Below are 57,492 nucleotides of genomic sequence, written 5' to 3' on the forward strand. Positions count from 1 at the left end.
GTGCGCAGCCATGAATGGGCTTTGCGCGAACTGACCCGGAATCTGCTGCACAACGCCATCCAGCACACGCATCGACGGCTGCTGATCCGGCTGCATGTCGACGAGCAAGTCGCGGTGCTGACGGTTTCGGATGACGGACCAGGCTTGAGCAGCGAGCAGCAGTCCAGGCTGTTCCTGCCCTTTGCTGCCGGCTCGCCACAGGGCGGCTCGGGTCTGGGCCTGGCGATTTGTCATGGCATCGTGCAGTCGCTGCGGGGCAGCATCACGCTGAGCAACCGAGTGGCCGAGCGGGCCGGCGCTCAAGCTGTCACAGGCCTGGATGCGCGCGTCAGCCTGCCACTGGCAAGCGAGGCGAAAATGCCGGAATGAACAAGGTACTTCCAGGACCGGTACGGCTGGACAAATGGCTGTGGGCAGCGCGTTTCTACAAGACTCGGGCGCTGGCGGTCGATGAGATCGGCAAGGGCCGGGTGCAGATCAATGGCCAGGACGCCAAGCCTTCGCGCGAAGTCAGAGTTGGCGATCTGCTGCGGCTGCGGCAGGGCCCGGTCGAGCGCGAAGTCCAGGTGCTGGCCCTCAGCCATGTGCGCGGACCTGCGCCGGTGGCTCAGACCCTCTATGCGGAAACACCGGAAAGCAGCGCGGCCCGCGAGAAGGCGGCCGAGGCCCGCCGCCTGGCGCCCGAACCTGCACAGACCATCACGCAGGGCCGTCCCACCAAGCAGGACCGGCGCCGCCTGTCCGAGTGGGACCGCTGGTCGGCCAGCGCGGACCCGGACTGAACTGCCCCCCCCCCGCGGCAGCGGGTTTGCCCCGATGCCGGATGCCACAATCCCCCTCTTGAAAACCAGGGCTTGGCCCTCATCTCGCTGCCATTGCCCATCCAAGCATCATGACGACAGAGCACAACCCCACTCCGCAAGACAGCCCGTCCAGCGCAGACGCGCCGGCCCAGAACCTGACGCCCGAAGCCCGGATCGCCGAGCTCGAGGGCCGGTTGGCCGAGATGTCGGACGCCTACCTCCGCGCCAAGGCCGAGGTGGAGAACATCCGCCGTCGCTCCGACGAGGAGATGAGCAAGGCCCGCAAGTTTGCCGTCGAAGGATTCGCCGAAGCCATGCTGCCGGTGATGGACAGCATGGAAGCGGCTATCGCCACGCCGGATGCCAAGGTCGAGACCGTGCTGGAAGGCGTGCACGCCACCAAGCGCCAACTCGCTGCCGCGCTGGAACGCAACAAGGTGCTGGAGATCAATCCGGCTCAAGGGACGAAGTTCGACCCGCACCAGCACCAGGCGATCTCGATGGTGCCGGCCGATCAGGAGGCCAATACCGTGGTGGCCGTGCTGCAGAAGGGCTACTCGATCGCCGAGCGCGTACTGCGCCCGGCCTTGATCACGGTCGCAGCGCCAAAGTAATTCACAGGCCGCTGCCTCTTGAAAGACAGCGACTTATCCACATTTCTTAGAACAACGAAACCAATCTCCTGGAGTTAGAACATGGGAAAGATCATCGGCATTGACCTCGGCACCACCAACTCGTGCGTGGCCGTGATGGAAGGCAACACGACGCGTGTGATCGAGAACGCCGAAGGCGCTCGCACCACGCCGTCCATCATTGCCTACCAAGAAGATGGCGAGATCCTGGTCGGCGCCTCGGCCAAGCGCCAGTCGGTCACCAATCCCAAGAACACGATCTACGCGGTGAAGCGCCTGATCGGCCGCAAGTTCGGCGAGAAGGAAGTGCAGAAGGACATCGAACTGATGCCCTACACCATTGCCGCCGCCGACAACGGCGACGCCTGGGTGGATGTGCGCGGCAAGAAGCTGGCGCCGCCGCAGGTCTCGGCCGAGATCCTGCGCAAGATGAAGAAGACGGCCGAGGACTACCTGGGCGAGGAAGTGACCGAGGCCGTGATCACGGTGCCGGCCTACTTCAATGACGCCCAGCGTCAGGCCACCAAGGACGCCGGCCGCATCGCCGGGCTGGACGTCAAGCGCATCATCAACGAGCCCACGGCTGCAGCCCTGGCCTTCGGCCTGGACAAGCATGGCAAGGGCGACCGCAAGATCGCCGTCTATGACCTGGGCGGCGGCACCTTCGACATCTCCATCATCGAGATCGCCGATGTGGACGGCGAGATGCAGTTTGAAGTGCTGTCGACCAACGGCGATACCTTCCTCGGCGGCGAAGACTTCGACCAGCGCATCATCGACTACATCGTCACCGAGTTCAAAAAGGAACAAGGCGTCGACTTGACCAAGGACGTGCTGGCCCTGCAGCGCCTGAAGGAAGCCGCCGAGAAGGCCAAGATCGAGCTGTCGAATTCTTCGCAGACCGACGTCAACCTGCCCTACATCACCGCCGATGCCTCGGGGCCGAAGCACCTGAACATCAAGCTGACCCGCGCCAAGCTGGAAAGCCTGGTTGAAGAGCTGATCGAACGCACCATCGCTCCTTGCCGCACCGCGATCAAGGACGCTGGCGTGGCCGTGTCCGCCATCGACGACGTGATCCTGGTCGGCGGCATGACACGCATGCCCAAGGTGCAGGACAAGGTCAAGGAGTTCTTCGGCAAAGACCCGCGCAAGGACGTCAACCCTGACGAGGCCGTGGCCGTCGGTGCCGCGATCCAGGGCCAGGTGCTGGGCGGCGAGCGCAAGGACGTGCTGCTGCTGGACGTGACGCCGCTGAGCCTGGGCATTGAGACCCTGGGCGGCGTTATGACCAAGATGATCGCCAAGAACACGACCATCCCCACCAAGTTCAGCCAGACCTTCTCCACCGCCGACGATAACCAGCCGGCCGTGACCATCAAGGTCTACCAGGGTGAGCGCGAGCTGGCCCAGGCCAACAAGTCGCTGGGCGAGTTCAATCTGGAAGGCATCCCGCCGGCACCGCGCGGCCTGCCCCAGATCGAGGTGAGCTTCGACATCGACGCCAACGGCATCTTGCATGTGGGCGCCAAGGACAAGGGCACCGGCAAGGAAAACAAGATCACCATCAAGGCCAACTCGGGTCTGTCGGAAGCCGAGATCGAGAAGATGGTCAAGGACGCCGAAGCCAACGCCGCTGACGACAAGAAGAAGGTCGAGCTGGTGCAAGCCAAGAACCAGGCCGACGGCATGGTGCACAGCGTGCGCAAGTCGCTGACCGAACATGGCGACAAGCTGGACGCCGGCGAGAAGGAGAAGATCGAAGCTGCGATCAAGGACCTGGAAGAAGCCATCAAGGGCGACGACAAGGCTGCGATCGAAGCCAAGACCGAGACCCTGATGACGGCCAGCCAGAAGCTGGGCGAGAAGATGTATGCCGACTCGCAGGCCGCGCAAGCTGCCGCTGGTGCGGCCGAGCAGCCGCAGGCGCAGCCTCAGCAGGCATCGTCGGCCAAGCCGGCCGATGACAACGTCGTTGACGCCGAGTTCAAGGAAGTCAAGGACAGCAAGTAAGACGTCCTGTATGACGCGTCGGCCCCGGCCGATGTGTCACCGCCGCCGCGCCCGAGCTCGAGGAAACGCCCCGAAAAGCTCAGCGCGGCGCAGTTGTTTGAAAGTCCGGAATACCTCATGGCAAAGCGCGACTACTACGAGATTCTTGGCCTGGCCAAGACCGCCAGCGAAGAAGAGATCAAGAAGGCCTATCGCAAGCTGGCGATGAAGTTTCACCCTGACCGCAATCAGGGTGAAGGCGCCAAGGCTGCTGAAGAGAAGTTCAAGGAGGCCAAGGAGGCCTACGAGATGCTCGCCGACGCACAGAAGCGCGCAGCCTATGATCAGTACGGCCACGCTGGCGTCGACCCCAATATGGCCGGCCGTGGCGGACCGGGCGGTGAAGGCTTCGGCGGCTTTGCCGAGGCATTCGGCGACATCTTCGGCGACATCTTCGGCGGCGCCGGTGGCGCGCGCCGCGGCGCGGGTGGCCAGCAGGTCTACCGTGGCAGCGACCTCTCCTACGCGATGGAGATCACGCTGGAAGAAGCCGCGCGCGGCAAGGAAACCCAGATCCGCATCCCTTCCTGGGAAGGCTGCGAGACCTGCAGCGGCACCGGTGCCAAGCCGGGTACCAGCGCCAAGAGCTGCGGCTCCTGCGGCGGCTCCGGCACAGTGCACATGCGCCAGGGCTTCTTCTCGGTGCAGCAGACCTGCCCGCACTGTCAGGGCAGCGGCAAGATCATTCCGGACCCCTGCACGGCCTGCAATGGCCAGGGCAAGATCAAGAAGAGCAAGACGCTGGAAGTCAAGATTCCGGCGGGTATCAACGAAGGCATGCGCATCCGATCGGCCGGCAATGGCGAGCCGGGCGTCAACGGCGGGCCGTCGGGGGATCTGTACATCGAGATCCGCATAAAGCAGCACGAGATTTTCGAGCGCGACGGCGACGACCTGCACTGCACCATGCCTGTGGGCATCACCACCGCCGCGCTGGGCGGCACGATTGAGGTGCCGACGTTAGGCGGCAAAGCCGAGATCGAACTGCCCGAGGGCTCACAGCATGGCAAGACCTTCCGCCTGCGCGGCAAGGGAATCAAAGGCGTGCGCTCCAGCTATCCCGGCGACCTCTACTGCCACATCAGCATCGAGACTCCGGTCAAGCTGACCGAGCACCAGCGCAAGCTGCTGAAGGAGCTGGACAAGAGCTTCCGCGAAGGCGGCGAACGTCATTCGCCGAACGCAAAAAGCTGGACAGATCGCGTCAAGGATCTCTTCAAGTAGCGCGCAAAATTGCCGGAAACAGCCAGGTCGACGTAGCCACCGCTGGCGCTGAGTTCTAAAGTTCGACCTGAGTTCGGCCGAAGAGCCGAATGTGAGAGTCTCTAGATACCAGCGCTCGACCGTACCGGCTCATCAACGCAGCTTCCAGCCTGCGGTGGTGGCCATGGAGCCCGTATGCGCGTGATGGACAGCGGCCTGGACAAGGCCAGCGCCCTCATCATCGACAGCAATGCCAGCTCGCGCAGCCTGCTGGCGGCTCAGCTGCGTGAGCTCGGCGTGGCCAGCGTTCGGCAGACCACCCGGGTGCGAGATGCCCGGGTCATCCTCGAGCACACCCCCTACGACATCGTCCTGTGTGACTACCACTTCGATGGCAGCGAACTGTCTGGGCAGGACTTGCTCGACGAGTTGCGCCGCGAACAGTTGCTGCCCTTCTCCACCGTCTTCGTGATGGTGACCGGCGAGGCCTCCTACTCCGCCGTGGCTGAGGCGGCGGAGGCGGCACTGGACGCCTATCTGATCAAGCCCTACACCTCAGCCTCGCTGTCGGAGCGGCTGGCTCATGCTCGCCAGCGCAAACGCATCCTCAAGAGCATCTTTGAAGCCATTGAAGCCCAGGACTTCGACACCGCTGCCAATCTGTGCCTCAAACGCTTCGAGGAAAAGGACAAGTATTGGCTCTACGCCGCGCGTATCGGCGCCGAACTCATGCTGCGGCTGAATCGGCATGCCGATGCCCGTACCCTCTATGAAGCCATCATCGAGGCACGCACAGTGCCCTGGGCCAGGCTTGGCGTGGCCCGAAGCGAGCTGGCCGCCGGAAACAACACGGCAGCACGGCGGACCCTAGAGACTTTGATCGGCGAAGTGCCGGACTACGCCGACTCCTACGACGTGATGGGCCGCATGCAGATGGACCAGGGTGAGATCGCCGAGGCGCTGGCCACCTACCGCATCGCCACCAAGCTGACGCCTGGATGCCTGCTGCGCGGTCAGCGCGCGGGCACTCTTGCCTTCTACATGGGCGAACGTGCCGAAGCCCTGAAGCTGCTTGAGAGCACCATGGCCAACGGCCTGCGGTCCAAGCTGTTCGACATGCTGAGCTTGGTCCTGATCGGTTTGATGCGCTTCGACGCCCGGGACAGCAAGGGGCTCCGCTACGCGCATGAATCGATGCTGGCAGAGATCGAGCGCCAGCCCGACTCAGCCCGGATCCGGCGCTTCGGCCTGGTCTTCCAAGGGCTCCGGGGGCTGAGCGAACACAAGGTCGCCAACGCTCTGGAAGCGGCGCGCAAGCTGAGCGCTGAGTTTGATTCGCCCGACTTCGATCTCGAAGCCGCCAGTCTGTTGCTCGCCTTGTGGATTCGCCTGGCCCGTCAGGCCATCCAGCTTGAGGAAATGGATTCGCTGCTGAAGAAGATGGGCCTGCGCTACTGCACGACCAAGTCCAGCACCGAGATCCTGATTGCCATGACCGAGGGCGACGAAGAGGCTGCGGGTAGCCTGCGCGACAGCCATGTGCAGGTCTTCGGCATCGCAGAGACGGCGATGCGCCATTCGATGCGGGGAGGAGCCGAGGCCGCCGTGCGCTTGCTGATCGAGCAGGGCGCGCAGACGCGTAACGCCAAGCTGATCGACATGGCCAGTCTGGTGCTCAAGCGCCACCATGAAAAAATCGAACACGCCGACGAACTGGGGCACAAGATCACCGAACTGCAAGAGCTCCATGTGCTGCCGCTCGGCGGGGCCGCTACCCGCATTGGCCAAGCGCGTGCTGCCGGCGGGCTGGCGCTGCGCAACTGAGCTCTGGCCTCAACTCGGCCTGAGTTCGCGTCATCGCGTCCGATCAGACACTGGACCGCTCAGAACAGCTCCGCCTGTTCCGCAACTGCGCGCGGGCGCCGGAACTGGCCCAGATCCAGCACGAGCCGCTGGCGATTCAGGCCGAAGCGCGCGCAGGCCTTGCGCATGCGCTGTGAGAGGAGCTCAGCCCACAGCCCTTCGCCCCGCATCCGCGAGCCGAAGCGCGGATCGTTGTCGCGCCCACCGCGCATCTCGTGCAACCGGGCCATCACGCGATCAGCCTTGTCCGGTGCATGCTGCTGCAACCAGTCTTTGAACAGCGGGCTCACCTCCCATGGCAGCCGCAGCGGGATGCTGAAGGCCGAACTGGCCCCCGCATCGGCTGCGGCCTCAAGAATGCGCTCCAGCTCCGGCTCGTTCAGAAAGGGAATGAGCGGGGAGACGCTGACGCCAACAGGCACACCCGCGTCTGACAAAGTCTTCAGCGTGCGCAAGCGCCGCTGTGGCGACGCGGCGCGAGGCTCGAGCGTGCGGGCCAGCTCAGGATCCAGGGTGGTAATGGAGACATAGACGGCTGCCATCTGCCGCGCAGCCATCGGTGCGATCAGATCGAGGTCGCGCTCTAAGCCCGCGGACTTGGTGACCAGCGAGAAGGGATGGTGGCATTCGGCCAGCACCTCGATGATGCGTCGCGTCAGCTGCAGTTTGCGCTCAATCGGCTGGTACGCATCGGTGGCTGTACCCAGGCATAGGGCCTGTGGCTGGTAGCTGCGACTCGCCAACTGGGCCCTCAAGCGCTCGGCAGCATTGAGCTTGGCCACGATGCGGGTTTCGAAGTCAAGCCCGGGCGACATATCCAGATAGCCATGCGTGGGCCGCGCAAAGCAATAGACACACCCATGCTCACAGCCCCTGTAGGGGTTGATGGAGAGGTCGAAGCTGATGTCCGGCGACTGGTTGCTGGACAGAATGTGAACCGCCTTCTCTTCGATGATCTGGGTACGCGGCGGCAGCCGCTCCTGAGTGGCCAGTTGCTCCAGCGTTCCCCAGCCATCGTCGTGCTGCTCGCGCTGAGCATTCTCGAATCGATGCGCAATCGCCCATGCACTGCCGCGCCCTTTCAGTGCCTCTGGCCGAATGTAGAGCGGCACTGTCGGATTGGGCAGCGGAGCGGAACGGGGCTTGGGCGGCATACTGTGCATTTATACAGCACATTCGGCCGTTACCCACGAGCGTTTCGTGCAGGCGAACGAGTCGCCGGCAGCACCTCCCTGGCCATGCACTTGCAGGCGCCCGGGACTTCGGCCGGCATCGCGCAGTCCGCAAGGACTGCGCTCGGTCCCGCCTCAGTATTCGCTGCCGCCGGTGTAGCCGGGGGCGAGGTTTTCAAACTTGGTGTGCATGCGCTGGAAGGCCAGCTTCACCGTGCCGACCGGGCCGTTACGTTGCTTGGCAATGATGATCTCCGCGACACCAGGCTCCTTGCACTCTTCCTTGGTGTAGTACTCGTCGCGGTAGATGAACATGATGATGTCGGCATCCTGCTCGATCGCGCCTGACTCGCGCAGGTCGGACATCATCGGCCGCTTGTCAGGGCGCGTTTCCACCGAGCGGTTGAGCTGGGACAGCGCGATCACCGGGCACTTCAGTTCCTTGGCAAGAGCCTTGAGTCCGCGGGAGATTTCTCCAATCACCGTGGCACGGTTTTCTTCGTTGCCGCCGTTGCCACTCATCAATTGCAGGTAGTCGATGATGATCAGGCCCAGCTGCCCGCTGATGCGCGCCTGGCGACGGGCACGAGCCCGTACCTCACTGGGCGAAAGACCGGGGCTTTCGTCGATGTAGATGCTCGCCTTGCCCAGCTTGTCGACAGCCTCGGAAAGCCGCCCCCACTCGTCATCAGCCAAGCGCCCGGTACGGAGATGGCTTTGGTCGATACGGCCGATCGAACCCACCATACGCAGGGCCAGTTGGGCCGCGCCCATTTCCATGGAGTAGATGACCACCGGCAGACCTTCGTCGATCGCGACGTTCTCGCCGATGTTGATGGCGAATGCCGTCTTGCCCATCGAGGGACGTGCGGCAAGCACGATCAGATCGCCGGGCTGCAGACCGGCCGTCATGCGGTCCAGATCATAGAAACCGGTTCGCACACCGGTCACATCCTCAGCCCCGTTCTCAGCCAGTTCGTTGACACGGTCGATCAGCTGCACCACGAGGTTGTCCATGCTCTGGAAACCCTGCCGGCTACGTGAGCCCTCTTCGCCGATGCGGAAGATCTTGCCTTCGGCCTCATCAAGAATCTGGGTCACGGCGCGACCCTGCGGGTTGAGCGCCGCGGTCGCAATTTCGTCTGAGGTGGCAACCAGCTTGCGCAGGATGGCGCGCTCTCGGACGATCTCTGCATAACGCCGAAGATTGGCGGCACTTGGCACACTCTGGGCCAAGGCATTCAGGTAGGCCAGCCCACCACATTCCTCTGCCTTGCCTACCGAGGTGAGCTCCTCGAAGACCGTCACCACGTCGGCGGGCTTGCCTGCGTTGATCAGCTTACCAATCGCCGCAAACACATGCTTGTGCTCGTAGCGGTAGAAGTCCGAGTCAGTCAGCAAGTCGCCTGCGCGATCCCATGCGGAGTTATCGATCAGCAGGCCGCCCAGCACGCTCTGCTCGGCCTCGACCGAGTGCGGTGGCACACGCAGGCGCGCGACTTCGTCGTCAGCGCCAGAGGATGAGGATGAAAAGATGGCAGACATCGCTGTGGACAATCCTGGGGACAAGCACTGGACAGGGATTGAACAACTCGAACCCTATAAACGACAAAGCCGATGACCCTACAAGTCATCGGCTTCCTTGATCTGAGCAGCCGCAAGGGCTGCTGACCATTGGGGCTTACTCGGCCTCGGCAACCACCTGAACCGAGACTTCCACCACTACATCAGTGTGCGGAGCCACGTTCACCGGGAACTCGCCCACAGCCTTCAGCGGGCCATTGGGCATGCGCACTTGAGCCTTGGCGATGGCAAAGCCCATCTTGGTCAGGGCTTCAGCGATGTCGGCATTGGTGACGGAGCCGAACAGGCGGCCGTCCACGCCAGCCTTCTGGCTGATGCGCACGGTCTTGCCGGTAAGGCTGTCGCCCAGAGCCTGGGCAGCTGCCAGCTTTTCAGCTGCGGCCTTCTCAAGCTCGGCGCGGCGGGCTTCGAACTCCTTGATCGCGGACTCGGTGGCACGACGTGCCTGCTTGGTCGGGATCAGGAAGTTGCGTGCGTAGCCGTCCTTGACCTTGACGACGTCGCCCAGGTTGCCAAGGTTAGCCACTTTTTCAAGCAGGATGATTTGCATGATGTGTGACTCCTCAGACCTTGTGCTGATCGCTGTACGGCAGCATGGCCAGGAAGCGAGCACGCTTGATGGCGACAGTCAGCTGACGCTGGAAGAAGGCGCGCGTGCCGGTCAGGCGAGCGGGCGTGATCTTGCCGTTTTCACCGACGAAGTCGCGCAGCGTGTCGATGTCCTTGTAGTCGATCTGCTCAACACCGGCGACGGTGAAGCGGCAGAAGCGCTTGCGACGGAACAGCAGCGATTGTTGGTTACGCTTGGGCTTCTTATCTTTAGAGAAGCGACCTTTACCACGTGGCGGGGGCATAGTAGACCTCTTTCAATTCAATCCGGATTGTTCGAACAAACAGGTGCGGGACCGGGCGTCAGGGCTGTGATGTGAAAGATCACTCCACGACCGTTTCGCATGGCAGCGAGGAAACCTGAAAACAGGGCATTCCCTCCGACGCCAAGCGACTGAACGCGCTTGCAGATTTCACCGATCGCCACTGCCTTGATTTCCATCGAGACTTTGCGGGGCCTGCCCGCCTCTTGCACCTGGGATTCATGCTTCAAGCTGAAATCCAGGGCCGTCTGGCCGGCCGGTGTGTATCTGATCAATCCCAGCTCCAGCAACTGCGCTTGCAAAACCAGTTGATTCAACGGCTTTGCTTCAACAGCAGCGGAGCTCACCAGCTCTTAGGCGTTGGCGTCCTGAGGAGCCTTGCGGGCCTCTTCGCGCTCGACGGCCTTCATCATCACCGACGGGTTGGTCTCAGCCTTGGGCTTGACCACGGTCAGGTGACGCAGGACGGCGTCGTTGAAGCGGAAGCCAGTCTCGAGCTCAGCCAGAGTTTCCTTGCTGCACTCGATGTTCAGGCACAGGTAGTGCGCCTTGGCCAGCTTCTGGATCAGGTACGCCAGTTGGCGGCGGCCCCAATCTTCGACGCGATGGACCACACCACCACCCGTGGTGATCAGGCCCTTGTAACGCTCCAGCATGGCCGGAACCTGTTCGCTTTGATCCGGATGGATCAGCAGAACGATCTCGTAATGACGCATAAACACTCCTTGTGGGTTCCAGGTCTGGCGCCAGCCGGAGGATTCCTGCCGCGTTCAACCCGAGGAAGCCGTCCCACAGCGTCAAAAGTCGTGGGTACGGCAAGGGAAAGCCCGCGATTGTAGCGCGAGCGAAAGAAATGAGCCAGAACTATCTCGGCACTGCGCCCAGGGCCGCGTCGGACCGGATCACAGCCCCGGCGGCCTGCGCAATCGATCGACCAACTCCGCTTCAGCGCCACGGGTTGGCGGTGTCAGAAGGCTGACGACCACGATCGCGGCAAAGCTGGCCGGCACGCTGAACAGCCCCGCCGAGATGGGTTGAATGCCCCACCAGAGCTCCGGACTGCCAGCCAACCCCAGAGCCGCGCGCAACCAAGGCTGGGTGACCGCCATGTAGTAAGCCGTCAAGCCCATTCCGACGAGCATTCCCGCCAGAGCACCCCATCGATTCGCGCGCTTCCAGAACACGCCGAGCACCAGGACCGGGAACAAGGCCGCACCGGCAAAGGAGAATGCCGCCGCGACCAGGAACAGAATGTCAGCCGGTTTCTGTGCCGCCACTGCAGCCGCCGCCAAGGCCGTGAGCATCAACAAGGCTTTCGAGATGGTGACGCGCGTTCCGGTTGTCGCCGCCGGGTTGATGACGCGGTAGTAGACATCATGGGACAACGATGCCGAAATTGTGAGCAGCAATCCGTCAGCCGTCGAAAGCGCTGCGGCCAAGCCCCCTGCTGCAACCATGCCCGACACCACATAGGGAAGGCCGGCAAGCTCGGGGGTCGCTAGCATCACGATATCGCCACCTATGCTCATCTCGCCCAACTGAAGGATGCCGTCGCCATTGATGTCGCTGACAGACAGCAAGGCCGGATCGACCCGTGCCCATTGGGCGATCCAGGAAGGAAGCTGGTTGAACGGCGTACCCACCAAGGTACCAAACACCTCGAACTTGACCATCACGGCCAATGCCGGCGCGGTGATGTAGAGCAGGCCGATGAAGAGCAGCGACCATCCGACCGACTCCCGAGCCTCGCGCACCGACGGTGTGGTGTAGAAGCGCGTCAGGATGTGCGGCAGCCCCGCGGTCCCCACCATCAGGCAGAACACAAGCGCCAGGAAATTGCGCCTGGCTTCGTCAAAGATCTGCTGCTCAGCGGGCGTGCCGTCCGGGTCGCCGGCGAACTGCTGCGCATGGGGCGGCATGCCGGCCAGCGGCTTGGCCCGGGCCTCATCGCTCGCCTTCTGGCGCTGCCAAAGCTCCCGGGCCTCATCGACGGTGCGCGGCATCAGTGCCAGCCGCTTCTCGGCCGCCTGGATCTGTGCCAGAGGGGCGTCTTCGGCCTTGAGCCGGGCCACTTGGCGCTGCGCTTCCAGCCGCTCTTGAGCCAGCGAACCGGGAACATCCTCAAGCTTGCGACCGAGCGCCTTGGCCCGCTCCTCCAGCATCTGGATGACCTCCTGCTCCTTCGGGTCGACGACCAGACCGCGCTCGAGCTCGGTGATCTTCTGAACCTGATGCCCGTACACCGCCTGAGGCAGGGGTGATCCGGTCTGCTTGACCGACAGCCACACCACCGGAGCAAGGTAGGCGACGATCAGAATGATGTACTGAGCCACCTGCGTCCAGGTGACGGCGCGCATGCCCCCAAGGAACGAGCAGACCAGCACGCCGCCCAGCCCGACGAAGACACCGATCTCGAAGGTCAGGCCAGACAGGCGCGTCGTGATCAGACCGATGCCATAGATCTGGGCCACAACGTAGATGAAGGAACACAGAATGGCCGCGAACGCCGCCATCAGGCGCACCGCGTGACTGCCGTAGCGATCACCGAGGAAGTCCGGCACGGTGAACTGTCCGAATTGCCGAAGATAGGGTGCCAGGCCCAGCGCAACCAGGCAAAAGCCTCCCGTCCAACCCAGCACAAAGGCCAAGCCGCCGTAGCCTGACAGGTAGAGCGTGCCGGCCATGCCGATGAACGAAGCCGCACTCATCCAGTCGGCGCCGCTGGCCATGCCGTTGTAGACAGCTGGCACACGACGGCCGGCCACGTAGTATTCGGCAGCATCGGTCGTGCGACTCAGCACCCCGATGCAGGCATAGACAGCGACCGTGGCAAACAAGAAGCTGAAGCCAATCCAGGACTTGGACATGCCCATCCGCTCCAGCAGCGCAAGCACGACCACGAACGCCACGAAGCCCAGCGTGTACCAGGCATAGATGCGATTGAGCTTGGACTTCAGGCTGCGGTTCGCAGGTGAAGCAGGGACGGTGTTCTTTCGGGTCACGCGCTAGTCTCCCCTGCCTGCGCACCTACGGGCACCCGGGCTTGTACGGGCTGCGCATCAGCCGTGGGATGCGTTCAGACGACAAAGGCCCGCCGAGGCGGGCCCAAAGTCTTGGCCGGCGCAGGGCAGGCCCTGGGCGCCGGCTCAGCATTACAGGCCGTACCGGCCGCGCAGGACGCAGCCGGTTCTTCACTTCGCGTCAGACCAGCCGCAGGGCTGGTCTTCGGTCGCGGTTCAGCGCTTGGCCAGACGTTGCCAGGTTTCGATGACTGTGTCGGGATTCAGCGAGATCGACACGATGCCCTCTTCAGCCAACCAATCGGCGAAATCCGGATGGTCGCTGGGGCCCTGGCCGCAGATGCCGATGTACTTGCCGGTCGCGCGGCAGGCCGTGATGGCACGCGAGATCAAGGCCTTGACGGCCGGATCGCGCTCATCAAAGTCACCGGCCAGTTGCTCCAGGCCTGAATCGCGATCCAGGCCCAGGGTCAGTTGGGTCAGGTCGTTCGAGCCAATCGACATGCCGTCGAAATGCTCCAGGAAGGACTCGGCCAGGATGGCATTGCTCGGCACTTCGCACATCATGATGATGCGCAGACCGTCTTGACCACCGGTGGCGGCGCGCTTGAGGCCGCGCTCGGCCAGCATGGCGACCACGCGCTCAGCCTGCCTGACAGTACGCACAAAGGGCACCATGATTTCGACATTGGTCAGGCCCATGTCATTGCGCACCCGCTTGAGGGCTTCGCACTCCATCGCGAAGGCGTCCGAGAACTCGCCACTGATGTAGCGCGACGCGCCGCGGAAGCCCAGCATCGGGTTCTCTTCATCGGGCTCGTAGCGCGAACCGCCGATCAGCTTGCGGTACTCATTGCTCTTGAAGTCCGACAGACGCACGATCACCGGGCGCGGGAAGAACGCTGCCGCAATGGTCGCAATGCCCTCAACCAGCTTGTCCACGTAGAAGGCGCGCGGCGACGCGTGGCCTCGCGCCACCGACTCGACCGCCTTCTTCAGATCGGCATCGATGTTCGGATAGTCGAGGATCGCCTTCGGGTGGACGCCGATATTGTTGTTGATGATGAACTCAAGGCGGGCCAGGCCCACGCCCGCGCTGGGCATCTGCGCGAAGTTGAAGGCCAGCTGCGGATTGCCGACGTTCATCATGATCTTGATCGGGCAATACGGCAGTTCGCCGCGATGCACCTCGCTGACCTCGGTCTCCAGCAGTCCGTCGTAGATGTGGCCAGTGTCGCCCTCGGAGCAGGCCACCGTGACCAGCTGTCCGTCCTTCAGCGTCTCAGTGGCATCACCGCAACCCACCACCGCCGGAATGCCCAACTCGCGCGCGATGATGGCGGCGTGGCAGGTGCGTCCGCCGCGGTTGGTCACGATAGCAGCGGCGCGCTTCATCACCGGTTCCCAATTGGGGTCGGTCATGTCTGTCACCAGCACGTCGCCAGGCTGCACGCGGTCCATTTCAGAAATGCTGTGGACGATGCGCACCGGGCCAGTGCCGATCTTCTGACCAATCGCGCGGCCTTCGGCCAGCACGGCGCTGTGGCCCTTGAGCTTGTAGCTGTGCTCGACCTGGCCTTCCGCCTGGCTCTTAACCGTCTCGGGACGCGCTTGCAGGATATAGAGCTTGCCGTCGATGCCGTCGCGGCCCCATTCGATGTCCATCGGTCGGCCATAGTGCTGCTCGATGATCAGCGCATAACGGGACAGTTCAATGACCTCATCGTCAAGCAGCGAGTAGCGGTTGCGCGCCTCCGGCACCGTGTCCACGGTCTTCACCAGCTTGCCGCTGGCAGCCTTCTCTTCCGGCGTGGAAAACTCCATGCGGATCAGCTTGGAACCCAGGTTGCGGCGGATGATGGGCAGCTTGCCGCGCTGCAGCGCCGGCTTGTGCACATAGAACTCGTCCGGATTCACCGCGCCCTGCACCACCGTCTCACCCAGGCCGTAGCTGGAGGTGATGAAGACCACGTCCTTGAAGCCGCTCTCGGTGTCGATGGTGAACATCACGCCGGCCGAGCCCAGGTCGGAGCGCACCATGCGCTGCACACCGGCCGACAGCGCCACTTCGCTGTGAGCAAAGCCCTTGTGGACGCGGTAGCTGATCGCGCGGTCGTTGTAGAGGGAGGCAAAGACCTCCTTCATCTTGTGCAGCACTTCCTCGATGCCGTGCACGTTCAGGAAGGTCTCCTGCTGGCCGGCAAAGGATGCATCGGGCAGGTCTTCGGCAGTCGCCGACGAGCGCACCGCAAACGTCGCATCCGGGTTGTCAGCCGTCAGCTGCGCAAAGGAACTGCGGATCTGCGCCTCGAGATCGGCCGGGAAAGGCTGTGCCTCCAGCCAGCCGCGGATCTCGGCACCGGCCTCGGCCAGCGCGCGCACATCGTCGGTATTCAGCGTGGACAGTCGTGCGGCAATCCGCGCATCCAGACCCTCGTACTTGAGGAACTCGCGGAAGGCATGGGCGGTGGTGGCAAAGCCACCGGGAACGCGCACGCCCGAGGCGTCGAGTTGCGAGATCATTTCGCCGAGGCTGGCGTTCTTGCCGCCAACCACCTCGACGTCCGACATTCTCAAATTCTCAAAGGGGACGACCAGGGCGGTCGGCTCGAAGCGAGAGGACATGGGAAAACTCCGTGATGTTGAAAAACTGGGGTTCCCGATGCTCGCCACACAGGCGCAGCATCCACGACACGCAGCACCGTCCGGCCATTTCTGGATTCTTGTCGGAGGCTGGGGGCTTGCATCGTTTGTCGAGGGCTGGTTGCAGGGAATTCTACGGGCAAGCCCACTTATGATGCCCAAAGACTCCTGAGCAGCCCGACCATGCCTCATCGCACCGTGTACTTTGTCTCGGACGGCACCGGCATTACCGCCGAGACCTTTGGCAATTCCATACTGGCCCAGTTCCCGGCCAAGCCGCGCCACGTCCGCCGCCCCTTCATCGACAGCGCCGAGAAGGCCTACGCCTTGGTGCGCGAGATCAACGAGACAGGCGAGCGCGAAGGCACTCGCGCCATCGTCTTCGCCACCCTGGTTGACCGCGAGGTGCTGCGCATCGTGCGCGAGCACTGCAAGGGCAAGGTGCTGGACATGTTCGGCACCTTCATCGAGCCACTGGAAGAAGAATTCGCCGTCAAGAGCAACCACCGCGTCGGCCGCTTCTCCGATGTGGCACGCAGCCAGGAGTACCACGACCGCATCGAGGCGATCAACTTCTCGCTGGCGCATGACGATGGCCAATCGGCCCGCAACCTAGCCGCTGCGGACGTGATCCTGGTCGGCGTGAGCCGCTGTGGCAAGACGCCGACGTCGCTGTACCTGGCGATGCAGCACGGCATCAAGGCCGCCAACTACCCGCTGATCCCGGACGACTTCGAGCGCAACAAGCTGCCCACCGCGCTGATCGAACACCGGCGCAAATGCTTCGGCCTGACCATCGACCCCGAACGCCTCTCGCAGATCCGCAACGAACGCCGCCCCGGCAGCAAGTACGCCGCCATCGAGAACTGCCGCTACGAGGTCAACGAGGCCGAAGCCATGATGAAGCGCGATGGCATCGCGTGGCTCTCGTCGACGCACAAATCCATCGAAGAGATCGCGACCACCATCCTGCGCGACATCCGACCGGACCGCCTCATCTACTGAGCCGCTGCAGCGCGCTCTCGTAAAGACAGATCGCTGCGGCCGCGCCGACGTTGAGCGACTCCTCACCGCCCGGTTGCGGAATACCCACCGTCAGCGTGCAGCGCTGCATCAAGTCCGGCTGCACGCCCTGCCCCTCGTGGCCCATCACCCAGGCGCAGGGGCTGGGCAGCAGCAACTGATGCAGCTGCTTGTCGGCATGCGAGCTGGTGGCCACCAAGGGCAGCTGCAGCGCGTCCAGATCCTCAGGCGCCAGGCCCTCGACCAAGTGCAGCCCAAAGTGAGCACCCATACCGGCGCGCAGCACCTTAGGGCTCCACAGCGCGGCCGTGCCCTTGAGCGCCAGCACCTGGCGAAAGCCCATCGCCGCAGCGCTGCGCAGGATGGTGCCCACATTGCCGGCATCCTGCAGCCGGTCCAGCACCACCGAATCCTGGCCTGGCTGCAAGACCCGGCCGGCATCGAGCGGCACCTCGAAGCCCAGCTGCGCTGGCGATTCAAGCCCGCTGATGCTCTTGAACAAAGCCACCGGCACGACCAGCACCTTGGGCGCCGCTTCGGCCAGCATGCGCAGTGCAGGATCGGCCATGGCAGCCTCGGTGATCACCGCCAGGCTAACCGCATGGCCGCGCTGCAGGCAAGCGCGCATCAGGTGATCGCCCTCCAGCCACACCGTGCCTAGCTTGCGGTAGGCGCTGCCATCCTGGCTGAGCTTGCGCAGGCGCTGCAGCACCGGGTTGTCGCGCGAACTGATGTGAAGAAGCTGAGTCATCGCGTGTTCTCCAGCAGCTGCCGCACCGGCCCGAAGCTGCGCCGGTGCCAGGCCGTGAGGCCATGCTCGCGCAGCGCCTGCAGGTGCTCAGGCGAGGGATAGCCCTTGTGCTTGGCGAAACCATATTCGGGATGCAGCTCGTGCATCGCCAAACATTGCCGATCACGCGTGACCTTGGCCAGGATCGAGGCTGCCGAAATCGCCTGCACCTTCGAATCCCCTTTGACGATGGCCTCGGCCGGAATCTTCAGCACCGGCAGGCGGTTGCCGTCCACCAGCACCTTGGCAGGCTTCAGACGCAGGCCCTCGACGGCACGGCGCATCGCCAGCAGCGTGGCCTGAAGAATATTGAGCGCGTCGATCTCCTCGACACTGGCCTCGGCGATGCAGCAGCACAGCGCCTTAGCCCTGATCTCATCGAACAGGCGCTCACGCTTCTTCTCGGTCAGGACCTTGGAATCCGCCAAGCCCTTGATCGGGTGCAGATCGTCGAGGATGACCGCTGCCGCGACAACCGGGCCGGCCAAGGGGCCGCGGCCAGCCTCGTCCACGCCGGCCATCAGGCCGGGCACGTCCCAGGACAGGCCCAGCTGCTCAGGCACGGCCAAGGACTTGCGCGATCGCATCTGCAGCCACCTGTGCCGTGTTGCGGCGCAGGAGTTCATGTTGTTCGGCAAAGCGTGACTGCACCCGTTGATAGCGGGCGCTGTCGTCCAGCCAGGCCAGGCCCTCGCGCGCCAGCGCCTCGGGCGTGCAGGCGTCCTGCAGCAACTCGGGCACCAGGAACTCGCGCGCCAGCACATTTGGCAAGCCGACCCAGGGCTGATAGCGCTTGTCCTTCATTCGCCACCAATTCAGCGCATGCATGCGGTAGGCAATCACCATCGGACGCTTGAACAGGGCCGCTTCCAGCGTGGCCGTGCCGCTGGCGACGAGCGTCACATCGCAGGCAGCCAGGGCCTCGTGCGACTTTCCGTCCAGCAGCACCAACGGAAGCTCGGGCGCGCAGGCGGCAACCATCGGCTTTAGCAAATCGCGCAGACCTGGGGCTATCGGCATCACGAAGCGCAGCCCAGGCCTGGCTTGATGCATCAAGACGGCGGCGCGCAGCAGCGGTTCGGCGATGTAGCGGACCTCGCTCTTGCGGCTACCGGGCAGCAGCGCGATCACTGTGTCGGACTCGCCCAGTCCCAACAGTGCACGGCTGGCCGCCTTGGGCGGCTCCATCGGAATGGCATCGGCCAGCGGATGACCCACATAGGTGGCAGCAATGCCGGCCTCCTGCAGCAGCGCCGGCTCGAACGGAAACAGGCACAGCACATGATCGGCCGAGCGGAGGATCTTCTGCACGCGCTCGGCGCGCCAGGCCCAGATCGAGGGACAGACGAAATGGATGGTCTTGACGCCCGCCTCGCGCAGCTGTGCCTCGAGCGTGAAGTTGAAGTCCGGCGCATCAATGCCAATGAAAGCGTCGGGCTTGTCAGCCAGCAGCCGCGCTGCCAGCTGGCGGCGGATCCCGAGGATTTCGCGCAGGTGCAGCAAGGCATCGACATAGCCGAACACCGACAGCTTGTGATGCGGCCACCAGGCCTCAAAGCCCTGGGCCGCCATGCGCGGCCCGCCGATGCCCTGCGCTTGCAGTGAAGGCCAGCGCTGCCTCAGCCCGGCCAGTAGCAGGCCGGCCAGCAGATCACCGGAGGCCTCGCCGGCCACCATGCCGAAGCGGGGCGCGGTGTCTTGCATGGGGCTCAGCGGATGATGCCGCGCGTTGCGGTGGCCAGGAAGTCCAGCACCAGCGTGATGGTGTCCGCCGCGTCAGGCATGCTGCCGCGCAGCGTTTCCATCTCCATGCGCGCCTGATCCAGCGTCAGGCCGCGGCGGTAGATGATGCGGTACATCTGCTTGACCGCATTGAGCTGGGCCGGGCTGAAGCCGCGACGCTTCAGGCCTTCCAGGTTGAAGCCCTTGGCCTCGGCCGTGTTGCCGCTGGCCATCACGAAGGGCGGCAGATCCTGGAACAGGATAGAACCCATTGCGGTCATGCTGTGCGCGCCAATGTGCACGAACTGGTGCACCACCGTGAAGCCGCCCAGGATCGCCCAGTCACCCACATGCACGTGGCCGGCCAGCTGCGCGTTGTTGGCGAAGATGGTCTTGTTGCCCACCTTGCAGTCATGCGCCAGGTGGACGTAGGCCATCATCCAGTTGTCATCACCCAGCCGGGTCAGCCCGTCGTCCTGCGTGGTGCCGCGGTTGAAGGTGCAGAACTCGCGGATCGTGTTGCGGTCGCCAATTTCCAGCCGGGTCGGTTCGCCCGCGTACTTCTTGTCCTGAGGCGCAGCGCCGATGGAACAGAACTGGAAGATTTTGTTGTCGCGGCCGATGCGCGTCGGGCCCTGCAGCACGCAATGCGCACCCACGCTCGTGCCCTCACCGATGCTGACATCGGGGCCGATCACGGTGTAGGGGCCGACCTCCACATTGGCGCCGAGTTCGGCCTTGGGATCGATCAGCGCGGTCGGGTGGATCAATGCCATCGTTTTTTTACTCCTGCGCGGATGCTCAGCTCTCGATGCGGCGCATGGTGCACAGCAGCTCGGCCTCGCAGGCCAGTTCCTCGCCCACATAGGCGCGGCCGCGGTACTTGTAGATGCCCGCTTTGGCCCGTTCCAGCGTGACATCAAGCATCAGCTGGTCGCCCGGCTCGACCGGCCGCTTGAAGCGAGCACCGTCGATGCCAGCGAAGTAGACCACCGTCTTGTCGTCGAGCTCAATGTCCATGCTAACCAGGGTCAGCACCGTCGCAGCTTGGGCCATGGCCTCCAGTATCAGCACGCCAGGCATCACCGGGCGGTGCGGAAAGTGGCCAGTGAAATGCGGCTCATTGATGGTGACATTCTTCAAAGCGCGAATGCGCTTGCCCATCTCCAACTCGACGACGCGGTCCACCAGCAGGATGGGATAGCGGTGCGGGAGCTTCTTCAGAATCTGGTGGATATCCATCATGAGGTCACAACTTCTTTTCAAGCGCCTTCAAGCGCTCGCGCAGGCTGTAAAGCTGGCGCAGGGTGGCGGCATTCTTCTCCCAGTTCGCATTGTCGTCGAAGGGGAAGACGCCGGTGTATTGGCCAGGCTTGGCGATCGACCGCGTGATCAGCGTGCAAGCCGAGATGTGCACATGGTCGGCAATCTGCAGATGGCCCACGATGCTGGCAGCGCCGCCGACCGTGCAATGGGCGCCGATACGGGTGCTGCCGGCGATGGCGACGCAGCCCGCGATGGCGGTGTGAGCGCCGATCCGCACGTTGTGGCCAATCTGGATCAGGTTGTCGAGCTTCACGCCATCGGCGATCACGGTGTCGTCCAGCGCCCCGCGGTCGATGCAAGTGTTGGCGCCGATTTCGACGTCGTCACCGATCAGCACCGCGCCGAGCTGCTCGATCTTTTCCCAGCGGCCGCCATCGGCCGACTTCGCCGGCGCGAAGCCGAATCCATCGGCACCGATCACCGCACCGCCGTGGATGATGCAGCGTGCGCCGATGCGGCTGTCAAAGCCGACCGTCACCCGCGCCGCCAAGCGCGTGCCTGCACCAATCTGAGACTTTCGCTCGATCACACAGTGCGGGCCGATGCGCGCACCGGCACCGACCGTGACGCCCGCCTCGATCACCGCCAGCGCACCGACGTCGACGCCCTCACCCAGCACGGCGCTGGGGTCGATCACGGCCGAGGGGTGGAGGCGTGCTGCGGCCTGCGGACGCACGCGCACTGCCCACCACTGTGTGAGGCGGGCGAAGTACAGATACGGGTCAGGGGTGACGATGGCAGCGCCACGCGCGGCCGCCACTTCAGCAAAGGCAGGCGCCACGATGACGCAGGCCGCAGCAGTGCTCTGCAACTGCGACTGGTAGCGGACGTTGGAGAGGAAGCTCAGGGTGGCTGAATCAGCCCCCTCAAGCGGTCCCAGACGCGCAATCTCGATATCGGACGCACCAACAAGATCGCCGCCCAAGGCGGCGATCACATCGGCGAGCTTGCAGCGGCTCACTTCTGCGCGTTGAGCGCGTCGATCACCTTCTTGGTGATGTCCACGCGGTTGCTGGCCATGATGGCCTCTTGCACGATCAGGTCGTACTTCTCGGCGTCGAAGATCTGCTTGATCACGCGGTTGGCCCGCTCAACCAGGGCGCCGAGCTCTTCGTTCTTGCGCTGGTTCAGGTCTTCACGCAGCTCACGCCCCTTGCGTTGCAGTTCGCGATCACGATCAATCACGTCACGCTGGCGGCGGTTGCGCTCTGCCTCGGACAGGGTGGGCGCTTCCTTTTCCAGCTTCTCTGCAGCAGCGCGCAGCTTGTTTTCCTGGTCCTTGAATTCCTTCTCGCGCTTGCTGAACTCGGTCTCCAGCTTCAGCTGGGCTGCCTTGGCCATATTGGCCTCGCGCATCACGACCTCGCTGTTGACGTAGCCGATCTTCAACTCCTGGGCTTGGACAGCCACAGCCGAGGTGCACACCATGGCGGCCATCGCCACCGTCTTCAACAGCTTGCTCATAGTCAGAATGCAGTCCCGATCTGGAATTGGAATTTCTCGATTCTATCCGTTGGCTTTTTGCGCAAGGGCGTACCGAAACTCAGCTTCAGCGGCCCCATCGGCGACATCCAGCTCAGGCCGATGCCAGCCGACACGCGCAAGGAATTCAGATCAACGGATTCGAACGAGCTCTTGGTGTTCCACACATTGCCGGCATCGACAAAGCCGAACAGGCGGAACGATTTGTCATTGCCGCTGCCAGGCACAGGAACGTAGAGCTCGGCATTGGCGTTGACACGCAGATTGCCACCGGAGTATGAGCCGGTCGGGTCCACGGGGCCGAGCGAGTTCGACTCGAACACCCGCACCGAACCCAAGCCGCCGGCGTAGAAGTTCTTGAAGATCGGATAGCTGCGACCGCCGAGACCGGAGCCAATGCCCAGTTCACCGTTCACCATCAGCGAGAACTTGTTGTTGGCGCTGAGCGGGAAGTACTGCTGATACTGCAGATTGGCGCGGGCGTAGCGCGCATCCCCGATCACGCTGGACTCAAGATTGACTCGCTGATAGCGCCCGGCGCTCGGCGACAGCACGCTGTCGCGGCTGTCACGCTGCCATCCCAGCGTCAGCGGGAAAGAGTTGCTGCGGTCACCGAACTCATTGAAGTAGCGCTTGTAGCTCAGCGGCACACCAACGTTGGTACTGATCGACGTGCGCTCGGCACCCAGACCGAAGAACACGGTATCGACCTCGGAGAATGGCACGCCGAAACGGACGGTGCCGCCATACGAGGCCAGCGAATAGACCTCGCCCAGGGTGTTCAACGGCTTGGTGGTGCGGTAGAAGATGTCCAGCGCACGTGACACGCCATCGACGGTGAAATACGGGTCGACCGTGCTCAGCGCGATTTGGCGGCCTGTCTTAGCAGTGTTGAGATCGATGCCCAGGTAGTTGCCCGAGCCGAAGACGTTGTCTTGCTTGATCGATCCCTGCAGCGACAGCTTCTGCGCACTCGAGTAGCCCGCGCCGACCATGATGTTGCCTGTCGGCCGCTCTTCAACGGTGATGGTCACATCCACCTGATCCTGCGCACCAGGCACCTCGTTGGTGTCAATGTTGACTTCCTTGAAGTAGCCGAGTCGCTCGACGCGGTCTCGAGAGGCCTTGATGCGCTGACCGTCGTACCAGGCAGACTCGAACTGCCGGAACTCACGACGGATCACTTCGTCGCGAGTACGCGTGTTGCCGGACACGATGACACGGCGCACATAGACGCGGCGCTGCGGCTCGGCAAAGAAGGTAACCGCGACCTGGCCGGTCGCGCGATCGATCTCAGGGCGGCTCTCGACGCGTGCGAAAGCGTAGCCATAGGTTCCGTACAGGTCGTTGAAGGCGCGCGTGGTCTGTGCAACAGCCTCACCGCGGTAGGCTTCGCCCGGCTTCAACGAGACAAGACGCTTGAAGTCCTCTTCGCGACCAAGGTACTCGCCTTCCAGCTTGACCGAGGTCACCGTGTAAGGCTGCCCCTCGCTGATGGTGATCGAGATATTGATGCTCTGCTTGTCCGGCGAGATGGTCACCTGGGTGGAGCTGACGTTGAACTCGAGATAGCCGCGATTCAGGTAGAAGGAGCGAATGGTCTCAAGATCGGCATTCAGCTTGGCGCGCGAATAGCGATCGGTCTTGGTGTACCAGGTTAGCCAGCCGCTGGTGGTCTGCTCCAGCAGGCCCAGCAGCGTGCCTTCCGAGAACGCCTTGGTGCCGATGATGCGGATCTCGCCGATCTTGGCGGGCTCGCCCTCGGCCACAGTGAAGCTGACATTGACCCGGTTGCGCTCCAGCGGGGTGATCGTCGTGGTCACCTCGGCGCCGTACATGCTGCGGGTCAGATACTGCCGCTTGAGCTCTTGCTCGGCGCGATCAGCCAGGGCTTTGTCGAAGGGTTTGCCCTCGCCGATGCCCACGTCCTTCAGCGACTTGGTCAAGGCTTCGGTATCGAACTCCTTGAGGCCGACGAAGCTGACATTGGCGATCGTGGGGCGCTCCTCGATGATCACCACCACTGTGCCGCCGTCAATGCTCAAACGAACATCCTTGAACAGGCCAGTGGCGAACAGCGCGCGCAGCGCAGCGGCGCCTTTGTCATCGTTGTAGGTATCTCCAATGCGGAAGGGCAGCGACGCGAACACCGTACCGGGGTCGGTGCGCTGCAGACCTTCGACACGGATGTCCTTCAACACGAAGGGATCGACGGCCCAGGCGGCGCCCGACTGCAGCGCGGCGGCGAGCGCCAGCATCAGGAAAGACGGGCGCAGGGGCGCGGACTTGCGATGACTAGAGGACATGCGGAATAGAGAGTCAGTGCAGACCCAGTTGGCGAGCCAGGTCGTTGGAAAGGGCCAAAGCCATCAGCAAAAACAAAATCAGCGCACCAGCGCGCTGCAAATGTCTGAGCCACCATTCCGAGACGGGGCGGCCGGTCAGACCCTCGAAAAGATAATACATCAGGTGTCCACCATCGAGCATCGGCAACGGCAGCAGGTTCAGCACGCCAATGCTGACACTGACCAAGGCCATGAAGCTCAGATAGGCGACCAAGCCCAGTCGTGCCGATTGACCCGCGTAATCGGCAATCGTGATCGGGCCGCTGAGGTTCTTCAGCGAAGCCTCGCCGATCAACATCCGACCAAACACCTTGAGGGTCATAGTCGAGACTTCCCAAGTGCGCTGCGCGCCCAGGGCCATCGATTCGAAAGGGCCGTGGCTGACCGTCACCAACGCCGGTGGCGCACCCACGATGGCTTCGATGCGCCCGAAGCGCTGACTGCCATCGACGACCTGGCGAGGGCGCACAACGAGCGTCAGCACCTGACCCGAGCGCTCCACCTGCCACTGCATCGGTTGCGCCGCATCGCCTTCTCGCCCGGAAGCCCTGATGCGCTCGCGCAGCGCACCCGCATCCGCAACCGCCCGCCCGTCAACACTCAGCACACGATCACCGGGCAGCAATCCGGCGCTGGCCGCAGGGCCACCTGCCGTGATCGCCCCCAGCAGCGGTTCGCTGAAGGCCGATCCGAGACCGAGCTTGCGCAGCAGCGCAGCATCGAGATCCCGACCGCCCAATCGATCCGTATCGAGCAGCAGTTCGCGCCGCGCATGCCCCGCAGCATCGCTGACGCTCAAGTGAAGCTTGCGCCCTTCACTGACGGCCTGGGTCAGCTGCCAGCGCAACTGCGGCAGCGACTGAAGCTCGGTCCAGTGTTGGCCGTCGGCCGAACTGGCCTGCACCCAGTCCCCCGCACGCAGGCCCGCCTGATCGGCCAGACTGCCGGGCACAGGCGTGCCCAGCACTGCCTTGGGCTCATCCACACCGATCCAGTTCACCGCCGCAAACAGCAGGATCGCCAGTACGAAGTTGGCCAACGGGCCCGCAGCGACAATCGCAGCGCGTTGACGCAGAGGTCGATTGTTGAAGGCTTGCGCGCGCAACTCTGGCGGCACTGCGCCCTCGCGCTCGTCCAGCATGCGCACATACCCGCCCAGGGGCAAGGCGCAGAGAGTGAATTCCGTGGCATCGGGATGTCGCTGGCGACGCCAGATCACCCGTCCGAAACCGACCGAAAAGCGCAAGACCTTGACACCACAGGCCCGCGCCACACGGTAGTGGCCCCATTCATGGACGACGATCAGCACGCCGATTGCCAGAACAAAAGCCAGCACCGTGGTCAGCAAGGACATGGCGTGCTCCGGCTCAAGCGCGCAGGCGCTGCATCAGCGTCTGCGCATGGCGGCGCGCCCGGGCATCCAGCGCCAGCAGGCCCTCGACGCTGTCGCACTCGCCGGCTTCAGGCTGCAGCGTTTGCATGCACTCGCGATTCAGCTGCGAGATTTGGTCGAAGCGCAAGCTGCCCGCCAGGAACGCGGCCACGGCCTCTTCGTTGGCCGCATTGAGTACCGCGGTCGACCCTTCGGCCGCGCGCAGCGCCTGCCAGGACAGATGCAGACCGGGGAAGCGGCGCTCGTCGGCCTCCTCAAAGGTCAATGTCGGCTTGGCCAGGAAGTCCAAGGTTTGGGCCCCGCTCTCGATCCGCTCCGGGAAGGAAAGTCCATAGGCGATCGGCACCCGCATGTCCGGCGTGCCCAATTGGGCCAGCACCGAGTTGTCGCGGCACACGACCATCGAGTGGATGATGCTCTGCGGATGGATCACCACCTTGATCTGCGCTGGCTCCAGACCGAACAGCCAGCGCGCCTCGATCACCTCCAGCGCCTTGTTCATCATGGTGGCCGAGTCGACCGAGATCTTGCGCCCCATCACCCAGTTCGGATGCGCACAGGCCTGCTCGGGGGTGACCTCGCGCAGTGTGGCCGGATCGCGCTGGCGGAACGGGCCGCCAGAGGCGGTCAACACGATATGGTCGACGCGCTGGTGCCAGGTCGTCCGATCCTCGGGCAGGCACTGGAAGATCGCCGAATGCTCGCTGTCGATCGGCAGCAGCGTGGCACCGCCCTCGTCCACCGCCCGCATGAACAGCGCACCACCGACCACCAACGCCTCCTTGTTGGCCAGCAGCAGCTTTTTGCCCGCACGTGCCGCGGCCAGGCAGGGTTCGAGCCCGGCCGCGCCAACAATCGCCGCCATAACCACATCGACATCCGGATGCGCCGCGATGGTCGCCAGGCTGTGTGCGCCGTCCAGCACTTCGGTAGTCAGGCCGCGCTCGCGCAGTCCGGCACGCAGCTGCGCAGCAAGGCTGGAGTCAGGCAACACCGCATAACGCGGCACGTACGCGGCACATTGCTGCAGCAGATCGTCGACCCGACTCATCGCGCTGAGCGCGAAGACTTCGTAGCGATCGGGATGGCGCGCCAGCACGTCCAGGGTATTGCAGCCGATGGAACCGGTGGAGCCCAGCACACAGACCTTCTGGCGCGCAGCTGGGAACGGAAGATGAGCTCTCATGGCGGCGCAATCAGGGAGACCATGGCCATGGCCAGGGGGAATACAGGGAGCAAGGCGTCGATACGATCGAGCACGCCGCCATGGCCAGGCAGCAGCGTGCTGCTGTCCTTGGCGCCAGCGGCACGCTTGACCAGCGACTCGAACAAGTCACCGACCACACTCATCGCCGCCAGAACAACCAGCGCCAGCAGATCGATCCACAAACCCTGGCTGAGCAATCGCGTGTAAAGGCTGGGCGTATCGACCGCGAAGCGCACATCGATGAACTGCGACCAGATCAGGGCGAGCAGCAAGACACCGGCCATGCCACTCCACACGCCCTCCCAGCTCTTGCCGGGACTGATCGCCGGCGCCAGCTTGCGCCGACCAAGGGTGCGTCCGCCGAAGTAGGCGGCGACATCGGCAATCCACACCAGGCAGAAGACCGAGAGCAGGAAGTTGATGCCCAGAGCCTTGGCCTGCGCCAACGCGAGCCAGGCCACCCACAGTGCGATGCCACCGAGCAGCAATCGCACCAGCCGCGGCGCATGGGGCCAGGCCGTCGGACCGCCGCGCAGCGCATAGGCACCGCCCAGCACCCATACCGAGGTGGCCAGCCACCAGCACCAGGCCGGCGGCGCTGTCATCCCCAGGGCCCACAGCGTGGCACCACAGGCAGCGGCAATGCCAACGCCATAGGCCAGCGCTGCTCCGCCTGGCGCAGCATTGAGCCGGGACCATTCCCAGCCCGCCGCACCGATCATGGCCAGCGTCAACAGCGCAAAAGGCCAGGGCGAGGCGGCGAACATCGCCGGCAGCAGAACAGCCAGCAGCACTAGGGCGGTGATGATGCGCTGTTTCAGCATGCGTGCACCGCTCTACGCATCGGCAAGGGCCGGCGCAACATCCTTGACGCCGCCGAAGCGGCGGTCCCTTTCCCGGAAAGCCTGGATCGCCGCATCGAGCTGCGCTTCGCCGAACTCGGGCCACAGACAGTCGGAAAACACGAACTCGGTGTACGCCGCCTGCCAGAGCAGGAAGTTGCTGATGCGCACTTCGCCGCCGGTGCGAATAAACAGATCAGGATCGGGCGCATAGCTCATGGCCATGAATTCGCTGAGCTTGGCTTCGGTCAGATCGCCTGGCGCAACGCCCGCCTGGATGGCCGCCTTGCAGGCCTGCACGATGTCCCAGCGACCGCCGTAATTGAAGGCGACGTTAAGCGTCAGCTTGGTGTTGTGACGGGTGGCGGCCTCGGCCTCGTTCCAGGCATTGCGCAGTTTGTCGGAAACCGCGTCGCGGTCGCCGACGATTCGGATGCGCACGCCCATTGCGCCCATGCGCGCCAGATAGCGAGACACCGCGGCCAGCACCAAGCCCATCAGGCCCGAGACCTCATCGCTGGGACGCTTCCAGTTCTCACTGGAGAACGCGAACACGGTCAGGTACTCGATCTCACGATCAATGCACGCCTGCACGACCTTGACCAGTGCATCGACCCCCTGCTTGTGACCAAAGAAGCGCGGCAGAAAGCGCTTTTTGGCCCAGCGGCCATTGCCATCCATCACGATGGCCACGTGGCGCGGCATCGGGGCCGCGGTCTTAGTCACGGCAGCGCTTCCGCTCAAACCGCCATGATCTCGGCTTCTTTGCCGGAGATCAGTTTGTCAATCTCGGCAATGACGCGGTCCGTCAGCTTCTGGACTTCGTCAAGGCTGCGACGCTCGTCGTCCTCACCGATTTCCTTTTCCTTAAGCAGCTTCTTTGCCTGCTCATTGGCATCGCGACGCAGATTGCGCACCGCCACCTTGGCATCCTCACCGGCATTGCGCACGACCTTGGTCAGATCCCGGCGACGTTCTTCGGTCAGCGGCGGCATCGGCACGCGGATCAGGTCGCCTTGCGCCGAGGGATTCAAGCCCAGGTCCGACTCACGGATCGCCCGTTCAATCTTTGCACCCATGCCCTTCTCCCAGGGCTGGACACTGATGGTGCGGGCATCCAGCAGGCTGACGTTGGCCACCTGCGAGATTGGCACCAGCGAGCCGTAGTAGTCAACCTGGACCTGATCCAGGATGCCCGGGTGAGCACGGCCGGTGCGGATCTTCTGCAATTCGGTCTTGAAGGCCTCGACTGACTTGGCCATCTTTGCTTCGGCCGTCTTCTTGATATCTGCAATGCTCATGTTGATTGCCTTGATTGCTCGTCTGATTCCGTCTTCTGTCTAACGCCGGACCACGCTCAGACGTGGACCAGGGTTCCCTCGTCCTCACCCATAACGACTCGCTTGAGCGCGCCGGGCTTGAAAATGCTGAACACCTTGATCGGCAGCTTCTGGTCGCGGCACAGCGCGAAGGCCGTGGCATCCAGCACCTGAAGGTTCTTGGTGATGGCCTCGTCGAAGCTGATGCGCGCATAGCGGGTCGCGGTCGGATCCTTCTTGGGATCAGCCGTGTAGACGCCGTCCACCTTGGTGGCCTTCAGCACGATCTCGGCACCGATCTCGGCGCCGCGCAAGGCGGCCGCCGTGTCGGTGGTAAAGAAGGGGTTGCCGGTGCCGGCAGCGAAAATCACGACCTTGCCCTCTTCCAGGTACTGCAGCGCCTTGGGGCGAACATAGGGCTCAACCACTTGTTCGATGGCGATGGCGGACATCACTCGTGCCGTCATGCCCTCCTGGCGCATCGTGTCGGCCAGCGCCAGCGAATTCATCACCGTGGCCAGCATGCCCATGTAGTCTGCCGTTGCGCGGTCCATGCCCACCGAGCCACCAGCCACGCCGCGGAAGATGTTGCCGCCGCCGATCACGACAGCCACCTCCACACCCAGCTGCGTCACCTCCTGGATCTCCTGCACCATGCGCACAATGGTGGCGCGATTGATGCCATAGGCGTCGTCGCCCATCAGGGCTTCACCAGAAAGTTTCAGCAGGATGCGTTTGTGCGCGGGCATTGTGACCTCGTCATGCAAATTGGGGTGGGCTCCGCGATCTGCCGGCCTCGTGGGCAAGCCACCGCGAGCACAAGTGTAAAGGGCGCCAGTGGCGCCCTTGTCGATTGGCTGAAGCGCCTCGGGCTTACTGGCCCTTGGCAGCCGCGACCTGGGCAGCCACTTCGGCTGCGAAGTCGTCGACCTTCTTCTCAATGCCTTCGCCGACCACGTACAGGGTGAAGCTCTTCACCGTCGTGGCCTTGTCCTTCAGCATCGCAGCCACCGTCTGCTTGCCATCGGCAGCCTTGACGAAGACCTGATCCAGCAGCGAGACCTCCTTGAGGTACTTCTGCACCGAACCTTCGACCATCTTGGCGATGATGTCGGCCGGTTTGCCAGACTCGGCAGCCTTCTCTTCTGCGATCTTGCGCTCCTTGGCAACCAGATCGGCCGGCACTTCGGCGCTAGACAGCGCGGCCGGCTTCATGGCTGCCACGTGCATCGCAACGTCCTTGGCCGCCACGTCGTCACCGTCGAACTCGACCATCACGCCGATGCGGGTGCCGTGCAGATAGGACGCCAGCTTGGCACCCGACGCGTAGCGCTTGAAGCGGCGGATCGTCATGTTCTCGCCGATCTTGCCGATCAGGCCCTTGCGCACGTCTTCCACGGTCGGGCCGAAGCCTTCTTGCGACAGCGGCAGCGCCGACAGCGCCTCGACGGAAGCCGGGTTCTGCTCGGCGACCAGGCCGGCCAGTGCATTCACGAAGGCCAGGAAGGCATCGTTCTTGGACACGAAGTCGGTTTCGCAGTTGACTTCGATCAGCGCGCCAGTCGTGCCCACGACGGCAGCAGCGACCACGCCTTCAGCCGTCACGCGCGAGGCGGCCTTGCCAGCCTTGTTGCCCAGCTTGACGCGCAGGATCTCTTCGGCACGGCTCATGTCGCCTTCGGCCTCAGTCAGAGCCTTCTTGCACTCCATCATCGGGGCATCGGTGCGGGCGCGCAGCTCAGCCACCATGCTTGCGGTAATTGCAGCCATTTGAATCTCCGGTTTGCAGCGGAGCCGGTCGCAGCCAGCTCCAGTCAATTTCGTATCAGCTTTGAAAAAAAGGGGCTGAATCAGCCCCTTCGTTCCGGGTGCCTGAGGATCAAGCGCCTTCGTTGACCTCGACGAACTCGTCGCCATCAGCAGCCACAGCCTGCACCAGCTCATTGGTGGCGTTGGCACGACCTTCCAGAACAGCGTCAGCAACAGCCTTGGCGTACAGAGCCACAGCCTTGGCCGAGTCGTCGTTGCCGGGGATGATGTAGTCGATGCCTTCAGGCGAGTGGTTGGTGTCAACCACGCCGATCACCGGAATGCCCAGCTTCTTGGCTTCCGCAACAGCAATCTTGTGGTAGCCAACGTCGATCACGAAAATGGCGTCCGGCAGCGCGGTCATGTCCTGGATGCCGCCGATGTTCTTTTCCAGCTTGGCGATATCGCGCTGGAACAGCAGGGCTTCCTTCTTGATGGCGGGCTGGGTACCAGCGTCGACCTGAGCCTGCATGTCCTTCAGGTTCTTCAGCGAACCCTTGACCGTCTTGAAGTTGGTCATCATGCCGCCCAGCCAACGCGAGTCGACGTAAGGCATGCCGGCGCGCTGAGCTTCCAGGGCGATCACTTCACGTGCTTGGCGCTTGGTGCCGATCATCAGGATCGTGCCGCGCTTGGCAGCCAGCTGACGCACGAACTTCATCGCTTCCTCGAACTTCGGCAGCGTCTTTTCGAGGTTGATGATGTGAATCTTGTTGCGATGGCCGTAGATGAAGGGGGCCATCTTGGGGTTCCAGAAGCGGGTCTGGTGACCAAAGTGGACACCTGCTTCCAGCATTTCGCGCATCGTGACGGACATGTAGTAACTCCGAAGGTTGGTTCTAAAATCCGGCCTGAATCGCGAGGGTCTTGAATGCAAGAAAGACCACAGCGCGACACCTTTCAGAAGCCGGTTTGCGATTAGTTCTGCAAGGAACGTCCGGGACAACAATGTCCGGAGCACCCGGCAAAACCCAAAGAGTATACAACACCCATGCACCATGACCTGTGCAGTGCCCTTGCCCAGCTCCGAAACGGCAGCACCACCGCCAGCGCATTGATGGAACTCAGCCTTGCTGCGGCACGCAGTGAGGCAGCACGCCGTGTCTTCGTCCGAGACTTCTTCTCTCAGGCAGAGGCGACTGCAAGCGCTACAGATGCCCTGCTGCACGCCGGCGCACCGCAGCAGCGGCTGGCAGGCCTGGCAATCAGCGTCAAGGACTTGTTCGACGTCGCTGGTCAGCCCACTAGCGCGGCATCCGCCTCACGCCACGATGCCGCAGCAGCGCGCGAGGATGCGACCGCGGTCGCGCGCCTGCGCCGCGCCGGCGCCGCCTTGATCGGCCACACGAACATGAGCGAGTTCGCCTTCTCGGGACTCGGCCTTAACCCCCACCACGGCACCCCAGTCAACCCCGCGTGCCTGGCCATCGACGGCAGTACGCGCATTCCCGGTGGCTCCACATCGGGCGGCGCTGTCAGCGTGGCCATTGGTGCGGCATGGGCCGCACTGGGTTCGGACACAGGAGGCTCGATTCGCATTCCGGCCGCACTGAACGGACTGGTGGGCTTTAAGAACACAGCCCGACTCACGCCCTCGGCGGGCTGCATCCCGCTGTCACCTAGCCTGGACACGGTGTGCGCCATCACGCGCTCGGCGCGCGATGCAGTGCTGCTGCATGAGGTACTCAGCGATCAGGAAGTCTCACTTGCGCCACGACCCCTCACGTCGACGCGCCTGGGCGTTCCCGCGCAACTGACCGAGGGCATGGATCCGGTCGTCGCTCGCGCCTTTGAACGCAGCGTCGCAGCGCTCAGGGACGCTGGCGCCTGCATCGAGGCGATCGATCTGCCGATCGAGAACATGGCCGGCTTGCAGGCACAAGGCGGATTCGCCGCCGCTGAGAGCTGGGCCTGGCATCGCACAGCACTGAAGGACCGGGAAACCCTATATGACCCTCGCGTGGCGCTTCGAATCCGTCGAGGCGCAAGCATCAGCGCAGCCGACTACATCGATCTGCAAGCCGCTCGCAAGGCCTGGATTGCACGCATGGAGCATGCGATGCAGGGCTACGACGCCTTGCTCTGCCCCACCGTTCCTACGGTGCCCCCGGAGATCGCCCCCTTACTGGACAGCGACGACGCTTTTTTTGCCAGCAACGCGCTGATGCTGCGCAACACCTCGGTCATCAACCTGCTCGACGGCTGCTCGATCAGCCTGCCCTGCCAGTCACCTGACGAACTGCCAGTCGGCTTGATGCTGTCATGCAGCGCGATGAAGGATGAGCTGCTGCTCGCCCTGGCCTTGCAGGTCGAACGGGTGCTAGCCCCCATCACCCGACGCGGGGAACACTGAGATGCGGATCGCAGTCATCGGCGCCGGCATCGTCGGCGTGACCACAGCCTATGAGCTGGCCGCAGACGGTCATGAAGTGGCCGTGTTCGAACGCAGCGGCAGCGTGGCTGCCGAAGGCAGCTTTGCCAATGGGGGCCTCATCGCGCCAGGCGCATGCGTCGCATGGCCACATGCAAGGCCCGTTGGCGCAGGCCTTGTCCACCGTTTCGGTCATGCAGCCCCCCCCTCGGTCAGCGGCCCACTGCTGGCGCGGCTAGGCTGGTCACTGCGCGCTTGGCGCACCGTCTCATCCGACCCGGATTCGCTGCGCGCGCGCAGCCTGCTGGCTCTGGCCACACACAGCCTGAGTCAGCTGCAAGGCCTGCGTCACCAACTCGGCCTCGACTACGAGCACGCCCAGGGCCACCTGCTGCTGCTTCGCAGCGCCAAGGAGCTGACGGCTCTCAAGCCGTCCCTGCTGCTGCTGGAGCAACTGGGCGTGGCCCATCAGCTGCTGGACCCGGCCCGATGCCTGCGTGCAGAGCCAGGCCTCAACCCGGACACCGCGCTGCATGGCGGCGTGCTGCTCGGCGAGGGTGAAGTCGGCAACTGTCGCCAGTTCGCACTGCTGCTTCGGCAGGAGGCGCAGCGCCTGGGTGCACGCTTCCGGTTTCACACACAGGTCATGCGCATCGATGTCGGTGACAAGCCCCAACTGCTGCACGCCTACACACCGCCAGATGCCGGCTCGGCTGCCCTGCGCGACCCGGCCGGCAGTGGCAGCAGCAATGAGCCCGATACACAGACCCTACCCAAAGATCCCATGCAGGAGCGTTTCGACGCCATTGTGGTCTGCGCCGCCGCTGCCTCTGTCCCGCTGCTTGAGCCACTCGGCATCAAGCCGCCGCTTGCAAGCCTGCATGGCATCTCCATCACTGCACCATTGCGCCAGATCGAGGCCCATCCGGACTTCGGGCCACGTGCATCGGTGCTGGATGCGCGTTTCGGTGTCACCATCAGCCGGATCGGCCAGCGGGTGCGGCTTTGCGGCGGCGCTGCGCTGGGCAAGGCCGACGCGATCAGCCCGCGCATAGAGGAAACCTTGCATCGCGTGCTGCACGACTGGTTTCCCGGAGCCACACAGGGCGGCGCCGTTCAACGCTGGATCGGCGCCCGCGCTCAACTGGCGGACGGCCTCCCGCTGCTGGGGCCAAGCGGCCGGCAGGGGCTGTGGCTTAACTTCGGTCACGGCAATCAGGGCTGGGCGCTGGCATGCGGCTCGGCCAGACTGCTGGCCGACCAACTCGGCGGGCGGCCGACGGCCTTGCAGCCCGAAGTACTGCAAGCATTGGCGCCTTCCCGCTTGCGCTAACCTGCTGCCATGCATCGCCTCCTGCCCGTCCAGCATCGCCAAGCCCTGCACAGCACAGCGAGCAGCCGCAGGATTGAGGTCAGCAGCCAGGCCCACCTGGCTCCCCATGCGCTGATGGCGCGCGCCGGGATGGCGCTGGCCAAGTTGGCGAGCGCCCTGGCTCCGCATGAGCGACGCGTTTGGGTAGCCTGCGGCCCTGGCAACAACGGCGGCGATGGACTGGTGGCCGCCACCTTGCTGCACCAGGCAGGCTGGCAGGTCGAGGCCGCTTTGGTCCGCAGCGAAGGCACGCCGCCGGCGGACGCTGCCTGGGCCTTGGAGCAGGCCCGCGCCGCCGGCGTTGCGATCACCCAGAGCCTGCCTGCGATCCAGCCCGACCTGCTCATTGACGCATTGCTGGGCCTGGGCAGCACTCGTGCTCCAGAAGGCCAGATGGCCGACTGGGTGCGCTACCTCAACAACCAGCCTGCGCCTGTGCTGGCAGTCGACCTGCCAACAGGATTGGACAGCGACACCGGCCGAAAGCTGGGCGACACCGTCGTGTACGCGAGTCACTGCCTGTCTCTGCTGACACTGAAGCGCGGGCTCTTCACCGCGCATGGCCGGGACTGCTGTGGTGATCTGTGGTTCGATGACCTCGGTTGCACGCCGACGGAGCCGCCGGACGCCTGGCTGCTTGGGCAGGACAGCATGCTCGTCGCCCAAGGCCCGCCATTGCCGAGTACCCACAAGGGCAGCAAAGGCGATGTGCTGGTGATCGGCGGCGCACCTGGCATGCAGGGTGCGGCCCGTCTGGCAGCCAGCAGCGCCCTGGCGGCAGGTGCTGGCCGCGTCTATGCAAGCCTGCTGGACCCCACAACCATGCCAGACCCGGCACGTGCTGAGTTGATGCAGCGGCCAATCGCACAACTCAAGGACGACCCGAGCTGGCACACGCACTGCGTGGTGGCAGGCTGCGGCGGCGGATCGGAGATTGGTGCCGTATTGCCACTGCTGCTCGAACATGCAGTGCGCCTGGTACTGGACGCTGACGGACTCAACGCCCTGGCCAGGAACGAAACGCTCGCTGAAATTTTGCGCGCACGCCGTTCGCGCGGCCTGCAGACCGTGTTGACGCCGCACCCCCTGGAAGCCGCGCGGCTGCTAGACAGCTCGGTCGCAAGCATTCAGGCGAATCGCCTGGCTGCAGCGGATGCACTGAGCCAACGCTATGCCTGCTCCGTGCTGCTCAAGGGAGCCGGCTCGGTGATCGCCAGCCCGGGATCCTGTCCTGCCATCAACAGCAGCGGCGGGCCGGCGCTGGCGACTGCAGGCACAGGTGATGTGCTAGCCGGATGGCTGGGCGGCATCTGGGCCAGCCACGCCGGCGCGCCGTTGCACGACCTGGCCTGCGCCGTAGCCCATTGGCATGGCCTGGCAGGCGATCAGCAGAAAGCCGGTCCACTCAGGGCCGGCGATCTCATCGAAGCCATGCACGCGCTGCACGGCCACGCGTCACGATAAGGCGTGCGGCTGGCGCACTTCAACCAGCGCGGTCGCCACGACCGATCCCGCACCGGCTCAGCGCCGCTTCCGACTGCGCGACTCCGCCGCCTTCGCAACCGTCTGCACCGCTGACTTGCTCGCTGCCTTTCCGCCTGGCTTGCGCGCAGCCGTGCGCGCCGCCTTGATCGGGTGGTCGGCAGCGCTTGCAGCAGCGGGCTTGCTGCCATCTGCGCGCTTGCGGCCCGCTTTCGCTTCGCGATCCTGGCGCCGCACGCGGTCCAGCGCTGCAACAGCCGAGTCCGAATCCACCGCCTGGCCGGTCTTGTCGCGATGCACACGAGGGGTTCCCCGCGCCTCCGACGCGTCAAGTCCGTCGCGAATCAACCGGAAGTCGATCTTGCGCCCGTCCAGATCCACACGACTCACCTGCACGCGGACACGCGCCCCCGTTGCGTACCGAATGCCCGTGCGCTCGCCCCGCAGCTCTTGGCGCACCTCATCAAAGCGGTAATACTCGCCGCCCAACTCGGTGATGTGGATCAGCCCTTCGACATAGAGTGCATCAAGCTGCACAAACAATCCGAAGCTGGTGACGGCGCTAACTGTTCCGCTGAACTCCTCACCCAGATGCTCGCGCATGTAGCGGCACTTGAGCCATGCCTCGACGTCGCGAGAAGCCTCATCAGCACGACGCTCATTGGCGCTGCAATGCGCACCCGCAACCTCCCAGCGCTCAAGTTCAGTGCTGGCCTCGGCAGGGTTGATCGGCTTAGAACGCCCTGGACGCTTGGCCGGCATCGGCACCTGCATCTTGGTCGCATCCAAGTGATAGCGCTTGCCGCCAAGCATGGCCTTGATGACGCGATGTACGAGCAGATCGGGATAGCGGCGGATCGGGCTCGTGAAGTGCGTATAAGCCGGGTAGGCGAGTCCAAAGTGACCGGCGTTGGCCGAGGTATAGATTGCCTGTTGCATGGAGCGCAGCAGCATGCTGTGGATCTGCGTCGCGTCGGGGCGCTCTTTGGTTGCCGCCGCAATGGCCTGGTATTCACCCGGCTTGGGATCATCACTCAAGCCCAGCCCCAAGCCCAAGGCACGCAAGTAGGCTTGCAGGGCCGTGCGTTTCTCGGGGGTAGGGCCTTCGTGGACGCGGAACAAGGCATGGTGCTTGCCCCCTTCGATGAAATCGGCCGCACAGACGTTAGCAGCCAGCATCGCCTCTTCGATGAGGCGGTGCGCCTCGTTGCGAGTGCGCGGCACGATCTTCTCAATCCGACCGTTGTCGTCGCAGACGATCTGCGTTTCCGTCGTTTCGAAATCGACAGCCCCGCGCTTCTTGCGATGGTCCAGCAGCACCCGGTAGACCTCATGCAGATGAAGCAGGTGAGGTACCAGGTCGCGCCGCTTGGAGGCCTCAGGCCCATGCGTATTGGCAAGGACTGCGGCCACCTCGTTGTAGGTCAGACGAGCATGGGAGCAGATCACAGCCGGATAGAACTGGTAAGCCCGCGTCTCTCCGTCAGCGTCGATGAGCATGTCACACACCATGGACAAGCGATCTTCGTTCGGATTGAGTGAACACAGCCCGTTTGAAAGCTTCTCCGGCAGCATCGGGATCACGCGACGCGGAAAATACACAGACGTGGCGCGCTCGTAGGCATCAAGATCCAGCGGCTCGCCCGGCTTGACGTAGTGACTGACATCAGCAATCGCCACCAGCAAGCGCCAGCCACTGAACGCACTCTTGCCACGCCCTTGCTTGTGCGGTTCGCAATAGACCGCGTCATCGAAGTCCCTGGCGTCCTCACCGTCGATGGTGACCAGCGGCACATCGCGCAGATCTATGCGCTGCTTCAAGTCGACTGCCCGCAGGCGCTCAGGCAGCTTCGCCGCCTGGGCCTGAGTCTCGGCACTGAAGCGATGAGGGACGTCGTACTTGCGCACGGCAATCTCGATCTCCATCCCTGGATCGTCAATCTCGCCCAACACCTCGACGACGCGTCCGACTGGCTGTGAGTAGAGGGATGGAGGTTCAGTGAGTTCGACCGCGACCACCTGCCCTGCTGTGGCATTGGCGATGCCGTTCTTAGGGATCAGGATGTCCTGCCCCATGCGTTTGTCCTCCGGGGCGACCAGCCAGATGCCGGACTCCAGCAACAGCCGACCGATGATCGGGCGCTTCTTGCGATCGAGGATTTCCAGCACCCGGCCTTCGGGCCGGCCACGCTTGTCATAACGCACGATGCGCACGCGCAGCCGATCACCGTGCATCACCGGGTGCATTTCCTGTGAAGCAAGATAGATGTCCGACTGCCCGTCGTCAGGCACCAGGAAGCCGTGCCCATCCCGATGGCCCTGCACCTGGCCTTCGACCTCACTGAGCAAAGCTCCCTGGGTCACGCTTGCGGTCTTGATATTTTTGATGATAGAATCCTTGACTTCCTGAACGGCCAAGACTGAACTTTCACTGAAATTTCAGCATTGGACACCTTGCCCAGGTGGCGGAATTGGTAGACGCACTAGTTTCAGGTACTAGCGGGTAACTCCGTGGAGGTTCGAGTCCTCTCCTGGGCACCATATTCGATAAAGGCCAGCATTTGCATGCTGGCCTTTTTCATTTTGCGCGTTCTATCGCGCTTGTTGCATGCAGCGCAACGATAACGCAAGCCAACGCGCGAGGGTCAGGACTTGCGCTCGGACCGGCATGCTCAGACCGCGAACTTCTTGGCCAGCGCGTCAGGGCGCAGATTGTCGTATTCCTCAAACGGCTGATGGATCCAAGGGCTGGTTTCCAGCATCTCGACGTAGTAGTCCGGCGTGTAGCTGGACACACCCTTGGCCCAGATGACTGCAGAGCGCAGTTCCGCAATCGCAGGCATGCCCCGCAGACGCTCGACCACCGCCTTCAAGGTGACACCGGAGTCCGCCAGATCATCAACCAGGAGCACGCGCCCAGCCAACTCGCCCTTGGGCATGGTGATGTACTTGGCGATATCAAGCCGCCCCTGGATCGTTCCGGCTTCAGCGCGATAGGAACTGGTCGACATGATGCCCAACGGCTTGTCGAACACACGCGACAGCACATCGCCAGGCCGCATGCCGCCGCGCGCGAGGCAAAGAATCTGGTCGAACTCCCAGCCTGAAGCATGGATCTTCAGCGCCAGGCGCTCGATCAGCAGGTGGTACTCGTCCCAGGATACGTACAGATGCTTGCCGTCGTCGGTCAACATAGTTTCAATCTCCAGATCCGTCCCGATGAACTCAGGCCTTGTAGGGGTGTTGCAAGAGGATGGTGTGGTCGCGATCCGGCCCGGTCGAAACCATTGCGATCGGAGCGCCCGTGATTTGCTGGACACGCTCAAGGTAACGGCGCGCGTTCAGCGGCAGTTCGGCCCACTCGGTAATACCGGCGGTCGTCTCGGTCCAGCCCGCGAAGGTCTCGAACACCGGTTTGCAGGCCTCGATTTCATCCGCATCCAGCGGAAGGATATCGACGGTCTGGCCGTTGAGTTCATAGCCGATGCACATCTTCACTTCGGCCAAGCCATCCAACACGTCCAGCTTGGTCATGCACAAGCCGGTGATGCCGTTGATGATGATGGAACGCTTCAGTGCCGCAGCATCCAGCCAGCCGCAGCGGCGAGCGCGTCCGGTCACGGTGCCCTTCTCCTGACCCACGGTGGACAGGTGATAACCGACCGTCCCTTCCTTCTCCCACTCCAGTTCGGTGGGGAACGGGCCACTGCCAACACGCGTCGTGTAGGCCTTGGTGATGCCCAGCATGTAGTGCAGCATTTGAGGGCCAACGCCCGCGCCAGCGGCCGCATTGCCGGCCACGCAGTTGCTGGACGTCACGTAGGGGTACGTGCCGTGGTCGATGTCGAGCAGCGTTCCCTGCGCGCCTTCGAAGAGGATGTTCTGACCAGCCAGATGGGCCTTGTGCAGCATGTAGCCCACATCGGCCATCATGGGCTTGAGCACCTCAGCCATCTTCATGGCCTGGTCGTAGATTGGCTGAAACTCAAGCGCACTCGACTTCAGGTAGCCGACCAATGCAAAGTTGTGCAGGTCGAGCAGGTCCCGAAGCTTCTTTGCGAAACGCTCGGGATGCTTCAGATCCTGAACACGCAGCGCGCGGCGCGCGACCTTGTCTTCATAGGCAGGCCCGATACCCTTGCCGGTGGTCCCGATCTTGCCGCTGCCACTGCTTTCGCGCAGCGCTTCACGCGCCTTGTCGACTTCAACATGGAAGGGCAAGATCAAAGGGCAGGATTCGCTGATGTACAAGCGCGAGCGCACTTCCACACCCGCCTTCTCAAGCCGCTCAATCTCGCTAAGCAGGTGCGTCGGATCGAGCACCACACCATTGCCGATGTAGCAGGCCACGCCGTCACGCATGATGCCCGACGGGATCAGCTGCAGCGCAGTCTTGACTCCCTTGATGACCAAGGTATGGCCGGCGTTGTGCCCGCCCTGAAACCGCACCACACCTTGCGCGTGCGGCGTCAGCCAGTCCACCACCTTGCCCTTGCCCTCATCACCCCACTGGGTGCCGACGACCACCACGTTGCGTCCACGCGCAATTTCACTGCTGTGCATGATTGATAACCCGAAAAAACTAGGGACAGGTCGTACTGGCGCTCTTCAGAGCGCGCGCACCACCCACTGATCGCCGACACGCGCCAGTTCGCGGTCGCAGTCGAATTCATCGCCTTCGTGCTCGTGCCCAGGGAGCACGCAAACCACGGTTTCGCCAAGCTCGCGCAGGCGGCGCACTGCCGCACGCAAGCTGGCCTCTTCGCCCCAAGGCGCACGGATGGCCGCCCTGAGCTGCGTCTCAGGCGTCAAGGCCACCAAAGCCTTCAGATCGAGGCTGAAGCCAACAGCGGGACGGCGGCGACCGAACACCGCGCCGACCTCGTCGTAGCGCCCACCCCGCAGAACCGCATCGCTGGAACCCTCGGCGTAGAGCGCGAAGCGCACACCGCTGTAATACGCATAACCACTCAAGTCCGCCAGATCAAAGCCCAGGCGAGCCTCGGCCTGAGTCTGTCGAAGATGATTGAAGAGCCACTGAAGGTCGTCAAGCGCCGCGCTGATCACCGCATTCTTCGGCAGGCGCTCGCGTGCAAGCGCAAGCACCTCTTCACCACCATACAGCGTCAGCAAGGCTTGCAAGCCTTGCTGCACAGCAGCGGGCAGATTCGCAGCCAGCAGTTCCAACTGGGCCGCGTCCTTGGCGGCGAGAGCTGCGACCAGGTCGGCCAGCAGCGCAGCCGGCAACCGAAGATCACCGAGCACCCCGCGCACGAGTCGTGCATCGCCCATGTCCATCACGACGCCTGTCAGGCCAGCGCGCTTCAGCGCGTCGAGTGCCAGCTCCTGCACTTCGAGATCAGCCTCCAGCCCGGCATGGCCATAGATCTCGACACCGAACTGCAGCGGTTCACGCGTCGAATGCATGCCGGACGGACGAGTATGGACAACAGGTCCGCAGTAGCAAAGGCGTGTCACACCAGCCCGGTTGAGCAGATGCGCATCAATGCGCGCCACCTGAGGCGTCGTGTCGGCACGCAGGCCGAGACTGCGGCCAGACAGCTGATCGACGAGCTTGAAGGTCTTGAGGTCGAGTTCGCGGCCGGTACCAGAGAGCAAAGACTCCAGGTGTTCCAGCAACGGGGGCATGACGAGCTCGCAACCGTAGCTGCGAGCCATGTCCAGCAAGTCGCGACGCAACTCTTCTATGCGACGAGCCTGGGACGGCAACACGTCAGCGATGTGCTCGGGCAGGAGCCAAGCAGAGGTCATGGACGTAAGGACGCGGTTAAAAACGGCATTGTACCGGTCACGCGCCAGGATTCCGTGACCGCCGTGGCGGCTTCGCGCCAAACGCTGCCCGTGGCTGGTGCCTGTCAGCACCCAGTCATCGCACGATCAGGCCCAAAGCAGCCAAAGGCCGATTGAACCCAGCACCAAGCTAGCCAAACCAACAAACCGAATCTGTCCGTCGGTCAATGTCAGCAGCTTCGCGAAGACTTCACGCCAAGCGGACGGACTGAGAAAGGGCATCAAGCCCTCAATCACCAGCATCAAAGCGAGTGCGGCAAGCAGCTTCTCAGTCACAGCCAGATCGCGCGAAACTACTTGCTCTTGGCGGGTGCAGCAGGACCGCCACCGCGCATGGCCTTGAAGAAGTCACTGTTCGGGTCGACCACCATCACGTCCGACTTGTTGCGGAAGCTGGCGCGATAGGCTTCCAGCGAGCGATAGAACTGTGCGAATTGCGGGTCGCGTCCGAAGGCCTCAGCGTAGAGCGCCGAGGCCTTGGCATCCCCCTCGCCCTTGATCTTCTGGGCTTCGCGATAGGCCTCGGCAACGATGACCTCGCGCTGGCGATCAGCGTCAGCGCGGATCTTCTCGCCTTCGGCGCCACCGGTCGAGCGCAGTTCGTTAGCCACGCGCTTGCGCTCGGACTCCATGCGGCGGTAGACCGAATCGGTGATGTTGGCAGCGAAGTCGACACGCTTGATGCGCACATCCACCACCTCGATGCCGAACTGCTTGGCCTCGTCTTCCAGGCGCTTGAGCACATCGGTCATGACCTTCTCACGTTCGGTCGCCAGCACAGCCAGCACGGTGCGCTTGGTGACCTCTTCATTGAAGGCGGCCTGCACGATGGGGCTCAATCGATTCTCGACGTTGCGCATATCGGTGCCGCTGTTGCGGATGAACTGGCGCGGCTCGGAGACGCGCCATTTGACCAACCAGTCGATCACCAGACTCTTCTTCTCGGCCGTGAAGATGGCGCGCGACTCAGGGCTGTCCAGGGTCTGGATGCGTCGATCCAGGAACACGACGTTCTGGAACGGCGGCGGCATCTTGAATTTCAGACCTGGCTCGGTGACCACTTCCTTGATTTCACCCAAGGCGTAGATCACGGCGAACTGTCGCTGATCGACGATGAAGAGTGTCGAGCTGGCCAACATAAAGGCGATCAGGGCGCCGATGACAATGGGGGCGATACGGTTCATTTTGATCGTCATCCTTCTCAACGGCCGTCGCGGTCACGGCTGCGCGAACCATCGCGCGAACGCACATCAGTCACACCACTTGCCGGGGCACTCTCGGGCACGCTGGTGGCAGGCACAGGCGGACTTGCCATCACCGTGCCGCTGCTGGTCTGCTGGATCAGCTTGTCTAGCGGCAGGTACAGCAGGTTGGAGCCATTGCGGCTGTCCACCATCACCTTGCTCACGTTCGAGTAGACCTGCTGCATGGTGTCGATATAGAGGCGGTCGCGCGTGACGGCCGGCGCCTTCTGGTACTCGGTCAGCACGCTCTTGAAACGCTGCGCATCACCCTCGGCCTGCGCCACCACCCGCGCCTTGTAGGCTTCGGACTCTTCGCGCAGGCGCGCGGCCGTACCTTGGGCCTTGGGGATCACGTCGTTGGCATAGGCCTGACCCTCGTTCTTCAGACGCTCTCGGTCGGCGCCAGCCTTGAAGGCATCGTCAAACGCGGCCTGCACCTGCTCGGGAGCCTGCACGTTCTGGACGTTGACATTGACCACCAGAATGCCAGCCTTCAGCCTGTCCATCTGGTTCTGCACTGACTTGGCCAAGTCGGCTGCGATGGCATCGCGCTGCTCGTAGAGCACCGAGTCCATCTTGCTCTTGCCGACGATTTCTCGAACAGCCGATTCCGCTGCCTGGACTACCGCCTCGTCGGGACCCCGGTTCTCAAACAGGTACTCGCGCGAGTCCTTAAGCCGGTACTGCACGGTGAAGCGGATGTCGACGATGTTCTCGTCCAGGGTCAGCATCGACGAGTCGCGCAGACCGGTGGCCTGAGCCACCGCGTTGCGGCCCACCTCGACCGAGCGCAGCTGAGTCACCGAGACGATCTCATTGGCCTGAAAGGGGTAAGGCAGGCGCCAGTTGAAGCCGGCATCGACCGTCTTGCTGAACTTGCCGAAGGAGGTAACGACCGCCTGCTGACCTTCCTGCACGATGTAGAAGCCGCTACCCAGCCAGCCCAGCACGACCACCGCACCGATCAGGCCGGCGCCGATACCGGCGCTCTTCATGTCGGGTTGGAAGTTGCCGCCGCCATTGCCCTGTCCACCGCCTTGGCCGCCCCCGCCTTTGCTGCCGCCGAACATGCCAGACAGCTTGCGGTTGAAGTCGCGCCAAAGCTCATCGAGATCAGGCGGGCCCTCATTTCGGCCGTTGTTCAGATGGCGACCGCCGCGCCACGGCATGGCGGCAATCATCCCGGCGACTAGGGCTCTTGCAGCCCCAGCCACAGCCGACAGCCCCTGCTGGGGACCCGCCGAGCCAATGGACTCAATCTTGTTCATGCTCATGACCTGTCATTCACTCAATGGTTGTAGCGCGCCATCGCCAGATGGCGCCATTTCTTCAGCCTTCAAGTCCGGCAGCTCGACACCCTGGTCGCGCATTGCCGCAACGATCTGGCGGCGCAACGCCTCAAGGCCCGTGCCCTCCACAGCGCTGACGAACACGCGCGGCACACGCAAGCCTCCCGGGCGTTCGATCCAGTCCATGGCGCTGCGCGGACGCTGGTTCTCGTCCAGCAGATCCTGTTTGTTGTAGACAAGAATCTGCGGAATACCTTCAGCACCAATTTCGTCGAGCACGCGCTCGACCTCGATCATCTGCTCATCCAGTTGTGCAGACGCCGCATCCACCACATGCAGCAGCAGATCGGCCTCAGCCGCTTCTTGCAGTGTCGCCTTGAACGCGGCGACCAGCTTGTGCGGCAGATCGCGAATGAAGCCCACCGTATCCGAGAGCGAAACGCTCTGACCCGCCGCTTCCAGATACAAGGATCGGGTCGTGGTGTCCAGGGTCGCAAAGAGCTGATTGGCTGCGTAGGCGCGCGCTTTCACCAACGCGTTGAACAGCGTGGACTTGCCTGCATTCGTATAGCCAACCAGCGACACACGGAACACCGCATTGCGCTCGCGTGCGCGCCGCTGCGTGCTGCGCTGGCGCTGCACCTTCTTGAGGCGCTCCTTGGTGACCTTGATTCGGTCATCGATCATCCGCCGGTCCAGCTCGATCTGAGCCTCACCTGGACCACCTCGCATGCCGATGCCACCGCTCTGACGCTCCAGGTGGCTCCAGCGCCGCACCAGGCGCGTGGCCAGGTATTGCAGGCGCGCCAACTCCACCTGAAGCTTGCCTTCGTGGCTCTTGGCACGCGCAGCAAAGATCTCGAGGATCAGCGCTGTACGGTCAGCAACAGGCACGCCGAGCAGACGCTCCAGATTGCGCTGTTGAGCCGGCGAAATCGCTTGGTCGAACAGCACCGTGTGCGCTTCATGAGCTTGCACCAGCAGCTTGATCTCGTCCGCTTTGCCAGACCCGACGAAAAGCGCAGCATCCGGCGCCTGCCGCCTAGCCACGACGCGTGCTACTGGCGTGTCACCGGCCGATTCGGCCAGCAAGGCCAGCTCATCCAGCGTGGGGTCGAAAGCAGCACCACGGCCAAAATCGACGCCCACAAGAATGGCGCGCGCCGCCTCTGAGGGCGGCGACGTCTGGGGGAAGTGGGCGGAACTCAAGGTCTTGCGTCAGGGGCGAGGATGCCCATCGCCTTCAGGAGGGCTCACCACCGCCGCTCTCGGCAGCGTGGAAGTTCACGGCACGACCCGGCACGACGGTCGAGATGGCGTGTTTGTAGACCATCTGGGTTACGGTATTGCGCAACAGCACCACATACTGGTCAAAGGACTCGATATGACCTTGCAGCTTGATGCCGTTGACCAGATAGATCGACACCGGCACATGTTCTTTGCGCAGCAGGTTCAGAAAAGGATCTTGCAAGAGTTGTCCTTTGTTGCTCACGATATTTGCTCCGTGTTGAGTGAGTGGTTGACTCGGTTTCGGCACCTTAACACAGGGCCATGCGCCCTGCTGCTGCAGGGCTGGGGACTTACTCGTCCTTGAAAGGATTCTTGGAGGAGCGCAATTCGATACGCAGCGGCGTTCCCACCAGCTTGTAGTGGGCGCGGATGCGGGCTTCCAGATAACGCTTGTAGACCTCGGTGACGCCTTCCAGCGAGTTGCCGTGGATCACGACGATGGGCGGGTTCATGCCCCCCTGATGCGCATAACGCAACTTGGGTCGGAAATGCCCGCTGCGCTTGGGCGTCTGGTGCTCGACCGCTTCCTGGATCAGGCGGGTCAGCACTGGCGTGGTCATCTTCTTGTAGGCCGACGCATAGGCATCCGCCATCGCGTTCCACAGCGGGCCCAGGCCTTGGCGCTTAAGCGCCGAGATGTGGTGAACAGGCGCAAACTTCAGGAATGCCAACCGGTGCTCGATGGAACGCGCGAGCTGCTCTCGCTGGTAGCTGTCGATCGCATCCCACTTGTTGATCGCCAGCACGACGGCACGCCCGCTTTCAAGTATGTAGCCAGCGATATGCGCATCCTGATCGGTTACGCCCTGGGTCGCATCCAGCAGCAGCAGCACCACATGGGCATCGGCGATGGCTTGCAAGGTCTTGACCACCGAGAACTTCTCGATCGCCTCGAACACCTTGCCCTTGCGGCGCAGGCCGGCGGTATCGATCAGCTGAAACTTCTGCCCATTGCGCTCGAAATCCACGGCGATCGCGTCGCGCGTGGTTCCAGGCATGTCGAAGGCCACCAGGCGCTCCTCGCCCAGCCAGGTGTTGATCAGCGTGCTCTTGCCCACATTGGGGCGGCCAGCCACCGCCAGCCGGATCACGCCTTCGTGTTCCTCTTCGGCGGGCTCGTTCTCGTCCGACTGAAACGGCTCCAACACCGCCTCCAGCAGGCTGCGAATGCCCTGGCCGTGGGCGGCAGAGACCGGGTGCGGCTCGCCCATACCCAGCTCATGGAACTCGGCCAGCAGCGGCGAGTCGCTCATGCCTTCGGCCTTGTTGACAGCCAGGTGAACGCGCTTGTTGGCCTGGCGCAGATAACGCGCAATGTCCTGATCCTGGCCCGACAGACCGGTCCGCACATCGACGACGAAGATCACCGCATCCGCTTCGGCCACGGCCTGGCGAGTCTGCTTGGCCATTTCCTTGACGATACCGGTGGTGCTGTCCGGCTCGAAACCGCCGGTGTCGACCACGATGAACTCTTGATCACCCTGGCGGCCATCACCGTAGTGACGGTCACGCGTCAGGCCGGCAAAGTCCGCCACGATGGCATCGCGGCTCTTGGTCATCCGGTTGAAGAGCGTGGACTTGCCCACGTTGGGTCGTCCGACCAGGGCGATGACGGGTTTCATGTTCTTATTGTTCTCTCAGGGTCAAGTCAGTGCTGCCGTCTTACTGCGGTCGCATGGCGTAGAGGCCACCCTTGCGCGTAACGACCAGCACCGTGTTGCCGATGGCGACCGGCGCCACGGTGATTTCGGAACCATCGGTGGGCAGGCGCAGCAGGGTCTTGCCACTGTCGCGCGCCAGGAAGTGCACATAGCCTTCGTAGTCGCCAAACACGACGGTGGCGCCTACGACAAGCGGTGCGCTCAACTTGCGCTGCGTGAACTGCTCGGCTGTCCAGGCGACGTCGCCATTGGCGATCTTCCAAGCGCTGATGCGGTCCGAAGCATCGGCGCCGATGACGAACTCCGCATCGCCACTGACACCCTGGCGGCCGGCATTGTTGCGGCTCCAGAGCATCGAGCCACGTTCTGCATTGACACAGCCGACCGCCGACTGGAAGGCGCGGGCACACAGCAGTTCGCCCTGACGGAACATCGGCGCCACCAGGTCGGCCAGACGCTCGACCTCGTTGGTGCCGCGCGGATTGGCCACATTCGCCTCCCAGCGCAGCGTGCCGCGCAGAGGGTCGACACCGGCCAGACGCGGGCCCTGCCCCACCACCAGGGTGTCCTTGTAGGCAGCAATCACACCGGGCTGCGACAAGGTCAGCGGCTCGCCGGGGCGGCGCAGATCCCACAGACGCCGGCCGTCCAGCGCATCGAAGGCCAACACAGCGCGATCAACCGTCAGCACGAACACGCGCTCACCGGCTACCAAAGGCGCCGCGAACACCGGCGAATTCAAAGGCTTGCGCCACAGCGGCTTGCCGGCATCCAGCACCACCAGCTCATTGCCACGCGTGACGACGGCGGCAAAACGGCCATCGCTGCCCACGCCAGCAGCCAGCTTGCCGAGCGGCTCACTGCGCCACAGCACGCTGCCAGTGCCGGCTTGCAAGGCTTGAACCACCCCGTCACCCCCGGCGACGATGAACTGCTCACCCCTCGCCGCCACAGACAGCGGGAAGCCCGGGCTGTCGAGTTGGCTATTCCAGACCACGCGGCCGGCAATCGAGGGCGTGAGAGCTTCAAGCGCCGCGGGCTTGACGGCCGGGCCGCTGCTGAAGATCGAGCAGGCTGACAGAAGCAGCGCGGCGCCAAGGGCGCTCAGCGAATGACGATAGGCAGCAATGCTCACTGTTTGGCTCCCTTGGGCGCAGAAGCGGCTTCGTCCGGCGCGGCAACACCCAGGCTCGCCAGCTTGGCTTCGATCACACGGCGGTAATCAAGCTTGGGTTCCATTGCAGCAAAGGCCTTCTGGTACTCGGCCTTGGCCTGGTCGGGCTTGCCCGTCAGCAGAGCTAGGTCGCCGCGTCGGTCCGCAACCAGCGCCGAAAACTCGACACCCTTGACGCCGTCCAGCGTCTTAGCTGCCTCGTCATACTGCTTAGCATCCGCTTGCAGGCCGGCCAGACGCAGACGGGCGATGTCGCGGTACTCGGATTCGACGGCGTTCTCGGCTGCCCAGCTCAGGCTGGCGCGCGCTGCATCAGCCTGCTCCTTGTCGAGCTGCACCTTGGCTGCCAGCAAGGCAGCCTGCGCGGCATAGGTGGTCCTAGGAAAGCGTTCCTTCAGATCCGCCATCACGCGGCCCGCCTTCTCCGCGTCGCCGGCCTTGACGGCACGGTCCAGCTCGTCATACATCGTGGCGGCCTTGACCGCCTGCTCACGCTGCCAGTACTGCCAGCCGGTCCAGCCAGCAAAGGCCAGCAGGATCAAGGTCAGCAGCCAGGTGATCAGGTTGCCGTAGCGCTTCCAGAAAGCCTTCAGCTGTTCCAGCTGTTCTTGTTCTTCGAGATCGAGATGCGACGCCATGTGAAGCTTTGTGGGCTAGAGGTGTAAGGGGTAAAGAGCCGCGATTATGCGTTGAGCAGCTCGGAGGCCCAGTCGGAAGCCGCATCGATGCGACGGGTGTATTGCGCCGCGCCTTCGTTGCGCAGCGGCTTGATCGAGACCATGCCCTGGGCCAGTTCGTCCTCGCCGAACACCAGGGCATAGGCTGCGCCGCTGGCATCAGCCTTCTTGAACTGGGATTTCATGCTGGACTGGCCCGGATGCAGAATCACGCTGACGCCCGCTGCGCGCAGAACTTCCAGCGCGACCATCACCTGGGGCAAGCCCTGAGCCGAGGGCACGACCGCGTAGGCATCGGGGGCCGGCGCGGCGGGCGCCACGCCCACCTCTTCCAGCAACAGCAACATGCGTTCCATGCCCATACCGAAGCCAACGGCCGGCGTGGGCTTGCCGCCCAATTGCTCGATGAGGCCGTCATAGCGGCCGCCGCCGCAGACCGTCCCCTGGGAACCCAGCTTCTCGGTCACCCACTCGAACACAGTGAGGTTGTAGTAGTCCAGGCCGCGCACCAGGCGCGGGTTGAGGGTGTAGGCAATGCCGGCCGCATCCAGGATGGCGCGCACGCCGTTGAAATGCGCCAGAGAGGCCTCGCCCAGGAAGTCCAGCAGCTTGGGCGCTGCATTGGCCATGTCCTGCAGGGCCGGGTTCTTGGTGTCCAGCACGCGCAGCGGGTTGGTGTACATGCGGCGTTGGCTATCCTCGTCCAGCAGGGCCTTGTGCGCTTCCAGGTGGAGCACCAGGGCCTCGCGGTGGGCGCGGCGCTCCTCGGGCGCACCCAGGCAGTTCAGTTCCAGGCGAACATGTTCGCCGTCCTTAAGGCCCAGTTCGCGCAGCAGACGGCAGCCAAGCAGGATGACCTCGGCGTCCACATCCGGACCGTGGAAGCCCAGGGCCTCCACGCCCATCTGGTGGAACTGGCGGTAGCGCCCCTTCTGCGGCTTCTCGCGGCGGAACATGGGGCCGAAGTAGTAGAGCCGGCGGCCCGAATCGCGCAGGAAGCTGTGCTCGATCATGGCGCGCACCACACCCGCAGTCATCTCGGGGCGCAGGGCCAGATGCTCTGCCTGGCCATGCTTGTCGGCACGGTCCTCGAAGGCATACATCTCCTTCTCGACGATATCGGTCACCTCGCCGATGCCTCGCACGAACAGCGCCGTGGGTTCGACGATGGGCGTGCGCACGTTCTGGTAGCCATAGCGCTGCAGCACCGAGCGCATCTTGGCTTCCAGCCACTCCCAGCGCGCCGAGTCTGGCGGCAGGATGTCGTTCATGCCCTTCACAGCCTGCAAGGGCTGGAGCTTCTTCTGTTCGGTCATTGTTGTTCTTCGCGCTCGGGCTCAGGCAGCTGCGCCACCAAAGCGCTTCTCGATGTAGTTCTCGACCAGCGCGTGGAACTCGCTGGCGATGTTTTCGCCGCGCAGCGTCAGAGCCTTCTCTCCGTCGATGAAGACAGGTGCCGCAGGCGCCTCGCCCGTCCCCGGGAGGCTGATGCCGATGTCGGCATGCTTGCTCTCGCCGGGTCCATTGACGATGCAGCCCATGACTGCGACCTTAAGGTTCTCCACGCCAGGGTATTTGCCGCGCCAGATCGGCATCTGTGCACGCAGGAAATCGTCGATCTGCTTGGCCAACTCCTGGAAGGTGGTGCTGGTGGTGCGCCCGCAGCCTGGGCAGGCCGTCACACTGGGGTTGAAGGCGCGCAGGCCCAGCGACTGCAGGATCTCCAGCGCGACCGCCACTTCCTGGGTGCGTGACTCGCCAGGTTGCGGCGTAAGGGAGACGCGGATAGTGTCGCCAATGCCCTCCTGCAGCAGCACCGCCAGCGCCGTAGCTGAAGCCACCGTGCCTTTGGTACCCATGCCTGCCTCGGTCAGGCCGAGATGAAGCGCGTAATCGCAGCGCTCGTTCAGCGCGCGATAGACCGAGATCAGGTCCTGCACACCGCTGACCTTGCAGCTGATGATGATGTTGTCCGGGTTCATGCCCAGCTCGCGCGCATACTCGGCCGAGCTAAGCGCCGACTGGATCAATGCCTGATACATCACCTGCTGACTATCCCAGGGCTGCTGGCGCTTGGCGTTCTCGTCCATCATCGCGGCGAGCAGCTCCTGATCCAGACTGCCCCAGTTGACGCCGATGCGCACGACCTTGTCGTACTTGATCGCCGCCTCGATCATCTGCGCGAACTGACGGTCCTTCTTGTCGCCCTTGCCCACATTGCCAGGGTTGATGCGGTACTTGGACAGGGCCTGTGCCATGGCCGGATAGTCGGTCAGCAGGCGATGGCCGTTGTAGTGGAAGTCGCCGACCAACGGCACATCGATGCCCATGCGGTCGAGTTGCTCGCGGATGTGCGGCACAGCCTCGGCGGCCTCAGGCGTATTGACAGTTATGCGCACCAACTCCGATCCAGCGATCGCCAGTTCCTTGACCTGGATCGCCGTGCCGATCACGTCCACCGTGTCGGTGTTGGTCATCGATTGCACACGCACCGGGGCGTCGCCACCGATGGTTACGATCCGCGAACCGCAGCGCACGGTGGCCTGACGGCTGCGACGAGCTCCCGGCCGGGCGGCTGCGATCATGTCCAGACCAGCGCGCAAATTGCTGCTCTCACTCATATTCGATCTATTGCTCAGTTGAGAGGGTTCAGTTCAGTTCGATGCGTGCCACATTGTCCTTGGACCGCGCCAGCAGATCGAAGGGCACACCACGCAGCGTCAGCTCAGTGCCGGCCACATTGCCCACGCGCAGCCGGGCCGGAAGGGCGAGCTCAAGTTCAGCCTGTTCTTCGGCGCGCATCAGCTTGGAATACACCACCTGCCCGCGCGCATCAGTCAGCTCCACCCAGGTTTCTGCGCTGGCGCGCAAGCGCACCGGCGCCATGCCAGGCTGCGCCGAGACGGCGACGCCGGATGGTGGCGCCGATGGCGGGGCAGGCGGCACGGTCAGCAGTGGCTGCACCACAGCAACACTGGCAGCGACAGCCGGCGTCACGGCCGTTAGTGGTGGCTGCGCAGCAGCCTGGCTGGCTGGCAGATCGAGCGGCAGCAGCGGCGATGAGGCTTCACTGACCGCCGGCGCTGCACCGCCGAAGGCCGTCCAGCGCTCAGGCAAGAGATAGATCAACAGCGCAGCCAGCAGCAAAAGCAACGGCCCCCAGACCACCGGACGCTTGAAGGCATCGAAGGACATGCCTTCGTCCTGCGTCGGGCGCTCGCGGAAGGGCTGATTCAGACCGTAGGACACCCGTTCCAGCGAACCGCCGCTGCTGGGTGGCAACAAGGCGAGCACCGGCGCCGCATCCACCTTCAGCACGCGGCACATCGCCGTGGCCAAAGCGCGCGCAAAAGTAGCGTCAGGCAGTGCCTGGTAGCGATCAGCCTCCAGGGCCTCCAGCTTCGATTGCGGCACCTTGAGCTGAACCGACAACGCGGCAATGTGCAGGCCTTTGGCCAGACGGGCCTGTTTCAGCAAGGCTCCGGCTGACAGCGCTGCCTTGGGAGCATCGCTGACGCCGGATTCACTCAAGATCGCTGACATCCGCTCCCCTTCATTCATCGTACTGGCCCTTGTCGAGCAGTTCTTTCTCACGCGACTGCGGGAAGCGCTGACGCAGTCGCTGGCTCAGCTCGTCAACGGTTGCGCGATTGCCCATCCGACGCTCAATGCGCAAGCCCAACCACAGGCTTTCCGCGTTGCTCAATTCGGGCTGGTCATTGACGCGTTTAGCGTAGAAGCGCGCACGCTCCAACTGGCCGGCACGGAACAGCACATCCGCCAGGTTGACCGCAATGGCCGGGCTGGCAGGGTCCATCTCGAAGGCGCGCGAGAGCGAGCGCTCAGCCTCGACCGGTCGGCCCGAACGGGCCTCGCACACGCCTTTGGCCAGCAGCGTGCGGCCCATGCCGCGGTACTGTGGCTGCGCAAGCGCAAGATCGAACTGCCCAAAGGCCTCGCTCCAGCGCCGCTGCTGACAGAGGAACCATCCGTAGTTGTGCAGCGTGTCGCCGTCGCGCGGGTAAAGGCTCAGCGTACGCCGAAAACTCTCGTCCGCCAGAGCCATCTCACCCAGGGCCGCGTAGACCAGGCCGCGCAGGTTGAGGGCCTCGCGATAGTCGGGCTTGGCGGCCAGGGACTGCTTGATCTCGTCAAGCGCGGTGTTGTGCTGTCCGCGCGCGAAGTAGCCGGCCGCGAGCTCAACACGCACAGCGGCGCGCCGATCAGCATCGGTCTGGTCGGACGCGGTACGCGGCTCGGAACCGCTGCCTGCCTGCGGACCGGCACATGCCGACAGCAACGCCAGCAAACCGGCACCAGCCAGCAACTGCCACTGAGTGAACCTTTGGCGAAGTGCTCTCATGGACGCGATGTCTCCTTGGCTGGAACAACCGTGCCGCGCCGATGCACCCGCACCGGTGCGCGCACCATGCGCTCGTGAGCGCGGGTTCGGTCCTGCACTTCGCCGGCCAACTGGCCGCAGGCCGCATCGATATCGTCACCGCGCGTCTTGCGCACGGTGGTCACCAACCCGGCCTTGATCAGCACCTCGGCAAACGCCATCACGCGCTCGCGAGAGCTGCGTTTCAGGCCCGAGGCAGGGAAGGGGTTGAAGGGAATCAGGTTCAGCTTGCACGAGACCTTGCCGCGCAGCAGTGCCACCAGTTCCTCGGCCTGCTCCGGCGAATCATTGACGCCGTCGAGCATGCAGTATTCAAAGGTGATGAAGTCGCGCGGCGCCTTGTCCAGATAGCGATTGCAGGCCTCGAGCAACTCGGCAATCGGGTATTTCTTGTTCAGCGGCACCAGCTGATCGCGTAGAGGATCACTCGGTGCATGCAAGGACACCGCCAACGCCACCGGGCAATCGTCACGCAGCCGGTCGATCATGGGCACCACGCCCGAGGTCGACACGGTCACACGCCGGCGCGACAGGCCATAGCCATGGTCGTCCAGCATCACCTTGAGGGCTGGCACCAGCGCTGTGTAGTTCTGCAGCGGCTCACCCATACCCATCATCACCACATTGGTGATCTGGCGTTCGGTGCTCTGGCCGCGCAGTCGCAGGCTGTGCTCGGCATACCAGAGCTGGGCCAGGATCTCCCAAGTCTCGAGGTTGCGGCTAAAGCCCTGGTGGCCGGTGGAGCAGAACCGGCAGCCGACGGCGCAGCCGGCCTGACTGGACACGCAAAGCGTGCCGCGGTCGTCTTCGGGAATGAATACCGCTTCGACGGCATTGCCGGCACCGACGTCGAACAACCATTTGATTGTGCCGTCGGTCGAAACATGTTCGGAGATCACGGGCAGCGCCGCGATATGGGCCTTGTCGCGCAGCTTCTCGCGCAAGGACTTGGCAAGGTCGCTCATCTGATCGAAATCAGCGGCGCCTTTCTGATGGATCCAACGAAACAGCTGGGTGGCGCGAAAACGCTTTTCACCCAGCTGCTCGCAAAACGCAGCCAGGCCTTCCAGATCGAATCCAAGCAGGTTGACTGCGTTCATGGTCTTGCCTCCATCCATGGCCTCATGGCCAGTCACCAGAGGCAGCGCCGACTCAGCGGCTGTAAACGTTCATGCCAGGGAAGAAGAATGCCACTTCAGCTGCGGCGGTCTCGGGAGCGTCCGAGCCGTGCACGGCATTGGCATCGATGCTGTCGGCGAAATCGGCGCGGATGGTGCCTTTTTCGGCCTTCTTCGGGTCGGTAGCGCCCATCAGGTCGCGGTTCTTCAGGATGGCGCTCTCACCCTCCAGCGCCTGGATCATCACCGGGCCGGAGATCATGAAGCTGACCAGATCATTGAAGAAGGGGCGTGCCTTGTGCACGGCGTAGAAAGCTTCCGCTTCACCGCGCGACAGGTGAACCATCTTGGCAGCGACGACCTTCAGGCCGGCGCCTTCAAAACGGGCGTAGATCTGGCCGATCACGTTCTTGGCAACTGCGTCGGGCTTGATGATGGAAAGGGTACGTTCGATAGCCATTTTTTTCTCCTGAAATCTGGGACTTGGCAAAGCTTTAGATTGTAGCGCTTGATGTTGTCAGCCCGGTGTCAAGCCGGACGGTCCGCGCTTCAGCGGCGCCTACCGCCGCCGCGATTGCCACCACCACCACCACCACCACCACCGCCACCGCCACCGCCACCGCCGCCGCCGCTACGTCCGCCACCACCGCTGCGGCCACCGCCACCGCGCCGCACAAAGGCGTCGGCACCGATATAGCCAACCGAGGTCTGCATGGGATCGGGTTCACGCGGGCCATCGCCGGCCTTACGTCCGCCGCCCTTGCCGCCCCGAGCGCCGCCCTGGCCGGCATTGCTGCCGCCCGCGCCAAAACCACTGGGGAAGCCGCGGGACTTTCCGGCAAACCGACGGTCGAAAGTTTGCTCCAGCGGGTTGATGTTATGCGGGATGAAGTCATCGTCCTCATCGTCGCGATCACGCGAGCGTTCCGGCTGGCGCGACTCTGGCGGCCGCTGAGCCGGCTCAGGGCGACTCGGGCGCGGACCGCCGCCCGCGTTGCGCTGCGGCTCATTGCGGCGCTTGTTGCGATCACGCCCTTCCCGATCACCACGCTCACCACCACGCTCCTCGCGCGGCCCGTCGCGACGCGCGTCACCGCCGCCAGCCAGACGACGGATCACCCGCACATCAGCCTCATCCAACTCGACCCAGACGCCACGCTTGAGGCCACGAGGCAGAACGACTGTGCCGTAGCGAATTCGGATCAAGCGGCTGACCGCCAGGCCGACCGCATCAAAGAGCTTGCGCACTTCGCGATTGCGGCCTTCGGTGATGACCACGCGATACCAATGGTTGGCACCTTCGCCACCGCCATCCTCGATGCTCTTGAAGCCAGCCTTTTGGCCGTCAATCATCACACCATCCAGCAGACGCGCCTTCTGCTCGCTGTCCAGTGTGCCCAGCACACGCACCGCGTACTCGCGCTCCACGCCAAAGCGTGGATGCATCAGCTGGTTGGCCAACTCTCCGGAGTTAGTGAAGAGCAGCAGACCCTCGGTATTCAGGTCAAGGCGGCCCACTGACTGCCATTTGCCCGGATGCAGCTTGGGCAAACGGCGGAACACCGTCGGACGACCTTCCGGATCGTTGAAGGTCACCACCTCGCCGGTCGGCTTGTGATAGGCCAGGATGCGCGGAGCCGGTGGCGAGATCCGCACGCGGATCTGCTTGCCATTGACATGCACCCGGTCGCCGAAGGAGATGCGCTGGCCGATATGCGCCACCTCGCCATTCACCTCGATCTTGCCCTCGGCAATCATTTCCTCGATATCGCGTCGCGAGCCCACGCCAGCTTGCGCCAACACCTTCTGCAGCTTGGGCGCGTCTGGCTCAGGAGCCAGCACGCGCTTGTTGTCCTGCTCCGCAGCATCAGCCACGGGCTCCTCATCGGAGCCATCGAACTCGCCAGCCAGCAGTTGCGCAAAACGCTCACCCGCCTCAGCCTGCACCTGCTCCGTCGAGACGCCCTCAACGGCACGCGGCTCACGTGCCTCGCGGGGCTGCTCACCAACCTCGCCGTCGCCGCGACCACGCCGACCACGACGGCGATTGCGCCCACCACGCGACTCACGCTCACCATCATCGCCCTCGACCTGCTCCGCACCCGCGACCGCATCCGAAGCTACGGTGTCAGCCTGTGCATCGGCCGCGCTCCCGACCTGCGGCAGCTCCAGAGGCGCCACCACAACAGCCGGCACGGCTGCCGACGTTTCAACAGGCGTTGCGGCTGCAGCCGTCTTGCGAGGCGCACGACGCTTGGGCTCAAGCGGCGCAGCAGCCGGCAAGTCGCCACCATCGGTGGACAGCGCAGGTTCGGCCTCCGCTGCTGCGGCCTTGGCCGCGGTCTTGCGGGGTGCGCGTGGCTTCACCGGCTTGGCCTCAGCAAGCGCCGCCTCACCGGCGGCGGACTCGAGAGCCGGGCCGGCCTCAACAGCGTCTGCGGACTTCGCGCGCGCCGGGCTGCGGCGACGCTTGGGGGCGGCCGCAGCCTCTTCGGTCTG

53 protein-coding genes and 1 tRNA gene (1 of these 54 only partly in view) are annotated in these 57,492 nt (G+C 63.7%); 11 read left to right on the forward strand and 43 right to left on the reverse strand.

The features are described 5' to 3' along the window. The 6 genes from ACIQ67_RS03900 to ACIQ67_RS03925 form a co-directional block, all read left to right on the forward strand. The coding region (locus tag ACIQ67_RS03900) for a sensor histidine kinase (protein WP_397533044.1) at positions 1-369 on the forward strand (369 nt) is incomplete at its 5' end. Beyond that, entirely contained in the window at positions 366-782 is a 417-nt protein-coding gene (locus tag ACIQ67_RS03905) for an RNA-binding S4 domain-containing protein (protein WP_397533045.1), read from the forward strand. The genes ACIQ67_RS03900 and ACIQ67_RS03905, both read left to right, overlap by 4 nt. 110 nt (positions 783-892) lie before the next feature. Continuing rightward, a complete protein-coding gene (gene grpE / locus ACIQ67_RS03910; RefSeq protein ID WP_397533046.1) occupies positions 893-1,417 on the forward strand; it encodes a nucleotide exchange factor GrpE in 525 nt (174 codons plus the stop codon). A gap of 81 nt (positions 1,418-1,498) precedes the next feature. Further along, complete coding sequence (gene dnaK / locus ACIQ67_RS03915; protein ID WP_397533047.1) at positions 1,499-3,448, forward strand: molecular chaperone DnaK; 1,950 nt, start codon at positions 1,499-1,501, stop codon at positions 3,446-3,448. Between the two features lie 117 nt (positions 3,449-3,565). Further along, complete coding sequence (gene dnaJ, locus ACIQ67_RS03920) at positions 3,566-4,711, forward strand: molecular chaperone DnaJ (RefSeq protein ID WP_397533048.1); 1,146 nt, start codon at positions 3,566-3,568, stop codon at positions 4,709-4,711. 174 nt (positions 4,712-4,885) lie between these two features. Then, entirely contained in the window at positions 4,886-6,514 is a 1,629-nt protein-coding gene (locus ACIQ67_RS03925) for a response regulator (RefSeq protein ID WP_397533049.1), read from the forward strand. A 59-nt stretch (positions 6,515-6,573) separates the two neighbouring features. Here ACIQ67_RS03925 and ACIQ67_RS03930 read toward each other — a convergent pair whose 3' ends face one another. The 8 genes from ACIQ67_RS03930 to ppsA all read right to left on the reverse strand — a co-directional run bounded on the left by ACIQ67_RS03930 (position 6,574) and on the right by ppsA (position 15,826). Continuing rightward, positions 6,574-7,707, reverse strand: a complete 1,134-nt coding sequence (locus ACIQ67_RS03930; RefSeq protein ID WP_397533050.1) for a PA0069 family radical SAM protein — start codon at positions 7,705-7,707, stop codon at positions 6,574-6,576. Positions 7,708-7,860: 153 nt separating this feature from the next. Then, entirely contained in the window at positions 7,861-9,270 is a 1,410-nt protein-coding gene (gene dnaB, locus ACIQ67_RS03935) for a replicative DNA helicase (RefSeq protein WP_397533051.1), read from the reverse strand. Positions 9,271-9,406: 136 nt separating this feature from the next. Then, a complete protein-coding gene (gene rplI / locus ACIQ67_RS03940) occupies positions 9,407-9,859 on the reverse strand; it encodes a 50S ribosomal protein L9 (protein ID WP_397533052.1) in 453 nt (150 codons plus the stop codon). Positions 9,860-9,872: 13 nt separating this feature from the next. After that, the gene (rpsR, locus tag ACIQ67_RS03945) at positions 9,873-10,163 is read right to left on the reverse strand and encodes a 30S ribosomal protein S18 (RefSeq protein WP_397533053.1); all 291 of its coding nucleotides are present in this window, start codon (positions 10,161-10,163) and stop codon (positions 9,873-9,875) included. Between the two features lie 17 nt (positions 10,164-10,180). Continuing rightward, positions 10,181-10,528 carry a primosomal replication protein N gene (priB, locus tag ACIQ67_RS03950; RefSeq protein ID WP_397533054.1) on the reverse strand — a complete coding sequence of 116 codons (348 nt, stop codon included), beginning with the start codon at positions 10,526-10,528 and terminating at the stop codon, positions 10,181-10,183. Between the two features lie 6 nt (positions 10,529-10,534). Continuing rightward, positions 10,535-10,897 (reverse strand): 30S ribosomal protein S6, encoded by a 363-nt coding sequence (gene rpsF, locus ACIQ67_RS03955; protein ID WP_397533055.1) that lies wholly within the window; start codon positions 10,895-10,897, stop codon positions 10,535-10,537. A 186-nt stretch (positions 10,898-11,083) separates the two neighbouring features. Continuing rightward, positions 11,084-13,183 (reverse strand): VC_2705 family sodium/solute symporter, encoded by a 2,100-nt coding sequence (locus tag ACIQ67_RS03960; RefSeq protein ID WP_397533056.1) that lies wholly within the window; start codon positions 13,181-13,183, stop codon positions 11,084-11,086. 234 nt (positions 13,184-13,417) lie between these two features. Continuing rightward, positions 13,418-15,826: a phosphoenolpyruvate synthase gene (ppsA, locus tag ACIQ67_RS03965; RefSeq protein WP_397533057.1), complete on the reverse strand. Its 2,409-nt coding sequence runs from the start codon at positions 15,824-15,826 to the stop codon at positions 13,418-13,420. A 201-nt stretch (positions 15,827-16,027) separates the two neighbouring features. Between ppsA and ACIQ67_RS03970 the strand changes: the two genes are divergently transcribed. Beyond that, positions 16,028-16,849, forward strand: coding sequence for a pyruvate, water dikinase regulatory protein (locus ACIQ67_RS03970; RefSeq protein WP_397533058.1), 822 nt, complete (start codon positions 16,028-16,030; stop codon positions 16,847-16,849). Here the strand turns inward: ACIQ67_RS03970 and ACIQ67_RS03975 are convergent. The 16 genes from ACIQ67_RS03975 to rpsB all read right to left on the reverse strand — a co-directional run bounded on the left by ACIQ67_RS03975 (position 16,839) and on the right by rpsB (position 31,919). Continuing rightward, entirely contained in the window at positions 16,839-17,618 is a 780-nt protein-coding gene (locus ACIQ67_RS03975; protein ID WP_397533059.1) for a TrmH family RNA methyltransferase, read from the reverse strand. The two genes, ACIQ67_RS03970 and ACIQ67_RS03975, sit on opposite strands and share 11 nt — an antisense overlap. After that, positions 17,615-18,244 carry a ribonuclease HII gene (gene rnhB / locus ACIQ67_RS03980; protein WP_397533060.1) on the reverse strand — a complete coding sequence of 210 codons (630 nt, stop codon included), beginning with the start codon at positions 18,242-18,244 and terminating at the stop codon, positions 17,615-17,617. The genes ACIQ67_RS03975 and rnhB overlap by 4 nt, the downstream gene beginning before the upstream one ends. Beyond that, on the reverse strand, positions 18,213-19,361 hold the full coding sequence (gene lpxB / locus ACIQ67_RS03985) for a lipid-A-disaccharide synthase (RefSeq protein ID WP_397533061.1): 1,149 nt from the start codon (positions 19,359-19,361) through the stop codon (positions 18,213-18,215). Before lpxB ends, rnhB begins: the two co-directional genes overlap by 32 nt. A gap of 5 nt (positions 19,362-19,366) precedes the next feature. Next, positions 19,367-20,155 carry an acyl-ACP--UDP-N-acetylglucosamine O-acyltransferase gene (gene lpxA / locus ACIQ67_RS03990; RefSeq protein ID WP_397533062.1) on the reverse strand — a complete coding sequence of 263 codons (789 nt, stop codon included), beginning with the start codon at positions 20,153-20,155 and terminating at the stop codon, positions 19,367-19,369. 25 nt (positions 20,156-20,180) lie between these two features. Next, the gene (gene fabZ, locus ACIQ67_RS03995) at positions 20,181-20,624 is read right to left on the reverse strand and encodes a 3-hydroxyacyl-ACP dehydratase FabZ (RefSeq protein WP_397533063.1); all 444 of its coding nucleotides are present in this window, start codon (positions 20,622-20,624) and stop codon (positions 20,181-20,183) included. Positions 20,625-20,628: 4 nt separating this feature from the next. Next, on the reverse strand, positions 20,629-21,666 hold the full coding sequence (gene lpxD / locus ACIQ67_RS04000) for a UDP-3-O-(3-hydroxymyristoyl)glucosamine N-acyltransferase (RefSeq protein WP_397533064.1): 1,038 nt from the start codon (positions 21,664-21,666) through the stop codon (positions 20,629-20,631). Next, entirely contained in the window at positions 21,663-22,169 is a 507-nt protein-coding gene (locus ACIQ67_RS04005) for an OmpH family outer membrane protein (RefSeq protein WP_397533065.1), read from the reverse strand. Before ACIQ67_RS04005 ends, lpxD begins: the two co-directional genes overlap by 4 nt. A gap of 2 nt (positions 22,170-22,171) precedes the next feature. Beyond that, entirely contained in the window at positions 22,172-24,445 is a 2,274-nt protein-coding gene (gene bamA, locus ACIQ67_RS04010; RefSeq protein ID WP_397533105.1) for an outer membrane protein assembly factor BamA, read from the reverse strand. A 61-nt stretch (positions 24,446-24,506) separates the two neighbouring features. Next, entirely contained in the window at positions 24,507-25,880 is a 1,374-nt protein-coding gene (gene rseP / locus ACIQ67_RS04015) for an RIP metalloprotease RseP (protein ID WP_397533106.1), read from the reverse strand. A 19-nt stretch (positions 25,881-25,899) separates the two neighbouring features. Then, the gene (ispC, locus tag ACIQ67_RS04020) at positions 25,900-27,111 is read right to left on the reverse strand and encodes a 1-deoxy-D-xylulose-5-phosphate reductoisomerase (RefSeq protein WP_397533066.1); all 1,212 of its coding nucleotides are present in this window, start codon (positions 27,109-27,111) and stop codon (positions 25,900-25,902) included. Continuing rightward, positions 27,108-27,956, reverse strand: coding sequence for a phosphatidate cytidylyltransferase (locus ACIQ67_RS04025; RefSeq protein ID WP_397533067.1), 849 nt, complete (start codon positions 27,954-27,956; stop codon positions 27,108-27,110). Before ACIQ67_RS04025 ends, ispC begins: the two co-directional genes overlap by 4 nt. A 12-nt stretch (positions 27,957-27,968) precedes the next feature. Continuing rightward, positions 27,969-28,679: a polyprenyl diphosphate synthase gene (gene uppS / locus ACIQ67_RS04030; protein WP_397533107.1), complete on the reverse strand. Its 711-nt coding sequence runs from the start codon at positions 28,677-28,679 to the stop codon at positions 27,969-27,971. Positions 28,680-28,714: 35 nt separating this feature from the next. Then, positions 28,715-29,275: a ribosome recycling factor gene (gene frr / locus ACIQ67_RS04035; protein ID WP_397533068.1), complete on the reverse strand. Its 561-nt coding sequence runs from the start codon at positions 29,273-29,275 to the stop codon at positions 28,715-28,717. A gap of 56 nt (positions 29,276-29,331) precedes the next feature. Continuing rightward, positions 29,332-30,042, reverse strand: coding sequence for a UMP kinase (gene pyrH / locus ACIQ67_RS04040; protein WP_397533069.1), 711 nt, complete (start codon positions 30,040-30,042; stop codon positions 29,332-29,334). Between the two features lie 124 nt (positions 30,043-30,166). After that, positions 30,167-31,063: a translation elongation factor Ts gene (gene tsf, locus ACIQ67_RS04045; protein ID WP_397533070.1), complete on the reverse strand. Its 897-nt coding sequence runs from the start codon at positions 31,061-31,063 to the stop codon at positions 30,167-30,169. A 109-nt stretch (positions 31,064-31,172) separates the two neighbouring features. Beyond that, complete coding sequence (gene rpsB / locus ACIQ67_RS04050) at positions 31,173-31,919, reverse strand: 30S ribosomal protein S2 (RefSeq protein ID WP_397533071.1); 747 nt, start codon at positions 31,917-31,919, stop codon at positions 31,173-31,175. A 174-nt stretch (positions 31,920-32,093) separates the two neighbouring features. Here rpsB and ACIQ67_RS04055 point away from each other — a divergent pair, with 174 nt between their 5' ends. Genes ACIQ67_RS04055 through ACIQ67_RS04065 form a run of 3 tightly spaced genes read left to right on the forward strand, consistent with a single transcriptional unit; the run spans position 32,094 to position 36,309 of the window. Beyond that, complete coding sequence (locus ACIQ67_RS04055; RefSeq protein WP_397533072.1) at positions 32,094-33,455, forward strand: amidase; 1,362 nt, start codon at positions 32,094-32,096, stop codon at positions 33,453-33,455. Between the two features lies 1 nt (position 33,456). Continuing rightward, a complete protein-coding gene (locus ACIQ67_RS04060; protein WP_397533073.1) occupies positions 33,457-34,806 on the forward strand; it encodes an FAD-dependent oxidoreductase in 1,350 nt (449 codons plus the stop codon). Between the two features lie 9 nt (positions 34,807-34,815). Then, complete coding sequence (locus tag ACIQ67_RS04065) at positions 34,816-36,309, forward strand: NAD(P)H-hydrate dehydratase (RefSeq protein WP_397533074.1); 1,494 nt, start codon at positions 34,816-34,818, stop codon at positions 36,307-36,309. Between the two features lie 57 nt (positions 36,310-36,366). On the opposite strand, the gene rnr is transcribed toward ACIQ67_RS04065, so the two are convergent. After that, on the reverse strand, positions 36,367-38,691 hold the full coding sequence (gene rnr / locus ACIQ67_RS04070) for a ribonuclease R (RefSeq protein WP_397533108.1): 2,325 nt from the start codon (positions 38,689-38,691) through the stop codon (positions 36,367-36,369). A gap of 92 nt (positions 38,692-38,783) precedes the next feature. On the opposite strand from rnr, the gene ACIQ67_RS04075 reads away from it, so the two are divergent. Continuing rightward, positions 38,784-38,868: transfer RNA gene (locus ACIQ67_RS04075), tRNA-Leu, on the forward strand. A gap of 131 nt (positions 38,869-38,999) precedes the next feature. On the opposite strand, the gene ACIQ67_RS04080 is transcribed toward ACIQ67_RS04075, so the two are convergent. The 18 genes from ACIQ67_RS04080 to rluB all read right to left on the reverse strand — a co-directional run. Continuing rightward, complete coding sequence (locus tag ACIQ67_RS04080) at positions 39,000-39,521, reverse strand: phosphoribosyltransferase (RefSeq protein ID WP_397533075.1); 522 nt, start codon at positions 39,519-39,521, stop codon at positions 39,000-39,002. Positions 39,522-39,552: 31 nt separating this feature from the next. Next, complete coding sequence (locus ACIQ67_RS04085; RefSeq protein WP_397533076.1) at positions 39,553-40,890, reverse strand: adenylosuccinate synthase; 1,338 nt, start codon at positions 40,888-40,890, stop codon at positions 39,553-39,555. A gap of 45 nt (positions 40,891-40,935) precedes the next feature. After that, on the reverse strand, positions 40,936-42,099 hold the full coding sequence (locus ACIQ67_RS04090) for an ATP phosphoribosyltransferase regulatory subunit (RefSeq protein WP_397533077.1): 1,164 nt from the start codon (positions 42,097-42,099) through the stop codon (positions 40,936-40,938). A gap of 126 nt (positions 42,100-42,225) precedes the next feature. After that, positions 42,226-42,414 carry a DUF2065 domain-containing protein gene (locus ACIQ67_RS04095; RefSeq protein ID WP_397533078.1) on the reverse strand — a complete coding sequence of 63 codons (189 nt, stop codon included), beginning with the start codon at positions 42,412-42,414 and terminating at the stop codon, positions 42,226-42,228. 17 nt (positions 42,415-42,431) lie between these two features. Next, the gene (gene hflC / locus ACIQ67_RS04100; RefSeq protein WP_397533079.1) at positions 42,432-43,322 is read right to left on the reverse strand and encodes a protease modulator HflC; all 891 of its coding nucleotides are present in this window, start codon (positions 43,320-43,322) and stop codon (positions 42,432-42,434) included. A gap of 17 nt (positions 43,323-43,339) precedes the next feature. After that, a complete protein-coding gene (gene hflK / locus ACIQ67_RS04105) occupies positions 43,340-44,563 on the reverse strand; it encodes an FtsH protease activity modulator HflK (RefSeq protein WP_397533109.1) in 1,224 nt (407 codons plus the stop codon). Between the two features lie 99 nt (positions 44,564-44,662). Continuing rightward, positions 44,663-45,880 (reverse strand): GTPase HflX, encoded by a 1,218-nt coding sequence (gene hflX / locus ACIQ67_RS04110; protein WP_397533080.1) that lies wholly within the window; start codon positions 45,878-45,880, stop codon positions 44,663-44,665. 34 nt (positions 45,881-45,914) lie between these two features. After that, on the reverse strand, positions 45,915-46,163 hold the full coding sequence (gene hfq / locus ACIQ67_RS04115; RefSeq protein WP_397533081.1) for an RNA chaperone Hfq: 249 nt from the start codon (positions 46,161-46,163) through the stop codon (positions 45,915-45,917). 88 nt (positions 46,164-46,251) lie between these two features. Then, a complete protein-coding gene (gene der / locus ACIQ67_RS04120; protein WP_397533082.1) occupies positions 46,252-47,583 on the reverse strand; it encodes a ribosome biogenesis GTPase Der in 1,332 nt (443 codons plus the stop codon). Between the two features lie 40 nt (positions 47,584-47,623). Continuing rightward, a complete protein-coding gene (bamB, locus tag ACIQ67_RS04125) occupies positions 47,624-48,757 on the reverse strand; it encodes an outer membrane protein assembly factor BamB (protein ID WP_397533083.1) in 1,134 nt (377 codons plus the stop codon). Continuing rightward, positions 48,754-49,434, reverse strand: coding sequence for a tetratricopeptide repeat protein (locus tag ACIQ67_RS04130; RefSeq protein ID WP_397533084.1), 681 nt, complete (start codon positions 49,432-49,434; stop codon positions 48,754-48,756). The genes bamB and ACIQ67_RS04130 overlap by 4 nt, the downstream gene beginning before the upstream one ends. A 44-nt stretch (positions 49,435-49,478) precedes the next feature. Continuing rightward, complete coding sequence (gene hisS / locus ACIQ67_RS04135; RefSeq protein ID WP_397533085.1) at positions 49,479-50,789, reverse strand: histidine--tRNA ligase; 1,311 nt, start codon at positions 50,787-50,789, stop codon at positions 49,479-49,481. 21 nt (positions 50,790-50,810) lie between these two features. Further along, the gene (gene ispG, locus ACIQ67_RS04140) at positions 50,811-52,094 is read right to left on the reverse strand and encodes a flavodoxin-dependent (E)-4-hydroxy-3-methylbut-2-enyl-diphosphate synthase (RefSeq protein ID WP_397533086.1); all 1,284 of its coding nucleotides are present in this window, start codon (positions 52,092-52,094) and stop codon (positions 50,811-50,813) included. 28 nt (positions 52,095-52,122) lie between these two features. Further along, positions 52,123-53,016 carry a helix-turn-helix domain-containing protein gene (locus ACIQ67_RS04145; RefSeq protein WP_397533087.1) on the reverse strand — a complete coding sequence of 298 codons (894 nt, stop codon included), beginning with the start codon at positions 53,014-53,016 and terminating at the stop codon, positions 52,123-52,125. A 10-nt stretch (positions 53,017-53,026) separates the two neighbouring features. Then, complete coding sequence (gene pilW, locus ACIQ67_RS04150) at positions 53,027-53,836, reverse strand: type IV pilus biogenesis/stability protein PilW (RefSeq protein ID WP_397533088.1); 810 nt, start codon at positions 53,834-53,836, stop codon at positions 53,027-53,029. Then, positions 53,833-54,975 carry a 23S rRNA (adenine(2503)-C(2))-methyltransferase RlmN gene (gene rlmN, locus ACIQ67_RS04155; protein WP_397533089.1) on the reverse strand — a complete coding sequence of 381 codons (1,143 nt, stop codon included), beginning with the start codon at positions 54,973-54,975 and terminating at the stop codon, positions 53,833-53,835. Before rlmN ends, pilW begins: the two co-directional genes overlap by 4 nt. Positions 54,976-55,027: 52 nt before the next feature. Beyond that, the gene (gene ndk, locus ACIQ67_RS04160) at positions 55,028-55,453 is read right to left on the reverse strand and encodes a nucleoside-diphosphate kinase (protein WP_397533090.1); all 426 of its coding nucleotides are present in this window, start codon (positions 55,451-55,453) and stop codon (positions 55,028-55,030) included. A gap of 89 nt (positions 55,454-55,542) precedes the next feature. Further along, positions 55,543-57,492: the 3' portion of a 23S rRNA pseudouridine(2605) synthase RluB gene (gene rluB / locus ACIQ67_RS04165; RefSeq protein ID WP_397533091.1), read on the reverse strand. The gene runs 36 nt beyond the window's last position; the window shows 1,950 of its 1,986 coding nt (coding positions 37-1,986); the start codon falls outside the window, past its right edge; its stop codon occupies positions 55,543-55,545.

This window comes from Roseateles sp. (assembly GCF_044373315.1).
In the GTDB taxonomy this organism is placed as follows: Bacteria; Pseudomonadota; Gammaproteobacteria; order Burkholderiales; family Burkholderiaceae_C; genus JACDQM01.

Coding starts and splice junctions, on each gene's coding strand:
- ACIQ67_RS03905 (WP_397533045.1), top strand. CDS start 366: ATGAACAAGGTACTTCCAGGACCGGTACGGCTGGACAAATGGCTGTGG.
- grpE (WP_397533046.1), top strand. CDS start 893: ATGACGACAGAGCACAACCCCACTCCGCAAGACAGCCCGTCCAGCGCA.
- dnaK (WP_397533047.1), top strand. CDS start 1,499: ATGGGAAAGATCATCGGCATTGACCTCGGCACCACCAACTCGTGCGTG.
- dnaJ (WP_397533048.1), top strand. CDS start 3,566: ATGGCAAAGCGCGACTACTACGAGATTCTTGGCCTGGCCAAGACCGCC.
- ACIQ67_RS03925 (WP_397533049.1), top strand. CDS start 4,886: ATGCGCGTGATGGACAGCGGCCTGGACAAGGCCAGCGCCCTCATCATC.
- ACIQ67_RS03930 (WP_397533050.1), bottom strand. CDS start 7,707: ATGCCGCCCAAGCCCCGTTCCGCTCCGCTGCCCAATCCGACAGTGCCG.
- dnaB (WP_397533051.1), bottom strand. CDS start 9,270: ATGTCTGCCATCTTTTCATCCTCATCCTCTGGCGCTGACGACGAAGTC.
- rplI (WP_397533052.1), bottom strand. CDS start 9,859: ATGCAAATCATCCTGCTTGAAAAAGTGGCTAACCTTGGCAACCTGGGC.
- rpsR (WP_397533053.1), bottom strand. CDS start 10,163: ATGCCCCCGCCACGTGGTAAAGGTCGCTTCTCTAAAGATAAGAAGCCC.
- rpsF (WP_397533055.1), bottom strand. CDS start 10,897: ATGCGTCATTACGAGATCGTTCTGCTGATCCATCCGGATCAAAGCGAA.
- ppsA (WP_397533057.1), bottom strand. CDS start 15,826: ATGTCCTCTCGCTTCGAGCCGACCGCCCTGGTCGTCCCCTTTGAGAAT.
- ACIQ67_RS03970 (WP_397533058.1), top strand. CDS start 16,028: ATGCCTCATCGCACCGTGTACTTTGTCTCGGACGGCACCGGCATTACC.
- ACIQ67_RS03975 (WP_397533059.1), bottom strand. CDS start 17,618: ATGACTCAGCTTCTTCACATCAGTTCGCGCGACAACCCGGTGCTGCAG.
- rnhB (WP_397533060.1), bottom strand. CDS start 18,244: ATGCGATCGCGCAAGTCCTTGGCCGTGCCTGAGCAGCTGGGCCTGTCC.
- lpxB (WP_397533061.1), bottom strand. CDS start 19,361: ATGCAAGACACCGCGCCCCGCTTCGGCATGGTGGCCGGCGAGGCCTCC.
- lpxA (WP_397533062.1), bottom strand. CDS start 20,155: ATGGCATTGATCCACCCGACCGCGCTGATCGATCCCAAGGCCGAACTC.
- fabZ (WP_397533063.1), bottom strand. CDS start 20,624: ATGATGGATATCCACCAGATTCTGAAGAAGCTCCCGCACCGCTATCCC.
- ACIQ67_RS04005 (WP_397533065.1), bottom strand. CDS start 22,169: ATGAGCAAGCTGTTGAAGACGGTGGCGATGGCCGCCATGGTGTGCACC.
- bamA (WP_397533105.1), bottom strand. CDS start 24,445: ATGCTGGCGCTCGCCGCCGCGCTGCAGTCGGGCGCCGCCTGGGCCGTC.
- ispC (WP_397533066.1), bottom strand. CDS start 27,111: ATGAGAGCTCATCTTCCGTTCCCAGCTGCGCGCCAGAAGGTCTGTGTG.
- ACIQ67_RS04025 (WP_397533067.1), bottom strand. CDS start 27,956: ATGCTGAAACAGCGCATCATCACCGCCCTAGTGCTGCTGGCTGTTCTG.
- uppS (WP_397533107.1), bottom strand. CDS start 28,679: ATGCCGCGCCACGTGGCCATCGTGATGGATGGCAATGGCCGCTGGGCC.
- frr (WP_397533068.1), bottom strand. CDS start 29,275: ATGAGCATTGCAGATATCAAGAAGACGGCCGAAGCAAAGATGGCCAAG.
- pyrH (WP_397533069.1), bottom strand. CDS start 30,042: ATGCCCGCGCACAAACGCATCCTGCTGAAACTTTCTGGTGAAGCCCTG.
- tsf (WP_397533070.1), bottom strand. CDS start 31,063: ATGGCTGCAATTACCGCAAGCATGGTGGCTGAGCTGCGCGCCCGCACC.
- rpsB (WP_397533071.1), bottom strand. CDS start 31,919: ATGTCCGTCACGATGCGCGAAATGCTGGAAGCAGGTGTCCACTTTGGT.
- ACIQ67_RS04055 (WP_397533072.1), top strand. CDS start 32,094: ATGCACCATGACCTGTGCAGTGCCCTTGCCCAGCTCCGAAACGGCAGC.
- ACIQ67_RS04060 (WP_397533073.1), top strand. CDS start 33,457: ATGCGGATCGCAGTCATCGGCGCCGGCATCGTCGGCGTGACCACAGCC.
- ACIQ67_RS04065 (WP_397533074.1), top strand. CDS start 34,816: ATGCATCGCCTCCTGCCCGTCCAGCATCGCCAAGCCCTGCACAGCACA.
- ACIQ67_RS04080 (WP_397533075.1), bottom strand. CDS start 39,521: ATGTTGACCGACGACGGCAAGCATCTGTACGTATCCTGGGACGAGTAC.
- ACIQ67_RS04085 (WP_397533076.1), bottom strand. CDS start 40,890: ATGCACAGCAGTGAAATTGCGCGTGGACGCAACGTGGTGGTCGTCGGC.
- ACIQ67_RS04090 (WP_397533077.1), bottom strand. CDS start 42,099: ATGACCTCTGCTTGGCTCCTGCCCGAGCACATCGCTGACGTGTTGCCG.
- hflC (WP_397533079.1), bottom strand. CDS start 43,322: ATGAACCGTATCGCCCCCATTGTCATCGGCGCCCTGATCGCCTTTATG.
- hflK (WP_397533109.1), bottom strand. CDS start 44,563: ATGATTGCCGCCATGCCGTGGCGCGGCGGTCGCCATCTGAACAACGGC.
- der (WP_397533082.1), bottom strand. CDS start 47,583: ATGAAACCCGTCATCGCCCTGGTCGGACGACCCAACGTGGGCAAGTCC.
- ACIQ67_RS04130 (WP_397533084.1), bottom strand. CDS start 49,434: ATGGCGTCGCATCTCGATCTCGAAGAACAAGAACAGCTGGAACAGCTG.
- hisS (WP_397533085.1), bottom strand. CDS start 50,789: ATGACCGAACAGAAGAAGCTCCAGCCCTTGCAGGCTGTGAAGGGCATG.
- ispG (WP_397533086.1), bottom strand. CDS start 52,094: ATGAGTGAGAGCAGCAATTTGCGCGCTGGTCTGGACATGATCGCAGCC.
- ACIQ67_RS04145 (WP_397533087.1), bottom strand. CDS start 53,016: ATGTCAGCGATCTTGAGTGAATCCGGCGTCAGCGATGCTCCCAAGGCA.
- pilW (WP_397533088.1), bottom strand. CDS start 53,836: ATGAGAGCACTTCGCCAAAGGTTCACTCAGTGGCAGTTGCTGGCTGGT.
- rlmN (WP_397533089.1), bottom strand. CDS start 54,975: ATGAACGCAGTCAACCTGCTTGGATTCGATCTGGAAGGCCTGGCTGCG.
- ndk (WP_397533090.1), bottom strand. CDS start 55,453: ATGGCTATCGAACGTACCCTTTCCATCATCAAGCCCGACGCAGTTGCC.